Source organism: Pseudomonas sp. MWU15-20650, assembly GCF_023242475.1.
Lineage (GTDB): Bacteria > Pseudomonadota > Gammaproteobacteria > Pseudomonadales > Pseudomonadaceae > Aquipseudomonas.
In genome coordinates this window covers 1-54,228 of the sequence record NZ_JALJFG010000033.1, presented here as the reverse complement: position 1 = coordinate 54,228, position 54,228 = coordinate 1, and the positions used below count along the sequence as shown (strand labels likewise).

Sequence of the window (54,228 nt, the reverse complement as noted above, 5' to 3'; positions counted from 1 at the left end):
CCAAGCAGTCGTGGCCTACATGGCCGGCGGCCGTCAAGGTAGCAAGCAGCAAAAGACCCGTTCCGACGTACGTGGTGGCGGTAAGCGCCCTTGGCGTCAGAAAGGCACTGGCCGTGCTCGTGCCGGTACTATCCGTAGCCCAATCTGGCGTGGCGGTGGTACCACTTTCGCAGCTCGTCCACAGGATCACTCTCAGAAGCTCAACAAGAAGATGTACCGCGCAGCACTGCGCTCCATCCTTGCTGAACTCGTGCGTACTGATCGTCTGGTCGTGGTTCAGGACTTCGCTGTTGAAAGTCCAAAAACCAAAGATCTGCTGGGCAAACTGAACAACATGAGCCTGACCGATGTTTTGATCGTGTCCGAAGCTGTTGATCAGAACCTGTACCTGGCTGCTCGCAACCTGCCACACGTTGATGTACGTGACGTGCAAGGTTCCGATCCAGTTAGTCTGATCGCATACGACAAGGTGTTGATCACCGTGTCGGCCGTGAAGAAATTCGAGGAGCTGCTGGGATGAACCAGGAACGCGTATTTAAAGTTCTGCTTGGCCCGCACGTTTCCGAAAAGGCTACGGTTCTGGCTGACAAGAAAGGCCAGTTCGTTTTCAAGGTTGCAACTGACGCAACCAAGCTGGAAATCAAGAAGGCCGTCGAAAGCCTGTTCAGCGTGAAAGTAGAGCGTGTTACTACCCTGAATGTTCTGGGTAAGAGCAAGCGCACTGCTCGCGGTCTGGGCAAGCGTAATGACTGGAAGAAGGCAGTTATCTCCCTTCAGCCAGGCCAAGATCTCGATTTCAGCAGCAGTGCTGAGTAAGGAAGGGGTGCATCATGGCAATCGTTAAATGCAAACCGACTTCCCCTGGCCGCCGTTTTGTGGTCAAGGTGGTCAACCAGGAGCTGCATAAAGGCGCTCCTCACGCACCGCTGCTCGAGAAGAAATCGAAGTCTGGTGGTCGTAACAACAATGGTCGTATTACCACTCGTCACATCGGTGGTGGCCACAAGCAGCATTATCGTCTGGTCGACTTCCGTCGCAACGACAAAGATGGCATCGCTGCCACTGTCGAGCGTATCGAATACGATCCAAACCGTACTGCTCACATCGCTCTGCTGCTGTACGCAGATGGCGAGCGTCGCTACATCATCGCCCCTAAAGGCGTGAGTGCTGGTGACCAGCTGATCGCAGGTGCCCTGGCACCGATCAAGCCGGGCAACGCTCTGCAACTGCGTAACATTCCAGTTGGTAGCACCGTACACGGCATCGAATTGAAGCCAGGTAAAGGCGCGCAAATCGCTCGTTCCGCTGGTGCTTCGGCTCAGCTGATCGCTCGTGAAGGTGTCTACGTGACCCTGCGTCTGCGTTCTGGTGAGATGCGTAAAGTGCTGGCTGAATGCCGCGCGACCCTGGGTGAAGTCTCGAACTCCGAGCACAGCCTGCGTTCGCTGGGTAAAGCTGGTGCCAAACGCTGGCGTGGCGTTCGCCCAACCGTTCGTGGTGTTGCCATGAACCCGGTTGACCACCCACACGGTGGTGGTGAAGGTCGTACCTCTGGTGGTCGTCATCCGGTATCGCCATGGGGCTTCCCGACTAAGGGCGCGAAGACTCGTGGTAATAAGCGTACCGACAAAATGATCGTCCGTCGTCGCAAGTAAATAGAGGGATACGACAGTGCCACGTTCTCTGAAAAAAGGTCCTTTTATTGATCTTCACCTACTGAAGAAGATCGAAGTGGCGGCGGAAAAGAACGATCGCAAACCAGTTAAAACCTGGTCGCGTCGTTCGATGATCCTGCCACAAATGGTCGGTTTGACCATCGCAGTACACAACGGTCGTCAACACGTCCCAGTTCTCGTTAACGAAGACATGGTCGGCCACAAACTAGGCGAGTTTGCCGGTACCCGCACTTATCGTGGGCACGTGGCAGACAAGAAAGCCAAGCGTTAAGGGGTAAGGAAATGGAAGTAGCCGCTAAGTTGTCGGGCGCTCGAATCTCCGCCCAGAAAGCCCGCTTGGTCGCCGACCAGATCCGCGGGAAGAAGGTGGGCGAAGCGCTCAACCTGTTGGCTTTCAGCAGTAAGAAAGCCGCCGAGATCATGAAGAAAGTGCTGGAGTCGGCCGTAGCCAACGCCGAGCATAACGAAGGCGCAGACGTTGATGACCTGAAGGTCAGCACCGTTTTCGTCAACGAAGGGCGTTCGCTGAAGCGCATCATGCCACGTGCCAAAGGCCGTGCTGATCGCATCGTCAAGCGGTCTTGCCATATCACTGTCAAGGTTGCTGACAAGTAACGGAGTCGAAGAGATGGGTCAGAAAGTACATCCCATTGGCATTCGCCTGGGAATCGTCAAGGAGCACACCTCCGTCTGGTACGCAGACGGTCGGACTTATGCGGACTATTTGTTCGCTGATCTGAAGGTGCGTGAGTATCTCCAAGACAAACTAAAAAGCGCGTCCGTAAGCCGTATCGATATCCATCGTCCGGCCCAAACTGCACGTATCACCATCCACACCGCTCGTCCAGGTATCGTTATCGGGAAGAAAGGTGAAGATGTTGAGAAACTGCGTCAGGACCTGACCAAGCAAATGGGTGTGCCTGTGCACATCAATATCGAAGAGATCCGCAAGCCGGAACTCGACGGTATGCTGGTTGCGCAGAGCGTAGCTCAGCAGCTGGAGCGTCGCGTAATGTTCCGTCGCGCTATGAAGCGCGCTGTACAGAACGCCATGCGCATTGGTGCCAAAGGCATCAAAATCCAAGTGAGCGGTCGTCTCGGCGGTGCTGAAATCGCACGTACTGAATGGTATCGCGAAGGTCGTGTGCCACTGCACACCCTGCGTGCCGACATCGACTATGCCAACTACGAAGCTCACACCACTTACGGTGTGATCGGTGTAAAGGTTTGGATCTTCAAAGGCGAAGTAATTGGTGGTCGCCAAGAAGAACTGAAACCACAAGCACCAGCGCCTCGTAAAAAAGCTGCTAAGTAAGGGGTACGCCAAATGTTGCAACCTAAGCGTACGAAGTTCCGCAAGCAGATGACAGGCCACAACCGTGGTCTGGCTCAGCGCGGTAGCAAAGTCAGCTTCGGCGAGTTCGCGCTGAAGTCTGTAGCTCGTGGTCGTCTCACCGCTCGTCAGATCGAGTCAGCGCGTCGTGCTCTGACCCGTCACGTAAAACGTGGCGGCAAGATCTGGATCCGTGTATTCCCGGACAAGCCGATCTCCAAAAAACCTCTCGAGGTTCGGATGGGTAAAGGTAAGGGTAACGTGGAATACTGGGTAGCCCAGATTCAGCCAGGCAAAGTCCTGTATGAAATCGAGGGTGTTTCTGAAGAGCTGGCGCGTGAGGCTTTCGCCCTGGCTGCTGCAAAGCTGCCGCTCGCCACCTCCTTTGTTAAACGGACGGTGATGTGATGAAAGCGAATGAACTTCGTGAAAAATCCGCACAGCAGCTGAACGAGCAACTGCTCGGCCTGCTGCGCGACCAGTTCAATCTGCGTATGCAGAAAGCAACTGGCCAGTTGGGGCAGTCTCATCTGCTCTCGCAAGTTAAGCGTGACATCGCTCGCGTGAAGACTGTGCTCAACCAGCAGGCAGGTAAGTGATCATGGCTGAAGCCGAAAAGACTGTCCGTACGCTGACTGGCCGTGTTGTCAGCGACAAGATGGACAAAACCATCACCGTTCTGATCGAGCGTCGCGTTAAGCACCCGATCTACGGTAAATATGTTAAGCGTTCGACTAAGCTGCACGCGCACGACGAAACCAATCAGTGCCACATCGGCGACAAAGTCACTATTCGTGAAACTCGTCCGCTGGCCAAGACCAAGTCTTGGGCACTGGTTGATGTTCTCGAACGCGCTGTGGAAGTCTAAGGACTAGGGGTCGGAGAAATTATATGATTCAGACTCAATCCATGCTCGATGTGGCCGATAACAGCGGCGCTCGCCGCGTTATGTGCATCAAGGTGCTGGGTGGCTCCCATCGTCGTTACGCTGGTATCGGTGACATCATCAAGGTTACCGTGAAGGAAGCAATTCCTCGCGGTAAAGTGAAAAAAGGCCAAGTGATGACTGCTGTTGTAGTCCGCACTCGTCACGGCGTACGTCGTGCTGATGGCTCCATTATCCGCTTTGATGGCAACGCTGCTGTTCTTCTGAACAACAAGCAAGAGCCGATCGGCACCCGTATCTTTGGGCCAGTGACCCGTGAACTTCGTACTGAGAAGTTCATGAAGATCGTCTCGCTCGCCCCAGAAGTGCTGTAAGGAGATCCGACATGCAAAAGATTCGTCGTGACGACGAGATCATCGTGATCGCCGGCAAAGACAAAGGTAAGCGCGGTAAGGTGCTTAAGGTTCTCGCTAATAACCGTCTGGTTATCGGTGGTCTGAACCTGGTCAAGCGTCATACCAAGCCTAACCCGATGTCGGGCGTGCAGGGCGGTATCGTCGAGAAAGAAGCTCCGCTGGATGCTTCTAACGTCGCCATCTTCAACGGCGAAACCAACAAGGCTGACCGCGTTGGTTTCAAAGTAGAAGACGGTAAGAAAATTCGTGTCTTCAAGTCGACCCAAAAAGCGGTTGATGCTTGAACACTGCTAGGTAGATTAGACCATGGCACGACTACAAGAGATTTACCGGAAGGAAATCGCCCCTAAGCTTAAGGAAGAACTTAAGCTTGGGAACGTGATGGAAGTTCCGCGCGTTACCAAAATCACCCTGAACATGGGTCTGGGCGAAGCGATCGGCGACAAAAAAGTCATCGAGCACGCTGTTGCTGACCTGGAAAAGATCACCGGCCAGAAAGTCGTTGTGACTTACGCTCGGAAATCCATCGCTGGCTTTAAAGTCCGTGAAGGTTGGCCGATCGGCGTCAAAGTGACCCTGCGCCGTGAGCGTATGTATGAATTCCTGGATCGTCTGCTGTCGATCTCCCTGCCTCGGGTTCGCGACTTCCGCGGCCTGAATGCCAAGTCCTTCGATGGTCGTGGTAACTACAGCATGGGCGTGAAAGAGCAGATCATCTTCCCGGAAATCGACTACGACAAGATCGATGCTCTCCGCGGTCTGGACATCACCCTGACCACCACTGCCAAGAACGATGATGAAGGTCGCGCCCTGTTGCGTGCTTTCAAATTCCCGTTCCGCAACTGATTGGAGTAGGACCATGGCCAAGATGAGCATGAAAAACCGCGAGCTGAAGCGTCAGCTCACGGTTGCCAAGTACGCCAAGAAGCGTGCAGCACTGAAAGCAATCATCGTTGATCTGAACGCAAGTCCAGAAGCACGTTGGGAAGCTACAGTTGCCCTGCAGAAGCAGCCACGTGACGCAAGCGCTTCGCGCATGCGTAACCGCTGCCGCCTGACCGGTCGTCCACACGGCGTTTACCGCAAGTTCGGCCTTGGCCGTAACAAACTGCGTGAAGCGGCAATGCGTGGTGACGTACCAGGTCTGGTTAAAGCCAGCTGGTAAGTACTTTCAAAGTCCAGGCGGCTCGCATCGCAAGATACTGACCGCCGGTGACCTTGAATCTGGAACAAGCCCCTTTTGGGGCTTGTTTCATTTCCGGAGTGTGTCTAGAATACCCGGCTCGCCTGAGCCCGTGTTTTCTATGCTCGGAGATTCTCGGCGACATATGTAGCCGCAAGGCTAATTTTTTTGTATTAGGAGCGTCTAGCCCATGAGTATGCAGGACCCGTTAGCGGACATGCTAACTCGTATCCGTAATGCCCAGATGGCTGAAAAGTCCGTCGTAAGCATGCCATCTTCCAAGTTGAAGGTAGCTGTTGCCAAAGTCCTGAAAGACGAAGGCTACATTGCGGGTTATCAGATCAGCAGCGATGTAAAAGCACTGCTGTCCATCGAGCTGAAGTACTTCGAAGGCCGTTCGGTCATCGAGGAAGTGAAGCGCGTTAGCCGTCCAGGCCTGCGTCAGTACAAGTCCGCTGAAGATCTGCCGAAAGTTCGTGGCGGTCTTGGCGTGTCTATCGTCTCCACCAACAAAGGTGTGATGACGGATCGTGCTGCGCGCGCTGCCGGTGTCGGCGGCGAAGTTCTTTGCACTGTGTTCTAAGGGGGGATAAGCATGTCTCGCGTCGCTAAGAACCCCGTTAAGCTGCCAGCCGGTGTCGAAGTCAAATTCGCAGGCCAACAGCTTTCGGTGAAGGGTGCCAAGGGTACTCTTGAACTGAACATCCATTCGTCCGTTGAGATCGTTGAAGAAGCTGGTGAGCTGCGTTTCGCTGCTCGCAATGGCGATCAACAAACTCGCGCAATGGCCGGTACCACGCGTGCGTTGGTAAACAACATGGTCCAAGGCGTAAGCCAAGGCTTCGAGCGCAAGCTCCAGCTGGTCGGTGTTGGTTACAAAGCGCAAGCAAAAGGCACGGTTTTGAACCTGGCCCTTGGCTTCTCGCACCCAGTGGATTACGAACTGCCGGAAGGCATCACCGCTGAGACCCCTAGCCAGACCGATATCCTGATCAAGGGCATCGACAAGCAACTGGTAGGTCAAGTGGCTGCTGAGATCCGCGACTTCCGTCCACCAGAGCCGTACAAAGGCAAAGGTGTGCGCTACGCGGACGAAGTCGTCCGTCGTAAAGAAGCCAAGAAGAAGTAGGGCATAGCAAATGACCGACAAAAAAGTTACTCGACTGCGTCGCGCTCGCAAAGCACGCCTGAAAATGCACGAACTCGAAGTCGTGCGTCTCTGCGTGTTCCGCTCGTCGCAGCACATCTACGCCCAGGTCATCTCGGCCGACGGCAACAAAGTCCTGGCAAGCGCCTCGACTTTGGATAAAGAACTGCGTGATGGTGCCACTGGCAACATCGACGCGGCCACTAAGGTTGGCCAGCTGGTCGCTACGCGTGCTAAGGCCGCTGGCGTCTCGCAAGTGGCTTTCGACCGCTCTGGCTTCAAGTACCACGGTCGCGTGAAAGCGCTGGCTGATGCTGCTCGTGAAGCTGGGCTGGAGTTCTAAGTTATGTCAAATAACGACCAAAAGCGCGACGAAGGCTACATTGAGAAGCTGGTTCAAGTTAACCGCGTAGCCAAAACCGTTAAAGGCGGCCGTATCTTCACCTTCACCGCGTTGACCGTGGTGGGTGATGGTAAAGGCCGTGTTGGCTTCGGCCGTGGCAAGTCGCGTGAAGTGCCTGCTGCGATCCAGAAGGCAATGGAAGCTGCTCGTCGCAACATGATCCAAGTTGATCTGAACGGCACCACTCTGCAGTACGCAATGAAGTCCGCTCATGGCGCTTCGAAGGTGTACATGCAGCCTGCTTCTGAAGGTACCGGTATCATCGCTGGCGGCGCTATGCGTGCTGTTCTCGAAGTTGCTGGCGTTCAGAACGTTCTGGCCAAGTGCTACGGCTCGACTAACCCGGTAAACGTGGTTCACGCCACTTTCAAAGGTTTGAAAGCTATGCAATCTCCTGAGTCCATCGCTGCCAAGCGTGGTCTGACTGTCAAGGAGATCTTCTGATCATGGCTACCGTTAAAGTAACGCTGATCAAAAGCATGACCGGCCGCATTCCTAACCACAAACTGTGCGTTAAAGGTTTGGGTCTGCGTCGCATCGGTCACACTGTAGAAGTCCAGGATACTCCCGAGAATCGCGGGATGATCAACAAGGCTTACTACATGCTGCGTGTAGAGGGTTAATCGATGAAACTCAATGATCTGAGTCCAGCGCCGGGTTCCCGTCGCGAAAAGCATCGTCCGGGCCGTGGTATCGGTAGCGGTTTGGGTAAGACTGGTGGCCGTGGCCACAAAGGTCAAACCTCCCGCTCCGGTGGCACCATCGCTCCAGGCTTTGAAGGCGGTCAACAGCCGCTGCATCGTCGCCTGCCTAAGTTCGGTTTCGTATCCCTGAAAGCCATGGACCGCGCAGAAGTGCGTCTGTCCGAGCTGGCTAAAGTGGAAGGCGACATCGTTACTGTGCAGACCCTGAAAGATGCCAACGTGATCAACGTCAACGTACAGCGTGTGAAAATCATGCTGTCCGGTGAAGTGACTCGCGCTGTCACTATCGGCAAGGGAATCGGCGCCACCAAAGGTGCGCGTTCGGCTATCGAAGCAGCTGGCGGCAAGTTCGAGGAATAAATGGCTAAGCAAGGTGCTCTCTCAGCGCTCGGCAAAGGCGGTATGTCTGAACTTTGGGCTCGTCTGCGTTTTCTGTTCCTGGCGATTATCGTCTACCGAATAGGCGCACACATCCCGGTTCCAGGTATCAACCCGGATCGACTCGCAGATCTGTTTCGACAGAATGAGGGGACCATTCTTAGCTTGTTCAACATGTTTTCCGGCGGCGCGCTGGAGCGGATGAGCATTTTTGCATTGGGGATCATGCCGTACATCTCGGCATCGATCATCATGCAGCTGATGACCGCCGTCAGCCCGCAGCTGGAGCAGTTGAAGAAGGAAGGTGAAGCTGGCCGTCGCAAGATAAGCCAGTACACCCGCTACGGCACTGTCATCCTCGCCCTGGTTCAAGCTATCGGCATGTCCGTTGGTCTGGCAGGGCAGGGTGTTGCGTTCACTGGTGACTTTGGCTTCTATTTCGTCGCGGTATCCACTTTTGTGGCTGGTGCGATGTTCATGATGTGGCTGGGTGAGCAGATTACTGAGCGTGGTGTTGGTAACGGTATCTCGATGTTGATTTTCGCAGGTATCGTCGCCGGTCTTCCGAGAGCAATCGGGCAGTCTTTCGAGTCTGCGCGTCAGGGTGATATCAATATCTTCGCCCTGGTTGCCATCGGTTTGCTGGCAGTAGCGATTATCGGTTTTGTGGTGTTCATTGAGCGTGGCCAGCGTCGTATTGCTGTTCACTACGCCAAGCGTCAGCAGGGCCGTAAGGTTTTTGCTGCGCAGACCAGCCACTTGCCGCTGAAAGTGAATATGGCCGGTGTTATTCCGGCAATTTTCGCGAGCAGCATTTTGCTGTTTCCGGCTTCGTTGGGTACCTGGTTTGGTCAGTCTGAAAATATGGGCTGGCTGCAGGACCTCTCTCAGTCGATCGCTCCTGGTCAGCCGTTGAATATTCTGCTGTTTAGTGCAGGGATTATTTTCTTCTGCTTCTTCTATACGGCGTTGATGTTCAATCCGAAAGACGTAGCGGAAAACCTGAAGAAGTCCGGTGCCTTTATTCCGGGTATCCGTCCAGGTGAGCAGTCGGCGCGCTACATTGATGGCGTTCTGACTCGTTTGACCCTGTTCGGTGCTCTATATATGACGGCCGTGTGCTTGTTGCCCCAGTTCCTGGTGGTTGCAGCAAACGTTCCGTTCTACCTTGGCGGGACCTCGTTGCTGATCGTGGTCGTGGTTGTGATGGACTTCATGTCCCAAGTACAATCGCACCTCGTTTCGCACCAGTACGAATCCCTGATGAAGAAAGCCAACCTGAAGGGCTACGGCAGCGGCATGTTGCGCTGAGTACCCCATAAGGTTCGAGGAGTTGGTGATGAAAGTTCGTGCATCGGTGAAAAAGCTGTGCCGTAACTGCAAAATTATTCGCCGCGAAGGTGTTGTTCGAGTAATTTGCAGCGCGGAACCGCGTCACAAACAGCGCCAAGGCTGAGTGTGATCCGCTTGAAGCCCGGCAGCTAGTGCGCTGCCGGGTTGATTATTTGTTATTACAGCGATATTATCTCGCGCCCTATTTCTTGGCTTCCGGGGCGTAGGTAGCTGTCAATTGGAGTCCCACTGAATGGCCCGTATTGCAGGCGTTAACATTCCAGATAACAAGCACACTGTTATCTCGCTGACCTACATCTATGGTGTTGGTCGCACTACTGCGCAGAAAATTTGCGCAGTTGCTGGGGTAAACCCAGCCGCTAAGATCAAGGATCTGAGCGACGAGCAGATTGAATTGCTGCGTGGCGAAGTGGCGAAGTTCACCACTGAAGGTGACCTGCGTCGCGAAATCAACATGAAAATCAAGCGTTTGATGGACCTCGGTTGCTATCGCGGTCTGCGTCATCGTCGTGGTCTTCCAGTACGCGGTCAGCGTACCAAGACTAACGCGCGTACCCGTAAAGGTCCGCGTAAGCCGATCCGCAAGTAATCGCCCCAGCGAATCGACAGGAAAATTATCATGGCAAAACCTGCTGCTCGTCCTCGTAAAAAAGTTAAAAAGACAGTGGTTGATGGCATCGCCCACATCCATGCATCTTTTAACAACACCATCGTGACCATCACCGACCGTCAAGGTAACGCGCTGTCTTGGGCTACCTCTGGTGGTTCGGGTTTCCGCGGTTCCCGCAAGTCCACCCCGTTTGCTGCTCAAGTAGCTGCTGAACGTGCTGGTCAAGCTGCGCTGGAATATGGCCTGAAAAACCTCGACGTTAACGTCAAAGGTCCAGGTCCAGGTCGTGAGTCTGCTGTCCGTGCTTTGAACGGCTGTGGCTATAAGATCGCCAGCATCACCGACGTGACGCCAATCCCGCACAACGGGTGCCGTCCGCCGAAGAAGCGCCGCGTGTAATCCAGGAGATTGTAAAGAATGGCTCGTTACATTGGTCCAAAATGCAAACTCGCTCGTCGCGAAGGCACCGATCTCTTCCTGAAGAGCGGCGTGCGCGCGATCGAATCGAAGTGCAACATTGAAGCAGCACCTGGTATCCACGGCCAACGCCGCGGTCGCCAGTCCGACTACGGCACCCAACTGCGTGAAAAGCAGAAGGTCCGTCGTATCTACGGCGTTCTCGAGCGTCAGTTCAGCGGCTACTACAAAGAAGCTGCTGGCAAGAAAGGTGCAACTGGTGAAAACCTGCTGCAACTGCTCGAATGCCGTCTGGACAACGTTGTATACCGTATGGGCTTTGGTTCGACTCGCGCCGAATCCCGTCAGCTGGTATCGCACAAATCCGTCAGCGTAAACGGCCAAACCGTTAACGTACCGTCTTACCAGGTTCGTGCTGGTGACGTGGTCGCGATTCGCGAGAAAGCAAAAAACCAACTTCGCATTGTCCAAGCTCTCGATCTGTGTGCCCAACGTGGCCGCGTAGAATGGGTAGAAGTAGACACTGAGAAGAAGTCGGGCGTTTTCAAGAACGTTCCTGCTCGCAGTGATCTGTCCGCCGACATCAACGAAAGCCTGATTGTCGAGCTCTACTCCAAGTAAGGGCTAGAAAATAGGTGCATCCATGCAGATTTCGGTAAATGAGTTCCTGACACCCCGCCACATTGATGTGCAGGTTGTCAGTCCAACCCGCGCCAAGATCACTCTCGAGCCTCTCGAGCGTGGTTTTGGCCACACCCTGGGCAACGCGCTGCGCCGCATCCTGTTGTCCTCAATGCCCGGCTGTGCAGTAGTCGAGGCCGAGATTGACGGTGTGCTCCACGAGTACAGCGCCATCGAAGGTGTACAGGAAGACGTAATTGAAATCCTGTTGAACCTTAAAGGTCTGGCTATCAAGCTGCACGGCCGTGACGAAGTTACGCTGACCTTGTCGAAGAAGGGTTCGGGGGTGGTTACCGCTGCCGATATTCAGCTGGATCATGATGTCGAGATCGTTAACCCCGATCACGTAATCGCTAACCTGGCGTCTAACGGCGCCCTGAACATGAAGCTCACCGTAGCTCGTGGTCGTGGTTATGAACCGGCCGACTCGCGTCAGAGCGATGAAGACGAAAGCCGCAGCATTGGTCGCTTGCAGCTTGACTCTTCGTTCAGCCCGGTTCGCCGTATCGCATACGTGGTGGAAAACGCCCGTGTCGAGCAGCGTACTAACCTGGACAAGCTGGTTATTGATCTGGAAACCAACGGTACTCTGGATCCTGAAGAGGCTATCCGCCGCGCTGCAACCATTCTGCAACAGCAGTTGGCTGCGTTCGTCGACCTCAAAGGTGACAGCGAACCTGTGGTAATCGAGCAGGAAGACGAGATCGATCCGATCCTGCTTCGCCCGGTTGACGATCTGGAACTGACTGTACGTTCGGCTAACTGCCTTAAGGCGGAAAACATTTACTACATCGGCGACCTGATTCAGCGTACCGAAGTAGAACTGTTGAAGACTCCGAACCTGGGCAAGAAATCCTTGACTGAAATCAAGGACGTTCTGGCCTCCCGCGGTCTGTCCCTCGGCATGCGCCTCGACAACTGGCCGCCTGCAAGTCTTAAGAAGGACGACAAGGCGACTGCCTGATCGTCGTAATCACCGAACGTGAGTTTGGTAAGGAATGAACCATGCGTCATCGTAAAAGTGGTCGTCACCTGAGCCGTACCAGCTCGCACCGCAAGGCCATGTTCCAAAACATGGCGGTGTCGCTGTTCGAGCACGAGCTGATCAAAACTACACTGCCGAAAGCTAAAGAACTGCGTCGCGTTGCTGAGCCGCTGATCACTTTGGCCAAGACAGACAGCCTGGCTAACCGCCGTCTGGCTTTCGACCGTACTCGTTCGAAAGCTATCGTTGGTAAGCTCTTCAACGACCTGGGCAAGCGTTACGCTACCCGTGAGGGTGGCTACCTGCGCATCCTCAAGTGCGGTTTCCGCGCTGGCGACAACGCGCCTATGGCGTACGTCGAGTTGGTTGATCGTGCTACTGCCGGCGAAGCTGTAAGCGCCGAGTAAGACGACAGTCTGCAACGAAGAACCGGGCCTAGTGCCCGGTTTTTTGTGCGCGTTATAAAAGCGCGATACGTACAAGTCCCCCACGGAATATGCTCGGAACTATGAGGTTTGTAGGGTTTGGTAGTTATTCTCTATCGATGCCTACAATTTAATGAATTTGTAGACGTCATATTGATGATCGATACTTCATCCAAGCCGATTAGCCGGCAGTTCCAAGTCCGACCTGAGGGAAATTGAGCATGAGCCAGAATAAAATCCTTACTACCGCCAGCGGCGCGCCCGTTGCGGATAACCAGAATTCCCGTTCCGCCGGTCCGCGCGGCCCGTTGCTGCTCGACGATTTTCATCTGATCGAGAAGCTCGCTCATTTCAACCGTGAAAACATTCCTGAGCGCCGTGTACACGCTAAGGGCTCGGGCGCCTATGGCACCTTCACTGTCACCCAAGACATTACGCAGTACACCAGCGCCAAGCTGTTTGAGTCCATCGGTAAGCAAACCCCGACCTTCCTGCGGTTTTCCACTGTAGGCGGCGAGCGCGGCTCGGCTGACACTGAGCGTGACCCACGCGGCTTCGCCTTGAAGTTCTACACCGAAGAAGGCAATTGGGACATTGTGGGTAATAACACCCCTGTGTTCTTCATCCGTGACCCCCTGAAGTTCCCTGACTTTATCCATACCCAGAAACGCCTGCCGCAAAGCAACCTGAAAAGCGCGCAGATGATGTGGGACTTCTGGTCACATTCACCGGAGGCGCTGCATCAGGTCACCATCCTGTTTTCGGACCGTGGCATTCCTGACGGCTACCGTCACATGCATGGCTTCGGTAGCCACACTTATAGCTTGATCAACGCCAAGGGCGAGCGGCACTGGGTGAAGTGGCACTATAAAACCAAGCAAGGCATCAAGAACCTGGCGCCGGCCGAAGCTGCACGCCTGGCCGGTACCGACCCTGATTACGCCCAGCGCGATTTGTTTGGTGCGATCGAGCGCGGTGATTTCCCGAAATGGCGCGTCTGCATCCAGATCATGACTGAGGCCCAGGCCAACGCTCACTACGAGAACCCCTTCGATGTGACCAAGACTTGGTCGCAGAAGGAGTTCCCGTTGATCGAAGTCGGCGAGCTGGAATTGAACCGCAACCCGCAAAACTACTTCGCCGAAGTGGAGCAGGCCGCGTTCGGTCCAAGCAACATGGTCCCAGGTGTTGGCTTATCGCCAGACCGTATGCTGCAAGGTCGTGTTTTCGCTTACGCCGATGCTCACCGCTACCGTGTTGGCACCAACCACCAGCAACTGCCGGTAAATGCGCCTCGTAGCCCGGTGAATAGCTACCAGCGTGACGGTTCCATGGCTTTCGGTAGTAACGGCGGTGCGGCTCCCAACTACGAGCCAAACAGCTACGCCGATGCACCGAAGCAGGCTCCGCAGTACGCAGAGCCGGCGCTGGCCCTGAGCGGCGCTGCCGATCGGTACGATCACCGTGAAGACACGGACTACTACAGCCATGCCGGCGCGCTGTTCCGCCTCATGAGCGACGAGCAGAAAGCCCTGCTCACCAGCAACATTGCCGGTGCGATGGGCGGTGTCTCCAGCGATGTGGTTCAACGTCAGTTGCAGCACTTCTATAAGGCAGACCCCGCTTATGGAGAAGCAATCGCAAAGGCCCTGGGTGTATCGCTTAACTGACTCTAAACGATAAGCAGAACCGCCCTCATTTGGGCGGTTTTTGCGTTATTTCAGCTACTTTTCTCCGGAAATCTTCACTTTTCTGCCGTTGATCCCGTGACCTCCGAGTCATCATGGTTCAAACTACAGACTTTCAAGCAGGGAGATGTAGGGCGATGCAAGGTCACCCCGACGTAATCGATTACCTCAACACGTTGCTGACGGGCGAACTGGCAGCTCGTGACCAATATTTCATCCATTCGCGTATGTACGAAGATTGGGGCTTCACCGAGCTCTACGAACGTATCAACCATGAGATGGAAGAAGAGGCACAGCACGCTGACGCACTGATGCGCCGTATCCTGATGCTGGAAGGCACCCCGCGCATGCGTCCTGACGACCTGGATGTGGGTACCACGGTGCCTGACATGCTCGCTGCCGATCTTCGCCTCGAATACAAGGTCCGTGCCGCGCTCTGCAAAGGCATCGAGCTCTGCGAGCAGCACAACGACTATGTCACCCGTGAAATCCTCCGCGTACAGTTGAATGACACCGAAGAAGATCACACCTATTGGTTGGAAAAGCAGTTGGGCCTGATCAAATTGATCGGTCTGGAGAATTACCTGCAATCGCAGTGCTGATTCACCTACAAAAAAGCCCCTGTCACCGCAAAGTGACAGGGGCTTTTTCATGGGCCCGATAAATCAGGCTTTATCGCGCGCCAACAATGGCTTCAAGTAGTAGCCGGTGTGCGACTGTGGCATTTCGGAGACCTGCTCCGGCGTGCCCACCGCAATGATCTGGCCTCCCTTGGAGCCGCCTTCCGGCCCGAGGTCTACCAGCCAGTCGGCGGTCTTGATCACATCAAGGTTGTGCTCGATCACCACAACGGTGTTGCCGTGGTCTCGCAAGCGGTGCAGAACGTCCAGCAATTGCTGGATATCCGCAAAATGCAAGCCGGTGGTCGGCTCATCGAGGATATACAAGGTCTTGCCGGTATCACGTTTGGACAGCTCACGAGACAGCTTGACCCGTTGCGCCTCGCCCCCCGACAGCGTAGTGGCCGACTGACCCAGTTTGATGTACGACAGACCCACGTCCATCAGCGTCTGGAGCTTGCGCGCCAATGCCGGTACCGCGTCGAAGAACTCCCGGGCCTCCTCGATGGTCATTTCCAGGGTTTCGTGGATGCTCTTGCCCTTGTATTTGATCTCCAGGGTTTCGCGGTTATAGCGTTTGCTCTTGCACACATCGCACGGCACGTAGATGTCCGGCAGGAAGTGCATCTCCACCTTGATCAGGCCATCGCCCTGGCACGCCTCGCAGCGCCCGCCCTTGACGTTGAATGAGAAACGGCCAGGCCCATAGCCTCGCGAACGGGCTTCCGGGACACCCGCAAACAGCTCGCGAATCGGCGTAAACAGCCCGGTGTAGGTCGCGGGGTTGGAGCGCGGTGTTCGGCCAATCGGGCTTTGGTCGATATCGACCACTTTGTCCAGAAGCTCCAGGCCCTTGATGCTGTCATGTGCAGCCGCTTCCAGGGTGGTCGCGCCGTTCAAGGCGGTGGCACTCAAGGGGAACAGGGTGTTGTTGATCAGTGTCGACTTGCCTGAACCGGACACACCAGTCACGCAGGTCAGCAAGCCCAATGGGATTTCCAGGTCGACATTGCGCAAATTGTTGCCACGCGCGCCCTTGAGGTGCAGCGCCATCTTCTTGTTGCGTGGCGTGCGCTTGGCCGGCACTTCAATCTTCACACGGCCGGAGAGGTACTTGCCTGTCAGTGAGTCCGGGTGGGCCATTACCTCGGCAGGCGTACCTTGGGCGACGATATGGCCACCATGTACGCCGGCGCCCGGGCCGATATCGACCACGTAATCGGCCAGGCGAATTGCGTCTTCATCGTGCTCGACCACAATCACCGTATTGCCGATATCCCGCAGGTGTTTCAGCGTGCCCAGCAGGCGATCGTTATCGCGCTGATGCAAGCCAATCGATGGTTCATCAAGGATATACAGCACGCCGACCAGGCCCGCGCCAATCTGGCTGGCCAGACGAATCCGCTGGGCCTCACCGCCCGACAAGGTATCGGCGCTACGATCCAGCGACAAATAGTCCAGGCCAACGTTAACCAGGAACTGCAGGCGCTCGCGGATCTCCTTGAGGATCTTGTCGGCAATCTCCCCACGACGCCCCGTCAGCTTGAGCACACCAAAGTACTCGCAGGCATCGCCAATCGGCAGGTTGGTCACCGCCGGCAATGTTTTCTCACCGACCCATACATGGCGAGCCTCGCGACGCAGCCGCGTGCCCCGGCAGTCCGGGCAAGGTTGGGTGCTGAGGAATTTCGCCAGCTCTTCGCGCACGCTTGCCGACTCGGTCTCGCGGTAGCGGCGTTCCAGGTTCGGCACAATGCCTTCGAATGGGTGGGAGCGTTTGACGATGTCGCCACGGTCATTCAGGTATTTGAAGTCGACATTCTGCGAACCACTGCCGTGCAGGATGACTTTCTGCTGGTCAGCTGGCAATTGATTGAAGGGCACTTCCAGGCTGAATTTATAGTGGGACGCCAGCGACCCCAGCATCTGGAAGTAGTAGACGTTACGCCTGTCCCAGCCGCGTATCGCCCCCTCCGCCAACGTCAGCTCGCCATTGACCAGGCGCTTGATGTCGAAGAATTGTTTCACACCCAGGCCATCGCAGGTCGGGCACGCGCCGGCCGGGTTGTTGAAGGAAAACAGCTTGGGCTCCAGCTCGCTGATGGCATGGCCACAAATCGGGCAGGCAAAGCGTGCGGAGAAGATGATTTCTTCACCCGGCTCGTCGTCCATCGGCGCTACCAAGGCAATGCCATCGGCCAGTTTCAGTGCGGTCTCGAACGATTCCGCCAAGCGCTGTTGCAGGTCGGCACGTACCTTGAAACGGTCGACCACGACATCGATGGAATGCTTTTTCTGCTTGTCGAGCTTCGGCGCTTCATCCAGCTCATAGAGCTTGCCGTTGATGCGTGCGCGCACGAAACCTTGTGCACGCAGCTCTTCGAAGACCGAAAGATGTTCACCCTTGCGCTCGCGAATAACCGGCGCCAGCAGCATCAGCTTGGCGCCTTCCGGCTGGGCCAGCACCAGGTCGACCATCTGGCTGACAGTCTGGGCTTCCAGTGGAATGTCGTGGTCCGGGCAGCGGGGGATACCTACCCGTGCGTACAGCAGGCGCAAGTAGTCGTAGATTTCGGTGATGGTACCCACAGTGGAGCGCGGGTTATGGGAGGTTGACTTCTGCTCGATGGAAATCGCCGGCGACAAACCTTCGATGGTGTCGACGTCGGGTTTTTCCATCATCGACAGGAACTGTCGGGCATAGGCCGACAGTGACTCCACATAGCGACGCTGACCTTCGGCATACAGCGTGTCGAACGCCAGGGACGATTTGCCGGACCCGGACAAGCCGGTGATAACGATCAGTTTGTCCCGGGGCAGGGTCAGGTCGATGTTCTTCAGGTTGTGGGTTCTAGCCCCACGAATCAGGATCTTGTCCAAGATGGCCTCGCACGGCGGGCGTAAATAATGCTGGAGTATACGGCTAAAGACTGGATGAATATACACTGTCAAAAGGCTGCTTGCAGCCTTACATGAAAGCTGCGCGGCAAAGCGCCGCATATACCCTCTCAATCGATGGGACTGGTAGAATCGCCGCCGGTTCACACGAGGTTTTTCCATGCACGATCCCCACAGCGAACGCATGAGTAGCGGCGAGACCCGAGCGGCAAGCGGTCTGGCCCTGGTGTTCGCCTTCCGTATGCTTGGCATGTTTATGGTGTTGCCGGTGCTGGCGACCTATGGAATGGATCTCGCAGGAGCGACCCCCGCATTGATCGGCCTGGCCATTGGCGCCTACGGACTGACCCAGGCGATCTTCCAGATTCCGTTCGGGATCATTTCCGACCGTATTGGCCGTCGCCCGGTGATTTACCTCGGGCTGATCGTATTTGCCCTTGGCAGCGTGCTTGCGGCACAGTCCGATTCGATCTGGGGCGTGATCGCCGGGCGCGTGCTGCAGGGCGCCGGTGCGATTTCCGCCGCGGTCATGGCGTTGCTGTCTGACCTCACCCGCGAACAACACCGCACCAAGGCCATGGCCATGATCGGCATGACCATCGGTCTTTCGTTTGCCGTGGCCATGGTGGTCGGCCCTTTGCTGACGCGCGCGTTTGGCTTGCACGGCTTGTTCCTGGCCACCGGTGGCATGGCGTTGTTCGGTATCGTGATCGTGGCCTTCATGGTGCCGCGCTCTACTGGCACGCTGCAGCACCGTGAGTCCGGCGTCGCACGCAAGGCGTTATTGCCGACGCTCAAGCACCCGGATCTGCTGCGCCTGGATTTAGGTATCTTCGTGTTGCACGCGATGTTGATGTGCAGCTTCGTCGCATTGCCCCTGGCCCTGGTGCAAAAAGCCGGTCTGCCCAAGGAACAACACTGGTGGGTCTACCTGACCGCCTTGTTGATTTCGTTCTTCGCCATGATTCCGTTCATCATCTATGGCGAGAAGAAACGCAAAATGAAACGAGTTTTACTCGGCGCCGTCGCGACACTGATGCTCACTGAGCTATTCTTCTGGCAGTTCGGCGATAGCCTGCGGGCGCTGGTAATCGGCACGGTGGTGTTCTTCACCGCGTTCAACCTGCTGGAAGCTTCGCTGCCTTCGCTGATCAGTAAAGTTTCACCGGCCGGCGGCAAGGGCACGGCGATGGGGGTGTATTCCACCAGCCAGTTCCTTGGCTCCGCACTGGGCGGCATCATGGGTGGCTGGATGTTCCAGCATGGCGGTTTGTCGGTTGTGTTCCTGGGATGCGCCGGGCTGGCTGCACTTTGGCTGGTCTTTGCTGTTACCATGCGCGAACCCCCATACGTTACAAGCCTGCGCATGCCGTTGTCGCCCGAAGCCGTTCGTGAAGCTGGCCTGGTAGAGCGCCTGAAGGCCGTCGTTGGGGTAACCGATGCAGTCGTGGTTGCCGAAGAGGCAGCCATTTACATCAAATTGGACACCGAATTATTGGATCGCGCGACGCTCGAGCAACTGGTCAACCCAGTGCCGACAGCGCGCCCAGCCTAGGAGAACGTTATGGCCCGTGGGGTTAACAAAGTCATATTGGTCGGTACTTGCGGCCAGGATCCCGAGGTTCGCTACTTGCCTAACGGTAATGCCGTGACCAACCTGAGTCTGGCGACCAGCGAACAGTGGACCGACAAGCAAACCGGCCAGAAGGTCGAGAAAACCGAATGGCACCGTGTGTCGATGTTCGGCAAGGTTGCAGAGATCGCGGGTGAATACCTGCGTAAAGGTTCGCAGGTCTACATCGAAGGTAAACTGCAAACCCGCGAGTGGGAAAAAGACGGCATCAAGCGTTACACCACCGAAATCGTGGTCGACATGCAAGGCACCATGCAACTGCTGGGTGGCCGTCCACAGGGCGACCAACAGGGCCAGGGTGGCATGTCCAACTCGGCACCGCGTCCTCAGCAGTCGCGTCCGCAGCCAAGCCAGCAGCCACAGCGTGAGTCGCGTCCAGCGCCTCAGCAGGCGGCTCCTCAGCCGGCTCCGGATTTCGACAGCTTTGATGACGATATCCCGTTCTAGGTCCACGACCCAGAACGAGTAAAACCCCCGATAGCGAAAGCATCGGGGGTTTTTTATGGTCGTTGATCAGGTATCCGTCGAGGCTGCTGCTACCACCATTGCCTTGAACCGGCGCAGTACCGCGGAGTCGTCACCTGTTCGCGTCGCCAGATGCAGTGGCGCCACCAGGCTCTGGCACTCCGTCAACGCCCGATAGACGATGCCATCTCCGCGCAGGCGTTGCATCGACGCCGGCACAATAGAGACCCCCAGACCCGCTGCCACCAGGCTCAACGTCGCGGTCATGCGTGGTGCTTCCTGGACCACCTGCGGGCTGAACCCCGCTTCACGGCAAGCCACCAGGATCGCGTCATACAACCCGAGCCCCACGCGTCGTCGATAAAGCACAAAGGACTCGGTCGCCAATGCCGCCAAGGGCAGGGGAGATGCAGCATCGATCGCCAATGGATGATCGGTGGGCAACGCCAGCAGCATGGGCTCCACCAGAATGGGCTCATCCTGCAACGCCTGTGTTCCGCTGAGTGGTGAGCGGATAAACGCCGCGTCGAGTTTTTCATGCAGCAAGGCGTCCAACAGTTCGCCAGTGCCCGCTTCCTCCAGGGCCACCGAGACGCCCACGAAGGTTTCGCGGAACCGTCGCAACACGCTGGGTACGAACGGGTGCAAGGCCGCCGAACTGGTAAACCCAATGGACAGTCGGCCTCGCTCACCGCGGGCGGCCCGACGCACTATGTCTGCGACACCGTCGACACGTGCCAACACATCTCGCGCTTCCTCCAGCAACGCCAGCCCCGCAGTGGTGGGGCGTACGCCCCGTGGCAGGCGTTCCATCAACACAACGCCCAACTCGGCTTCGAGGCTTTGCAGCAGCCGAGTCAGTGGCGGCTGCTGCATACCCAGGCGTTCGGCTGCACGGGTGATATAGCCTTCCTCGGCAATGGCAACGAAGGCTCTAAGCTGGCGAAGCTCCAACATAGGGATACTTTTCAGGTATGGGAGGGCTTCAATCCTGGCATTTGTTCTCATGGCTCACAAGATTTAGGCTGTAGCCAACCGCTAAAAAGAAGGAAAGCCGCGATGACCTGGTCCGCCAAGCAGTACACGATGTTTGAACAACAGCGCACTCGCCCCGTCCGCGACCTGGTGGCGGCCATTCCCAATACCGACGTACGCACGGCTGTTGACTTGGGCTGCGGCCCCGGCAACTCCACCGAGGTGCTGGCCGAGCGCTTCGCGCAAGCACAAGTCACCGGCATGGACAGCTCCGATGACATGCTGGCCGATGCGCGCAACCGCCTGCCGGCACTGAACTTTGAACTGGCCGATATCGGTGCCTGGAACCCTGGACAAACATTCGATGTGATCCTGGCCAACGCCTCGCTGCAATGGCTACCCGACCACGCCACGCTCTACCCGCATTTGGTCAACCAGCTGGCACAGGGCGGTACGCTGGCGGTACAAACGCCGGACAACCTCGACGAACCCGCCCATCGCCTGGCTCGCGAAGTCGCGGCCGATGGTCCATGGGCCGCAAAGATCGGCGCGGTCAAACACAATGAGCGGCACACCGCGAGTTACTACTACGAACTGCTGAGCATGCATTGCAGCACCGTCGACGTGTGGCGTACCACCTATCAGCACCCGCTGACGGATCACGGGGCGGTGGTGGAGTGGTTCAAGGCTTCAGCGCTGCGGCCATTTCTTGCGCCGCTGAGCGATAGCGAAAAGGCTGCTTTCCTGCAGGCGTATCAGGCACGGATCAGCCAGGCTTATCCCGCCCTGGCCAATGGCACCGTGTTGTTGCCATTTCCGCGCCTGTTCATCATCGCCACCCGCTGAAGGCACCCACACAAGTGGCGGTCATGCCGCCGCCGCTTGAGCCTGCAAGTATTCATCCGCCGACACCACGCCCGCATACCCAAATGCCAGGGATGCCATGTAGGCCCCGTGCACCTGCGCCGCCGGAATCACCTGCCCATTGAATTCCAGGTCGCGGGTGGCGCATGCGTCATGAATCACCGTGACCTTGTAGCCCAGGTCCGCTGCCGCCCGTACCACGGCGTCAATGCACATATGGCTCATGCTGCCGACCACGACCACATCGGTAATGCTGCGTTGCTCCAGCAATGTACGCAGGTTGGTCTGGCGAAACGCATTCACGAAGTGCTTGAGGACTACTGGCTCACTGCCCTCGTTCAGCACCTTGGCATGCAACTGCGCGCCTGCGGAACCCGGTGTGAAGAATGGCGCGTTTTCGTCAGCGAACTCATGGCGCACATGAATCACCGCATCGCCCGCCTGTCGAAAAGCCTGAAGCACCTGCGCTGCCTTGTCCGCCGCGGCGTCTACGCCGTCAAGCGGCCACTTGCCTTGGGGGAAGTAGTCGTTCTGGATATCGATTAGGATGAGCGCTTGCTTGGCCATGGGGGTTGCCTCGTGATGGGTTGATGGGCTCAGTATGTTAGCTGACGGCCGGTCCGAGGATTGGCTGCACCGACAATAACCGGGGGAAAACTGACAATGGCGTTGCAACGCTCGACCGTCGAGCTGGGGGTATTGATCTACCAGGGCGCACAACTGGCAGCGGTGCACGGTTTGACTGATCTGTTCGGGGTGGCCAACCGGATCGCCGCCGAGCATGCATCCGCGCAATTGCCGCTGCTGCGGATCAGCCATTGGCAGGTGGATGCTGCTGGCACGCCGGCGCGGGTATTCGACAGCGACCCCGGCCCGGAACAACCGTTGATGGCCGTGCTGGTACCGCCGTCGATTGGTGAGTTCACGGAACAACAAGCGCCGCCTGCACTGCTGGAGTGGATTCGTCGGCAGCACGCGGCGGGTACGGTGCTCGGCGGTGTGTGTGTTGGCTCGATCATGCTGGCGCGCAGTGGGTTGCTGGACGGACGCAGCGCCACCACTCATTGGTCCTCAGCTCAATCATTCGCTGCCCGTTACCCGGCCGTGCGCCTGGAGGCGAATAAACCCATTGTCGATGACGGCGACCTGATTACCAGTGCCGGGCTGATGGCCTGGTCCGAGCTGGGGCTGCGCCTGGTCGACCGGCTGATGGGGCCGAGTATTGCCGCCGACACTGCGCGTTTCCTGGTGATTGAGCACAGCGACAGCGCCAGCCAATGTGGCAGCAACTTTGCGCCGATTCTGGGGCACGGTGACGGCTCGATTCTCAAGGTTCAGCATTGGTTGCAAGCCAATGGCGCGGTGGAGGTGTCCGTCGCCGTGATGGCACACAAGGCGGGTCTGGAAGAGCGCACATTCCTGCGGCGCTTTCGCAACGCCACAGGCTTGAAACCTACCGAGTATTGCCAGCACTTACGCGTTGGCAAGGCGCGGCAGATGCTCGAGTTTACTAACGGCACCATCGACCATATTGCCTGGACCGTGGGCTATCAGGACCCGAGTGCCTTTCGCGCCACCTTCAAGAAAATCACCGGCCTCACCCCAAGCGATTACCGTAGCCGCTTTGGTGTGTGAGCCTTATGGAACAGGGGGGCACTTTCTGGCGGGTCAGTGCCCCGCAACCGCCCGTGTTGTGCTCTCGGCATACACCGGGCCAAGGCGATCCAGGCGACCACTCCAAGCGGTCAGCGCCAGCGCCACCAACACCACCAGGCCGCCGATCCATGCCGTGTGGATCAAGCCCATGTGAGCCACGATCAAACCACCGGCCCAGGCACCACCGGCGATTCCCAGGTTGAACGCGGCAATGTTCAGCCCTGAGGCCACGTCCACCGCATTTGGCGTGTGATGTTCCGCCTGGCGCACCACATACACTTGCAGGCCGGGCACGTTGCCGAAGGCGACCGCGCCCCACACCAGCACGGTGGCCAGGGCCAGCCATGGGTTACTGGCGGTTAATGTCAGGATAAACAGCACGACGGCAAGCAAGGTGAAGATGATTTTCAACGCGCTGATCGGGCCACGCTGATCAGCCAGCTTGCCGCCCCAGATGTTCCCGGCCGCCACCGAGATGCCGTACACCAGCAACACCAGGCTTACGGTGCTGGCGCTGAAACCTGAGATGTCCTGAAGGATCGGCGCCAGAAACGTAAACGCGATAAACGAGCCGCCATAGCCGATCGCCGTCATGGCGTACACCAGCAACAGCCGAGGTTGCTTGAGCACCTGCAGTTGTTGCAGCAGCGAGGCGGGTTTGCTGTGGGCGATGGTGTTCGGTACGTAGATCAGGCTTCCGATGAACGCGATCACACCCAGGGCCGAAACGGCGAGGAAGGTTTCGCGCCAGCCGAAATGCTGGCCGATAAACGTCCCCAGCGGCACGCCCGTCACCAGTGCGACCGTCAAGCCGGTAAACATGATCGCGATCGCGCTGGCGGCTTTTTCCTTGGGCACAAGGCTGGTTGCGAGGGTCGAGCCAATCGAGAAAAACACCCCATGGGCCAAGCCGGTGACGATGCGCGCCAACACCAGGGATTCGTAACTCGGTGCCTGCCAGGCCAACAGGTTGCCAAGGGTGAACAGCACCATCAACGACAGCAGCAGGAGCTTGCGCGGCACTTTGCCGGTGAGGGCGGTCAACACGGGGGCACCGATGGCCACGCCGAGGGCGTAGAGGCTGACCAGCAGGCCGGCAGACGGCAGGTCGACGCCGAGGTCGGCACCGATGGTGGGTAACAGGCCAACGATGACGAACTCGGTCGTCCCGATGGCAAAGGCGCTGAGGGTCAGCGCCAGCAAGGCAATGGGCATGGCTGCAACTCCAGTAGGTTTCAATCAGGCGTGCAGTGTCTGGGTTTGGCTTGTGCGGAAAAAGACAGGGATCGGCATTTGATATTTGCCTGTAGAGCAAAGATGGCAAAGCAGGGGAACGATCGAGTTTCAAATCCGTCAGTTCCTTACAGACCCTGCTGAAGGAGCCCGCTGTTTTGCTGAATCTAAAAACTGCATTACTGCTCGGCATGCTGCTGCTTGGTGGCAACGGCGCACTGCAAGCTGCAACCCCCGCACCAGCGCCTTCTGCGCCGGCCAAGCCGGAGTTACTGGTAGAGGGCGGGCTGCTTGGGGCCATCAGTTCCAGTATCGATGACGTGCAGGACAAGCTCGACCTCAACCAGGGCCTTGTGGATGCCTGGCGCCTGCGCGCCGATCGCGCGGCGGATGAAGTCGGGCGCTTGGTCGACCAGACGTCCGAACGTTCGCCGTGGAGCGTGGCGGGTGATTTTCTGTTGTTGTCCGGGGTATGGGTGGGCGCCTTTGCGCTGTTGACGTTATTGGGGCGGTTGAGCGTGCAGCGCTTGAGCCGACGTTCCTTCGTAGAACGACGCGAGCGCCTGCAAGGGCTGCTCGGGTATGTATTGCCCTACACGGTCCCGGCCCTGGTCTGCCTGCCACTGACCCTTTATGTCAGTCACTTTTTAACCGCTTCGGTCGGCCGCGCGCTGGCGCTGTGTTTGGCCTACGCCACCAGCAGCGGCATCTTTTCTACGTCGATGCTGTTGTGCGTGATTGTCATGTTCAACGTCGGGCACAAGCGGCCCGCCGTACAGATCATTCGCAATTACTGCCCCAAGCCGCTGTTCTTGATCGGCTTCCTCGCCGCCCTCAGCGATGCGCTGACCAGCCCGCAAATCGTTCGCCAACTGGGCGGCAATATCACCAGCAGCATCGCGGTATTTACCGGGCTATTTGCCGCCGTGATTTTTGGCGTGCTGGTGGTTCGCCTGCGGCGTCCGGTCGCCCATCTGATCCGCAATCGGCCGTTGTCCCAGCGTCTCAAGCACCCGGCATTGCAGCAATCGCTGCGGGTGTTTTCCGGGCTCTGGTACTGGCCGATTTTGTTGATGGTGCTGGTCTCGGCGGTCAACCTGATCGGCGCCGGCGATGACAACCAAGAGGCCCTGCGCTGTGCACTGCTCACCACGCTCTTGTTGATCGGCACGGTGTTTCTCAGCACGGTGTTGCAGCATCTGTTCAAGTCGCGCAGCCAAGTGTCGATCCAGCGCAGCAGCGCCTACAAGGAGCGCTTCCTCAGCCTGCTGCATGCGTTGTTGCGCATTGTCATGGCGGTTGCCTTTATCGAAATCCTGGGGCGTATCTGGGGCGTGTCACTGTTCGAGTTTGCCCAGCGCAACTCGGTGGGGCGGGCAATCAGTGATTCCCTCAGCAGCATCGGCCTGATCCTGCTGGTGACCTGGTTGTTCTGGGTGGTGCTCGATACGGCCATCCAGGAAGCACTCAAACCACCCGCGAATAAGCGCTCCAGTCGCCAGCCCAGCACACGGGTCAAAACCATCCTGCCACTGTTGCGCAATGCGGTGAAGATCATCCTGGTGGTGATTTGTGCGATCACCACCATGGCTAATCTGGGTATCAACGTTGCGCCGCTGCTGGCGGGCGCCGGGGTCGTGGGCCTGGCCATCGGTTTCGGCTCCCAGCAATTGGTGCAGGACGTGATCACCGGCCTGTTCATCATCATCGAAGACACGCTGTCCATCGGCGACTGGGTGGTGCTCGACTCTGGCCACGCCGGCACCGTCGAGGGGCTGACCATCCGCACCCTGCGCCTGCGTGACGGCAAGGGCTTCGTGCACTCGGTACCGTTCGGGCAGATCAAGGCGGTCACCAACCAATCGCGGCAGTTCGCCTATGCGTTCTTCTCGGTGCAGTTCACCTACGACACCGACGTGGACAAGGCCGTGGAACTGATCCGCGAGGCCGGCCAGTCGATTCGCGATGACGTGTTCCTCAAGTACAACCTGCAAGGGCCGCTGGAGGTGTTTGGGGTCGACAAGATGGACCTCAACGGCGTGGTGCTCACCGCGCAGTTCCGTACGGTGTCGGGCGGCCAATATACAGTCAGTCGTGCATTTAACCAGCGCCTGAAAAAGCTTGTGGATAACTGCGATGAGGTGCACTTCGCGCAGACTTATCCACAGCAGGTGCTGTTACCTAAGCGCGTGGCGCAGGTGGACGAACCGGAGTCGGTGATGTTGACCGAACAGCCGCGCCCGCAGTGATTGAGGGCGCCTGAACTGACGCCATCGGGAGCAAGCTCCCTCCCACCTGTAGATTGGCGAACACATTCAAATGTGGGAGGGGGCTTGCCCCCGATGAGGCCCTTGAAGTCCCCCACGCTCAACGCCGGATCAACTTTTCCAGCACCGCCTGCTGATCCACCTCCAGCAACAGCTGCTGCTTGCCCGCGACCATCACGGCCGCCGGCACCCCATCGCGATACACCATTCGATTACCGCTCACCGCTGGCACCTTGGTACCCGGCAACAGCGTACCCACCAGGTTCAGCGGATCAGCCCCGCACACGGCAATCAAGCTACCGTCATGGGCGCGCCGCCGGACTTCGCGCAGCAAGGGAATCGCCTCCGGCAACGCAAACTGCTCGCCCGCCAGCCCACTGACAAATCGCCCGCCACGGATTTCCCCGCGTGCTTCCAGCCGGTGGAAGGTGCGCAACAATTCGCGCCAGCTCGGCAACCAATCCGCCTCGCGCTCCAGCAATCGCCAGAACACCACGCCATAACGGCGCAGCAGCGTCATCGCCACATGCTCCAGCGTTTCGGCGGAGTGTGGGCTGGCGGCGGTGGCTGAGCGGCGCACCAAGGCCCAGCGCCCCGCGTCATCCATGCCACCGACAAACGCGCCGCGCCCGCGCCGACTGCTGCGCGCCTGGCGCTTGCTGGCGGGCGTGGTCAGTGCACGCAGCCCGGCAAAACTGTCGGCATTCACCAAGCCGGCACCCACCAGTTCCTGCAAGGCGGTTTCCAGTTCGCTGCGCAGCAGATGGGCTTCGTGCACCAGCTCATCAAAAAACAGTGCGCCGTGTTCGCGCAGCGCCAGGTGGACCTTTTGCGCCTTGGGCGACAACGTGGTGCTGTCGGTCAGCTCCGTCAGCCCGCTCCACAGCGACACCTGGCTGCGAGGTAGCAACACCACTGGCGTACTGCGCAACGCAATGGCGCTGGCCTTGTTGCTCAGGCGTGTCCACACCAGCTTGCCGCTGCGGCAGAGTTCGTCGAGCCACGTGCTGGAGTAATCCTTGATACGCGCACTGAGCAAGTCACTGTCCCAGGCTGAGGTCGCGGCGGCATACCCTTCGAACTGGCTGACAATCTCCGGCAACACGGCACTGCCCTGGCCGCGCGTGCCCTCGGACAGGTGCTGCCAATCGAACAGAAAGCGCATGAAGTCCTGCAACCCCACGGGCTCGATTTCCCGGCGCAGGCGCTTGACCGTGTAGCGATGAATGCGCGCCAGCAAGTGGCGTTCGCACCATTGCTCCTCGGTGGCGCCGGGGCTGAAACGGCCGCGCAGCACGTAACCTTCATGTTCCAGGCGAGCCAGTGCCTGGGTGACGGCAGTGACCGGCAACGCCAAGGGCATGGCGATTTCGGTCAGTGTCAACGGGCCGAACCCACCGAGGCGTGCGCGCAGCAGCTCCACCAGTGCGTCATCGACGGTCCAAGGCTCATCGAAACCCGGGAGCAGCGGCAGGTCATTGGGATAGATCGCCTGCACACAACTCAAGCGCTCAATGGCCACCCACAGGCCGTTGCGTAGGACAAAAGCACGTCCAGTCTTGGCCAGGGCCTGCAGCCATTGGGCCCATTGCGGGGTGACTTCGCGGCTGGCGATGCACGCCAGGCTCATCAGCGCCTCATGCATTTCATCCAGGCCATTGGGCGCCGGCCAGGCTTCTTCTCGCACACTGGCGATGGCGTCGGCGTCCAGCGCACCGAGGTCGTCGGTGCTTTGCGGGTCACTCCAGCGTCGGTTGAGCACAGCCTGGGTGCGTCGCTCTTCCAGCGGTGCGTCGTCGAGAAAGGTATAGGGCCGTGCGCTGAGAATCTCTGCAGCCATGGGCGAGGGCGCGGGCAGGTCGCGGCTGATCAAGCGCACTTCGCCACGTTCCATGCGCTGCAGCAATGCCAGCCAGGCGTCGCTGTCCATGGCCTCGTGCAGGCAGTCATCGAGGGTCTGTTCTACCAGCGGGTGGTCGGGGATCTCGCGCTCGCCGGCGAGGTTTTCCAGGCAGGCGATCTGGTCGGGAAAGACCGCGGCGATCAGGTCTTCGCTTTTCATGCGCTGGATTTGCGGGGCTACCTTGCGCCCGCCGATATAGCGCGGCAAGGCCAAGGCCACGCCGGCGTTCCAGCGCCAGCGCACGCCGAACAGCGGTGCATCCAGCACGGCCTGGATCAGGATGTGTTCGGCGCTGTGGCTATTGAGGTAACGCCACACCTCATCCAGCGCGAAACTGTGGCTGGTGGACAACGACAACACGATTGCATTCTCGCTGGCCGCCGCTTGCAGCTCGAAGTTGAACGTACGGCAAAACCGCTTGCGCAGGGCCAGGCCCCAGGCACGGTTGATGCGGCTGCCAAACGGCGTGTGGATGATCAGTTGGGTGCCGCCGGACGCGTCGAAAAAACGCTCCATGATCAACGTGTCCTGGGACGGCAGCGCGCTGAGGGCCAGGCGTGCGCGGGCCAGGTACTCGAGGATCTGTTCGGCGCTGGCGCGGTTCAGGCCCAGGGTCGCGGTGAGCCAGTCGTGTGCGGGTTGCAGGTCCCCGGGCGTGGCGCTGAGCAGCGTGTCCAGTTGCCCTTGCAAACGCGCCACGGCGGCCGACAACTCCTGGCTGCGCCCTGGTGCTTCACCCAGCCAGAACGGAATGGTCGGCGACTGGCCATGGGCATCTTCGACCCGCACTTTGCCAGCTTCAACCCGCAAAATCCTGTAGGACGTATTACCGAGTTGGAAGATGTCCCCGGCGATGCTTTCCACCGCGAAGTCTTCGTTGACGCTGCCGATATTCAGGTTCTGGGGCTCCAGCAACACGCTGTAGTCGGCGTTGTCGGGGAGGGTGCCGCCGCTGGTCACGGCATAGAGCTTCGCGCCACGGCGGCCTCGTAAGGAACGAGTCAGGGCGTCGCGGTGCAGGTAGGCGCTGCGAATGCCCTGGCGGCTGTTGTAGCCCTCGGTGAGCATGCGCAACAGCGCCTGGTAGTGGCGTTCATCCAACGCGGCATAGGGCGCGGCGCGCTGGATGAGCGCCAGCAGCGCTTGCTCCGGCCATTCGCGGGCGCTGACCTCGGCGACGATCTGCTGGGCGAGCACGTCCAGTGGGGCCACCGGGATGTGCAACGTATCGAGTTCGCCACGGCGTACGCAGTCGAGCAGGGCGGCGCATTCGATCAGGTCGTCGCGGGTGGTGGCGAACAGGCGCCCCTTGGGCGTACCGCCGACCTGGTGCCCGGAGCGTCCCACTCTTTGCAGAAAACCGTTGATCGAACCGGGCGAGCCGATCTGGCACACCAGGTCGACCTCGCCGATATCAATCCCCAGTTCCAGGGAGGCCGTGGCGATCAACACTTGCAGCTCGCCGCCCTTGAGCCGTTGTTCGGCATCCAGGCGCAGTTCCTTGGCCAGGCTGCCATGGTGGGCGGCCACGGCGGTCCTGCCCAGGCGCTCGCTCAAGTGGCGGGCCAGGCGTTCGGCCAGGCGTCGGGTGTTGACGAACACCAGCGTGGTACGGTGTTCGCGAGCCAGGGTGGCGAGGCGGTCATAGACCAACTCCCACACATCGTTGGGCATCACTGCCGAGAGCGGCACTGGCGGCACTTCGATAGCCAGGTCGCGAGGGCGGGCGTGGCCAATGTCGACGATGGCGCAATCCCGGGCGGTGCCAACCAAAAAGCGTGAGACTGCTTCGATGGGTTTTTGCGTGGCCGACAGACCGATGCGCGTCAGCGGTTCGCTGCACAAGCCTTGCAGGCGCTCCAGGCTCAACGCCAAGTGGCTGCCACGCTTGCTGGCGGCGATGGCGTGGATTTCATCGACGATCACCGTGCGCGTGCTGGCGAGCATCTGCCGACCGGAGTCCGAGCCGAGCAACACGTAGAGCGATTCCGGGGTGGTCACCAGGATATGCGGCGCGCGCCTGCGCATCTGGGCGCGGTCTTTTTGCGGGGTATCGCCCGTGCGCACGGCGGTGCGGATCACCAGCGGCGGCAGGCCAAGCGCTTGCAACTGCGCGGTGATACCGGCCAGCGGGTTTTGCAGGTTGATCTGGATATCGTTGGACAGTGCCTTGAGCGGCGATACGTACACCACCAGCGTCTCGTCCGGCAGTGCGCCACCGTTGGCCAGGCCCTGGTGGACCAGGTCATCGAGCACTGCGAGAAAGGCCGTCAGTGTCTTGCCGGACCCGGTGGGCGCGGCGATGAGCGTCGAACGGCGTTGGCGGATCAACGGCCACGCCTGGGCCTGGGCGTTGGTCACCGAGGGGAACGTGCTGCGCAACCAGGCACTGACGGCAGGGTGAAAGCCGTTCAAGACGTTGTCCGTGGGTTCTAGGAGGTTCATAGCCTCTATATGCAACCGGTCCGTCGAAGTTGCAACCCCGCACTTTATAAGTGACGGTTGCGCTACAAACCCGCAAAATGCAACGATTCTGGCAACTACCTACGGCAAGGCACACACGCCTGCCGATAATAACCATCGTTCCAAACAGACCGGGCCTGCTCAATCTATGCGAATGCGCCTTATGTTACTGGGCGGCGGGAATGCCCTCGGGCAGGCGCTGATTCGCCTCGGTGCAGAGGAAGATATCGGTTTCCTCGCACCCAAACCGCCCCAAGACGGCTGGGATGCCGCGAGCCTCACCCAATTGCTCGACGACACCCGTCCCGATGCGTTGATCAACCTCGCCTACTATTTCGACTGGTTCCAGGCCGAAACCGTCAGCGAAACCCGTCTGGCTTCACAGGAGTTCGCCGTCGAACGCCTGGCCGAACTGTGTCAGCACCACAACATCACCTTGCTGCAACCGTCCAGTTACCGCGTGTTCGATGGCTCCCGCGCCACGGCCTACAGCGAAAAAGACGAGCCGGTGCCCCTGGGCCTGCGTGGCCAGGCGTTATGGCGTATCGAGCAGAGTGTGCGGGCCACCTGCCCGCAGCATGTACTGCTGCGGTTTGGCTGGCTGCTGGATGACAGCGTCGACGGCACCCTCGGGCGCTTCCTGGCCCGTGCCGAGCAACCGGATGAGTTACTGATGGCTGATGACCGTCGCGGTAACCCGACGCCGGTGGACGATGCCGCACGGGTGATCATCTCGGTGCTCAAACAGCTGGATTGCGCGGCGCCGCTGTGGGGTACTTACCACTACGCCGGTCACGAGGCGACCACGCCGTTGGCACTGGGCCAGGCGATCCTCACCGAAGCGCGCAGTTACCACGCGCTGGCTATCGAGTCACCGACCGCCCAGGCCCACGCCGCCCGGCCGGATGCAGCAGATGAGCCGCAGCACGCGGTGTTGGCCTGCAAGAAAATCCTCCACACCTTCGGCATCAAACCCAGGGCGTGGCGCGCAGGGCTGCCGGCGTTGCTGGACCGGTTCTACCGCCATAGCTGACACCCTACAAAACCAAATGTGGGAGGGGGCTTGCTCCCGATAGCAGAGTGTCAGTCAACCGATTCATTGACTGATTCACCGCAATCGGGAGCAAGCCCCCTCCCACATTCGTTATGCCGTGTTGCTTAGAACTTGTAGCCGATACCCACCATGTAAACCATCGGGTCGACGTCCACGTTGACCTTGGCGCGCGTACCTTGGCCCAGCGCGTTGTTGTCCACAGTGGCCTTGGTACTGATGTCGATGTAGCGTGCCTGGGCGTTGATCATCCACTTGTCGTTGAGCATGTAGTCGGCGCCGATCTGCGCGGCCCAGCCCCAGGAGTTCTCGGCCTTGAAGTTGCTGAAGCCGGCTTGTTGAGCGCGGCCGCCGACGTGCTCGTCGTAGATCCAGGTGTAGTTGATACCGGCGCCTACGTACGGCTGGAACGCCGACTTGCTGTCCAGCGGGTAGTACACGACGCTCAAGGTCGGCGGCAAGTGTTTCAGCGAACCCAGCTTGCCGTTGGCGGCGCCAAGGGCGGTGTTCTTGAGCTTCACATCGTGCTCGAACGGCGTGGCAGCCAGCAGTTCGATACCCCAGTGGCTGGTGAACATGTACGCGAAGTTCAAGCCCAGTTGAGTGTCGCTGCTCATGGTCGCCTTGCCGCCCAGGTTGGTGCCGGCCAATGGACCCTGGTCAACCTTCACGTGCCCACTGTCGGCCTTCGGGTTCACGGTGATTGCACCCGCGCGAACCAGAATGTCGCCTGCTTCGTGGGCATGGGCGACCGGGGCGGCGAGGGCGAGCGCGACAAGGGACGCGCCGAGCAGGGACTTGTTCATGGGAGCTCCAGAGGATGTATGAAAAGAGATACATCCAATGGTAAAGATCGTTCCGGTTGGGCTTTTGACTCAGCTCAATGAAACGCTAATAACCCGCTATTCCGGCAGTTCGTAGACGTAGATTTTCTCGGCATCCATCTGGTAGCCGGCGTCGGCCAGCTCACTCGACGATGGTTTGACCTGCAGTGAGCCTTCAATCCAGTACGGCTGATACAACTCATCGAGTTTCACGCCGACTTCGCTTTTCACGTGCACGATCTGGTTCGACGGCGGTGGCGGCACGTGGATGCATGCGCCGAAATACGGCACCAGCAGGAACTCGGTGGTACGGCCTTCTTCGCTGACTTCCAAAGGCACGATATACCCCGGTAAACGGATGTGCTGGCCGTCCAGGCTTTGCACCACCGGCGCATTGGGCAGGTCCTGCTTGGCCGCAGGCGCGGCTTCGACGGACAACGCATCGGCCATGTTCGACAGGTCGTGCAGCGGCTTCATATTGGGGAGTTCCGGCGGCGCGTCCGGTGGGATCATCTCCTGCCACGACAGATCCTTGGGCGCGTCGGATGCCCAGGCAGGCACGACCACCAGTAACAATAATGCAAGCAGGGCACGACGCATCGAAGCCTTCCTCATAAACGGATGGACAGGCCATCGGCCAAAGATTGTCGATAGGCGCGCCACGCCGGCACGCTGCCCATCAACAGTGCTGCGCCCAGGATACCGGCGAGCAAGGTCCATTCATATTCACTCGGCCATGACATTGGCAGGTCCAGGCCATAGTTGGCCTGCAGATAACCGCGTGAGGCGGCAATGCACACATACAGCAGGCCCACGCCCGCCACCACGCCGGACAATGCCAGGGCGAAGGCTTCGAAGATCAGCAGCGTCGCGATATGCCACGGGCGTGCGCCTACCGAACGCAGGATCGCCATCTCGCGGCGGCGTTCGTTGAGGCTGGTGAGGATCGCCGTGAGCATGCCGATCAAACCGGTCAACACCACGAACAGCGAGATCACGAACAAGGCTTTTTCAGCGGTGCCCATCATGCTCCACAGCTCTTGCAGTGCCACTCCGGGCAGGATCGCCAGCATTGGCTCACCGCGGAACTCGTTGATCTCCCGTTGCAGGGCAAAGGTGGAAATCTTGTTGTTCAGGCCGAGCATGAACGCGGTAATCGCTTGTGGCGTCAGGTCCATGTTGCGTGCCTGGTCGGCGCTGATACGGCCTTTGCCCTGGGCCGGCACACCGTTGTGCCAGTCGATATGGATCGCTTCCATACCGCCGAGGCTGATATGCAGCGTGCGGTCCACCGGCGTGCCGGTTCGCTTGAGGATACCGACCACGGTGAACGGTTTGTCGTCGTGCTTGACCAGGCTGACCACCGCGACGCCGTGGGCGAGTACCAGCTTGTCACCCAGCTTGTAGTGCAGCGCGTCGGCGACTTCGGCGCCGAGCACCACTTCAAAGGGATCGGTGGCGAAGGCACGGCCGCTGGCCAGTTCGAGGTTCTGCTTGCGCCCGTACTGGTAGTGCTCGAAGTAGGAGGCGTTGGTGCCCATCACCCGGTAGCCGCGATGGGAGTCGCCAAGGGAAATCGGGATCGCCCATTTCACCTGGGGGCTGGCGGCGAAGTGCTCGTAGCTGTCCCAGCGAATGTTGTTGGTGGCATTGCCGATACGAAACACCGAGTACAGCAGCAGGTTGACCGAGCCGGAACGTGCACCGACGATCAGGTCGGTGCCGCTGATGGTGCTGGCGAAACTGTTGCGCGCCTCAACGCGCACCCGTTCCACGGCCAACAACAGGCACACGGACAGGGCGATGGCGAAGGTGGTGAGGATCGCGGTAAAGCGGCGGTTAGCCAGGCTGGCCATGGCTAGACGAAACAGATACATCTCAAACCTCTGCGGGCGTGGCGGCGCGATTGAGTTCGGCCAGCGACAGGTGGCGGTCGAACAGGGGCGCCAGGCTCTGGTCATGGCTGACAAACAACAGGCTGGCGCCGGCTTCGCGGCATTCGGCGAACAACAGTCGGATGAAGGCTTCGCGGGCGTCGTAATCCAGGGCCGAGGTGGGCTCGTCGGCAATGACCAGCTCCGGCTGGCCGATCAGCGCGCGGGCAGCGGCGACCCGTTGTTGCTGGCCGATGGACAGCGAGTCGGCGCGACGCTCCAGCAAGTCCTTGTCTTTCAAACCCAGGTGCGCGAGCAAGGTCGCGGCCGCCTGGTCGACATTGCCGTGACGCTGGATCGCCCGCTGCGCGCGTAGTTTGGAAAAGTGGCAAGGCAGCTCGACGTTTTCGCGCACCGACAAAAACGGCAGCAGGTTGAATTGCTGGAAGATGTAGCCGGTGTGGTCGACGCGGAAGCGGTCACGGGCGCCGGCCGAGAGGTCGGTCAGTTCCTGGCCGAGCAGGCGGATGCTGCCGCGGCTGGGTTTCTGCACGCCACCCAACAACCCCAGCAGCGTGGTTTTGCCACTGCCGCTCGGGCCCTTGAGAAACAGGGTTTCCCCCGCTTCCAGGCGGAACGCGGGGATGTCCAGCAACGGTGGGTGACCGGGCCAGTTGAAGCCCAGGTCGGACAGTTCGATCAGTGCTTGGGTCATGTGAACTCAGAACTTCAGGGTGGCTGCGGTGGCCGTCGCTTCAACACCTTGCTGGCCGCTTGGGCCGATCAGTTGTACCTGGATTTTCTGGGTCGCGGGGAAGGTCTTGAACACTTGGGTCAGGTCCAGGTTGCTCAAGGCCGTCGGCGTGGCACAGGTGAATTGGTAGTGGGCGTGTATTTCGCTGTGGTCGTGATGATGCTCGTGGGCGGCGGCGCCTTTGCCGTCGGTGGCGTGGTCATCGTCATCATCATGATCGGCTTCCGGCTTGTCGCCGAACAGCGGGCTGTTGAGTTCCTGGGTGCTGATCACACAACCGGCGGCTTTGGGCAGGCTGAACAGGGCCAGTGGGTTTTCAAGCTGTTTGCGTGCGGCGGCGACCTTGGCTTTGTCGGCTGGAGTGCTGGCTTTATGTTCGAAGCCCACGAGGTTCATGGCTGGGCTGTCAAATTCCAACTCAAGCGCCTGGCCGTCAAGTACGGCGTTGAGGCGCCCGACACCATGTTCGTGAGCGCCGAGGCTGCCGTGTTCATGTTCATGCTCGTCAGCCGCGTGAGCAATGGCGAGTGGCAGCAGGGCAAACGGCAAAGCAAGCAGCAGACGGCGCATGAGAGGGCTCCCGAAGATGAAAGTTTTGTTATGTGATCTTATAACAATGGTGGTGAGAGTTTGACCGCCCGCTTGGCGTTGCGCAAGCCGCATGGGAGCATGCCGGTCAGAAATGTGCAGGAGTAAGGACGATGTTGCGAATTCGTGGAACCGTTGGCGATCTGCCGGTGGACTTGACCCTGGAACTGGATGACAGCGATTGGGCGCGCCTGGGCGCGCAGTTGCAGGCCACACCCACGGCCAGTGCGGCTGCCGCACCCGTGGCGCCGGCCAAACAGGATGATGATCTGTGGCACAAAGCCCAGGCGATGTTGCGCCAGGCCGGGCAACTCAGTGGCCTGGAATTACTCGATCAACTGGAAGGCTTGGCCGGCGACGCGGCAACGGGCAAGCGCCTGCTGGTGCGCCTGCGCCACAGCGCCAAGGTAAAAGTGGCCAGCGGCGGGGATACGCCGCTGTACAGCTGGATCGGCGATTAGTACAGCGCAGCGAACAACTTGCGGCGGTACACCGTGACCAGTGGGTGGTCATTGCCCAGCAGTTCGAACACCTGCAGCAAGGTCTTGTGGGGCAAGCCTTCGCTGTAGCTGCGGTTGCGGATAAACAACTTGAGCAGGCCCTCCAGCGCCGCGTCGTACTGCTGGCGCGCCAGTTGCTGGATGCTCAATTGGTAGGCGGCTTCGTCGTCTTGCGGATTTTGCGCCAGGCGGCTTTTCAGTTCGGCGGCGTCTGGCAAGTCGGCAGCCTGGCGCAGGAAGGTGATTTGCGCCTTGGCCCCGGCGAGGGCAGCCTTGTGAGCGTCGCTTTTGACGGCGTCCAGCACGGTCTGGGCTTCGCCCAATTCACCGCGTTCGGCCAGGCAGCGCGCGTACAGGATCAACGCGCCGGCGTTGGTGTTGTCCTCGCCCAGCAGCGCAACCAGCACGGCTTCGGCATCGCTGATACGGCCTTCGGCAAACAGCGCCTGGGCCTGCTCCAGTGGATCTGCCGCTGCTGGCTCAGGCATTTGCACATGAGGCTCCAGCATCGCCCGCACGGCCGACTCCGGCTGCGCCCCGGCGAATCCGTCCACCGGTTGGCCGTCCTTGAACAGCACCACCGTCGGCAGGCTGCGAATGCCAAAACGCGCGACGATATCCTGCTCGGCTTCGCAATCGACCTTGGCCAGCAGCAATTGGCCCTGATAACTCTCGGCAATCTGCGCCAGCAACGGCATCAACGCCTTGCACGGCGCGCACCACTCGGCCCAGAAATCCACGAGCACGGGTTTGTGGAACGAATTCTCGATCACCGCCTGGTCGAAGGTAGCAGTGGTGGCGTCGAAGATGTACGGCGTGGGCTCACTCATGGGGCGTCTCGAATAAAGCGGGAATGGGGCAACTATAAGGGCTGGCGCCGCGAATGGTACAGGCTCACCTTGCGAAACTCCCAAGGCTCTGCCAGGTCCGGCAGGGTCAGCGCATCGAGGATTTCCAGGCGCCGGTAATCGGGGTGTTGGAAGTCGCGCACCCGTGAGTCCGCCACCAGCGCTTCACGGCCACGGGTGAGGAAGTGGTCCAGCAGTGGCAGGTTGGCGCGGTCGTAGAGCACGTCGGCGACCAGGATCAGGTCGAAGCGGTCGGCTTCGGCAAAAAAGTCCGCTGAGTAACCCAGCTCAACACCATTGAGCTCGGCATTCGCACGGCAGGCCGCCAAGGCCAGTGGGTCCAGATCACAGGCCACCACCTCCAGGGCACCTGCTTTTACAGCGGCAATGCCTGCCACGCCGGAGCCGGCGCCGAAATCCAGCACGCGTTTGCCGGCGACCCACTCGGGGTTTGCCGCCAGGTATCGCGCCAATGCCAGGCCGCTGGCCCAGCAAAAACTCCAATAGGGCGGCTCATGCAGGATGCGCCGGGTTTCTTCCTGGCTGAAGGCGCGGTCCATGTTGTTTGCATCAAGCAGCCACAACGACAACGCGGTGCCCGGCAAGGGGCAGGGCACCAGTTGCGCATCGCCGATTAATTCGCTCAGGGCGCGTTGCAGGTCCAGCGGTGGCGTCATGGTGCCTTGATCAGTTGCAGGGGGCCGGTAGTCTGGGTGATTGCCTGGGTGATACGCACGGGGGGCAGGTGCAGGATCAATTGGCCGGACTGGCTGGCGCGCCCCCGCAACTCAACCCGCGCACCGGCCGGGAACGCTTCGGGGTTGAAGCGCAGGCGGAAGGCCAAGGGCTTGCCGTTACCAACCAATACGCTGCTGGCGAGCAACTGTTGCGGGCGGTTGCGTTCGTCGATGACCAACAACGCCAGTTCGACTTCGGCACTGGCTGGTACGTTAGTCAGGTTGCCGCTGATTTCCCGCTGATACGCAGGCAGGGGGCCGAGGTCTTCAATGCCCGGGATTTTTTTCTCTTGCGCCGGTGTCGGTTGAGGGGTGGTCGGCTTGGGGGCTTCGCTGCTGCAGGCGACCAAAAAACTGAACAGGGTAAGTAAGACAAGTGGTCGTAACTGCATGTACGGCTCCAGAAAGGGCAAAATCCGTGGCTTCAAAATAAAGAAACATATAAGCCTGCCTATATACCGTAAAGCCTATGGCTTGTCTTGCCACGGGGATGCGCTACCATGGCCCTCCCTTTTTTTGTTGCCTGCCAACCATGCACTGTCCCTTCTGCGGTGCCAACGACACCAAGGTCATCGACTCGCGTCTGGTCGCCGAGGGCGATCAAGTCCGTCGCCGGCGCGAATGCCTGGCCTGTGGTGAGCGTTTTACCACCTTCGAAACCGCCGAACTGGTGTTGCCACGTCTGATCAAGTCCGACGGCAGCCGCCAGCCTTTCGACGAAGAAAAACTGCGCGCCGGTATGCAGCGCGCCCTGGAAAAACGCCCGGTGAGTGTCGAGCGGCTGGAGGCGGCGCTGGTGCATATCAAGCACAAGCTGCGCGCGACCGGCGAGCGCGAGGTCAAGAGCCTGGTGGTGGGTGAGCTGGTGATGGGCGAGCTGCAAAAGCTCGACGAAGTCGCCTATATCCGTTTCGCCTCGGTGTATCGACGCTTCCAGGACCTCAATGAGTTCCGCGAAGAGATCGACCGCCTGGCCCGTGAGCCGGTCAAGAAATGAACCCACTGTCTGCTGAACAGGCTGTCCTCGACGCCCATTACATGGCCCGCGCCCTCGAATTGGCGCGCAAGGGCGTGTACACCACCCATCCCAACCCGCGTGTTGGCTGCGTGATTGCGCGCGATGGGCAGATCGTCGGCGAAGGCTGGCATGAGCGCACGGGCGAGCCGCATGCGGAAGTGCATGCCTTGCGGGCGGCCGGTGACAAGGCGCGCGGTGCCACGGCGTACGTAACCCTCGAGCCCTGCAGCCACTACGGCCACACTCCGCCGTGCGCCGATGCGCTGGTGAGTGCCGGGCTGGCACGGGTGGTCGCAGCGATGCAGGACCCCAACCCGGAAGTTGCCGGGCGTGGCATGCAGCGCTTGGCCCAGGCCGGGATCGAGGTGCGCAGCGGCGTGCTGGAAGGTGAAGCGCGGGCCCTGAATAAGGGCTTCCTCAAGCGTATGGAACACGGCCTGCCGTTTGTGCGGGTCAAGCTGGCGATGAGCCTGGACGGCCGCACGGCGATGGCCAGCGGCGAAAGCCAATGGATCACCGGCCCCGCTGCCCGCGCGGCGGTACAACGCCTGCGCGCCCAGGCCAGTGTGGTGCTGACGGGCGCTGACACGGTGCTGGCCGACGGCGCCCGCCTGACCGTACGTGCCGACGAACTGGGCCTGGATGAAGCCACCACCGCCCTGGCCATGTCGCGGCCACCGCTGCGCGTGCTGATCGACGGGCGCCTGCGAGTGCCGCTCAACGCGCCATTCTTCAAGGCGGGCCCCGCACTGGTCATCACCTGCGTCACCCCGGAAAACCAGTTCCCCCGTGGCCCCGAGTGCCTGGTGGTGCCGGGCGTCGAAGGCCAGGTCGACCTGCGCTCGGCGCTCGTGGCGCTGGCCGCCCGTGGTGTCAACGAAGTGTTGGTAGAAGCCGGCCCGAGCCTGGCAGGTGCATTTGCCCAGCAGGGCCTGGTGGACGAATACGTGATATTCGTCGCCGGCAAGTTCCTCGGCTCCGCCGCCCGGCCTTTGCTGGACTGGCCGCTTGAGAAACTCAGCCAGGCTCCCCAACTCAAGATCACTGAAATGCGCGCTGTAGGCGACGACTGGCGAGTCACTGCCATCCCCGTGCCAGCAGTCAGCGTATAATTTTCCGCCTGCGCTCAGCGCGGCCCCGTTTTCCAGGAGAAGGCCATGTTCACCGGCATTATCGAATCCATCGGCAGCATCCGCGCCATGACCCCAAAGGGTGGCGATGTCCGCCTGCTGGTTGAAACCGGCAAGCTCGACCTCGGCGACGTCAAGCTGGGCGACAGCATCGCGGTCAGCGGCGTGTGCCTGACCGTCATTGAGTTGCCGGGCAACGGTTTTGCCGCCGATGTCAGCCGGGAAACCCTGGACTGCACCGCGATGAACGACCTCAAGGCCGGCAGCCCGGTCAACCTGGAAAAAGCCCTGACGCCTACCACGCGCCTGGGTGGCCACCTGGTCAGCGGCCATGTCGACGGCGTCGGTGAAGTGGTGGCCCGCAGCGAAAACGCCCGCGCCGTGGAATTCCGCATCCGCGCGCCGAAAGAGCTGGCCAAGTACATCGCCCACAAAGGCTCAATCACCGTCGATGGCACCAGCCTGACCGTGAACGCCGTGAATGGCGCCGAATTTGAACTGACCATCATTCCCCACACCCTGAGCGAAACCATCATGGCGTCGTACCAGCCAGGTCGCCGGGTGAACCTGGAAGTGGACTTGCTGGCCCGTTACCTGGAGCGCCTGCTGATGGGCGATAAGGCCGCAGAGCCAACATCCGGGAACATCACCGAAAGTTTTCTGGCCGCTAACGGCTACCTGAAATCCTGACCAAGGGGGTGCCGCGTGGCGCTCAATAGCATCGAAGAACTGGTTGAAGACATCCGGCAAGGCAAGATGGTCATCCTCATGGATGACGAAGACCGTGAGAACGAAGGCGACATCATCATGGCCGCCGAGGCGTGCAAGCCTGAGCACATCAACTTCATGGCCAAGCACGCCCGTGGGCTGATCTGCATGCCCATGAGCCGCGAGCGCTGTGAATTGCTCAAGCTGCCGTTGATGGCGCCGCGCAATGGCTCGGGGTTCGGCACCAAGTTCACCGTATCGATTGAAGCCACCACTGGCGTCACCACCGGCATCTCCGCCGCTGACCGCGCCCGCACCGTGCAAGCCGCCGCCGCGAAAGACGCCAAGGCCGAAGACATCGTCAGCCCGGGCCACATCTTCCCGCTGATGGCCCAGCCGGGCGGCACCCTGGCGCGCGCCGGCCACACCGAAGCCGCCTGCGACCTGGCGCGCATGGCCGGTTTCGAGCCCAGCGGCGTGATCTGCGAAGTGATGAACGACGACGGCACCATGGCGCGTCGCACTGAACTCGAAGCGTTTGCCGCGCAACACAACCTCAAGATCGGCACCATTGCCGACCTGATTCACTACCGCATGATCCACGAACGTACCGTTCAGCGGATTGCCGAGCAGCCGCTGGACAGCGAACTGGGCCAATTCAATCTGGTGACCTACCGTGATTCAGTGGAAGGCGATGTGCACATGGCACTGACCCTGGGCACCATTTGCGCTGAAGAACCGACCTTGGTGCGGGTGCACAACATGGACCCGCTGCGCGACCTGCTGATGGTCAAGCAACCGGGCCGCTGGAGCCTGCGCGCCGCCATGGCTGCGGTCTCCGAGGCCGGCAGCGGGGTGGTACTGCTGCTCGGTCATCCGTTGGACGGCGATGTATTGCTGGCGCATATTCGCGAAACGGCCGACCACGCGCCGGTGAAAAAGCCGACCACCTACAGCATCGTCGGTGCCGGTTCGCAGATCCTGCGCGACCTCGGCGTACGCAAAATGCGCCTGATGAGCGCACCCATGAAATTTAATGCGATATCCGGTTTCGACCTGGAAGTTGTAGAATACGTGCCCTCCGAATAAAGGCCGGCGATTTTTGCCCCTTGTTCGCGGTTAAAACATCACTGAGGGACGCACTTTTCGCGTCCCGGCTCTTTAAGAGATTTGTCGAATGACCCTGAAGACCATCGAAGGTACCTTCATCGCCCCCAAAGGCCGCTATGCCCTGGTGGTTGGCCGCTTCAACAGCTTCGTGGTTGAAAGCCTGGTAAGCGGTGCCGTTGACGCCCTGGTTCGCCACGGTGTGAGCGAGAGCGACATCACTATCATCCGTGCCCCTGGCGCCTTCGAAATTCCACTGGTTGCGCAAAAAGTTGCTCAACAGGGTGAATACGCGGCAATCATCGCCCTGGGCGCAGTCATTCGTGGCGGCACTCCGCACTTCGAATACGTGGCTGGCGAATGCACCAAGGGCCTGGCCCAGGTGTCCATGGAGTTCGGCGTGCCAGTCGCTTTCGGCGTACTGACCGTAGATTCCATCGAGCAAGCCATCGAGCGTTCCGGTACCAAGGCCGGTAACAAAGGTGCTGAAGCTGCCCTGTCCGCGCTGGAAATGGTCAGCCTGCTGTCGCAGTTGGAGGCCAAGTGATTTCCGACGAGAGCGATCAGTTCAACCCTCAGGACCCGCGTCCTGCGGATGCCGGCAAGCCGTCCAAAAGCGAGAAGCGTCGTAAAGCGCGTCAACTCGCGACCCAGGCGCTGTACCAGCGTCACCTGGCGGGCGCTTCGCTGAACGAAATCGAGGCACAGTTTCGTGTCGACAACGATTTCACCTTCGCCGACCAGAGCTACTTCCACGACATCCTGCACGGTGTGCACGCTAACCTGACCGAGATCGACACAGCCCTGGCGCCTTGCCTGGACCTGACCATCGAAGAACTCGACCCGGTTGAACTGTGCGTGATGCGCCTGTCCACCTGGGAGCTGCTCAAGCGCGTTGACGTGCCGTACCGCGTGGTGATCAACGAAGGCATCGAACTGGCGAAAGTCTACGGTTCGACCGACGGTCACAAGTTCGTCAACGGCGTGCTCGACAAATTGGCCCCGCGCCTGCGTGAAGCCGAAGTAAAGGAACACAAGCGCTAACCTGCGCTTGGGTCCCGAATGGGTGAGTTCGAGCTGATCCGCAAGTTCTTCGCCGCGGCGCCCTGCGCGCAGGGCGGTGAAGGGATTGCCCTGGGAATCGGCGATGACTGCGCCTTGCTGGCGCTCCCCGCTGGGGAGCAGCTGGCAATCTCTACCGATACTTTAGTGGCCGGCGTGCACTTTGCCGACCCGTGTGACCCGTTCCTGCTGGGCCAGCGTTCGCTGGCTGTAGCGGTGAGCGACCTGGCCGCCATGGGCGCCCATCCCCTCGCGTTTACCCTTGCCCTGACCACGCCGACCGTCAATGCCGATTGGCTGCAACGCTATGCCCAAGGGTTGAACGCCATGGCGCAACGCTGCGGCGTGGGCCTGGTGGGCGGCGACACCACGCGTGGGCCGCTGAGCCTGACCCTGACGGTGTTGGGCCGCGTGCCGGCCGGGCAGGCGTTGACGCGCAGCGGTGCACGGCCGGGTGACTTGCTGTGTGTGGGTGGTGAGCTCGGCAATGCCGCCGGTGCCTTGCCGTTGGTATTGGGGCAGCGTACGGCAGACGCGGCTATCGCTGAGCCACTGCTCGCCCATTACTGGTCGCCGCAACCGCAGTTGGCGCTGGGCTTGGCGCTGCGGGGTAAAGCGACCTCGGCCATGGATATCTCCGACGGGCTATTGGCCGATTGCGGGCATATCGCCAAGGCATCGGCTGTCAGCCTGTTGATCGAGCGCCAGGCCTTGCCGTTGTCCACCGCCTTGCTCGCGTTTGTCGGCGATGACAAGGCGCGTGTGGCGGCGTTGAGCGGGGGCGACGACTATGTGTTGGCGTTTACCTTGCCGCCGGCCGCGTTGGCGCCACTGCTCGCGGGCGGCTGGCCAGTCCATGTGATCGGCCGGGTCGAGGCCGGGCAGGGCGTCACACTGCTCGATGCCAACGGACAAGACATCACCCCGGCCATTCATGGCTATCAGCATTTTCGCGGGACGCCCTGACGCGGCGTACCGAAGCCGGTTTTTGCGCGCGAGAACACGCATTGGCGTTCCGAGCTGCATAGAACCCAACCGAAGGCCAATCGAACCTATTGATCTTTATCAGCGATAATTCAGCTTAAGCGTCTGTAGGAACCTGCTGTTACAATGGCCGCCTCTGTGAAATCTGAAATCAGGAGCACACGGTGCCCGTCGTTTTCGTCGCTGCTTCCAAGCTGCCTACCCCTTTTGCCACGTTCACCATGAATGGCTTTCTCGAAGAAGCCACTGGGCGCGAGCACGTTGTGCTCAGCCTGGGCGATATCGCTGATGGCGCGCCGGTGCTGGGCCGTGTGCACTCCGAGTGCCTGACCGGCGATGCGCTGTTCAGCCAACGCTGCGACTGCGGCTCGCAACTGGAAGCAGCCATGCGTGCCATCGCCCGCGAAGGCCGTGGCGTGCTGCTGTACTTGCGTCAGGAAGGCCGTGGCATTGGCCTGCTGAACAAGATTCGCGCCTACGAGCTGCAAGATGGCGGCGCCGACACCGTGGAAGCCAACGAGCGCCTGGGTTTTGCCGCCGACCAGCGTGACTACGCCATTTGCCTGCCGATGCTGGAGCATCTGGGCGTGAAATCCTTGCGCCTGATGACCAACAACCCGCGCAAGGTCAACGCTTTGACCGAGATGGGCATCACGGTGGCTGAACGCGTACCGCTGCACACCGGGCACAACCCGCATAACAAACTCTACCTGGCCACCAAGGCCAGCAAGCTCGACCATATGATGGGTAACGAGCATCAAGGCGAGGTCGACCGCGCGTGACCCGAGGCCAGGTGAAACGGCGACTGTCCTTCAACTGGTGGCAGTACCTGGCCCTGGCGTTGCTTCCCTTGTTCGTGATCAACCTGGTGTTTGGCCAAGCCGAATCCCTGCTGCCGGTGCTGGCCATGCCGTTCTTTATTGCCGGCGTGGCCTCGATGTTTCTCAGCCTGCGTTATTTTCATGGCTATAAACACGCGCTGATCGCCACCGCCAAAGCCCTCGACACCCCCGAAGAACCGGCTGCCTGGATCACCCTCGCGGCCCGTCGGCGTACGGCCTTGCTGGTTGCCGCGCTGCCGGCCTGGATCGGCGCTTTGGCCGTGCTCGTGGGCCTGGAAGCAGTGCCGCTATGCCTGCTGGCGTTGTCAACGCTGGTGCTGTTTTACCTCTACCGCATCCCGCGTCAGCTGGGATGATGGGGCGCTGGCTGACGCTTCTGCTGTTGGCGTTCAGTGCCCAGGCGCTGGCGGTCGAACGTGTCGTCAGCCTGGCGCCGTCGCTGTCTGAAATCGTGGTTGAACTGGGCGCTGCCGACATGCTGGTGGGCATGCTCGATGGCGGCGAGCGACCCCAGGCCCTGGCGCAGGTGCCGTCGGTTGGGCATTACGGGCAGTTGGACATGGAGCGCCTGCTGAGTCTCAAGCCCGACTTGATCTTGCTATGGCCCGGCAGTGTCGGCCCGGCACAGCGTGAGCAGTTACAGCGCCTGAACATCCCGGTGTACGTCGCCGAGCCCCATAGCCTTGATCAACTGACCCGCCAAGTCCAAGCCATCGCCGAACAACTGGGGCGTGCCGAAGCGGGTCGCCAGCTCGCCGCACAGTTGCACCAGCGCCTGGCCGAGCTGCGCCAACGCTACCAGCGTGCCGAACCGTTGCGGGTGTTTTACCAAGTGTGGAACCAGCCGCTGTATACCGTGGGCGGTGGGCAGATCATCAGCGATGCGTTGAGCGTGTGTGGGGCGCGCAATGTGTTCGATGACCTCAAGCTGCCGGCGCCGCAGGTCAGCGTGGAGTCGGTGTTGCAGCGCAACCCTGAGGTGATTCTGGCCGCAGATCAGCCGCAGCTAGACGCGTGGAAGGCATGGCCCCAGGTCACCGCAGTGGCGCAGGGGCGATTGCTGTTGGTGCCGGACAAGGGCCTGGAGCGGCCCAGCGGGCAGATGCTGGAGGCTGTGGCGCGGTTGTGTGAGGTGATTGCGCGTTAGAGTTCCGGCGTCCAGGTCACCCCGAACATCCATACCCGGCCTTCTTCGCGATAATTCTGGTTGTTCTGGAAGTTCGGGTCCTGATAGCTGTACATCGCCCGGGCGTAGGTTTTGTCCAGCACGTTATCGACTTTCACCGACAGCAGCACTTCCCGGTTCAGCGCCCAACTGCTGCGCAGCCCCAGCAATCCATAACCGCCCAGGCGGTTGAGGTTGTCTTCAGCGTCGTAGCTGCTGCTGATCGCCTGCCAACTGGCTCCCACACCCAACTTGTCGAACTGTCGATCCAGGTCCAGGTTGAGTGTGCGCCGCGCGCGGCGGGCCAGGGTTCGACCCGTTTCGCGGTCACGCGGGTCGATGATCGAAACACCCAGGTTGCCTTGCCAGCCGAACAGTTCCTGCTTGAGCGCGGCTTCAAAGCCGTTGATACGCGCCGACGCCACGTTTTGCGGTTTAGCGGAGCTGTCCAGGATGATCGCGTCGCTTAAATCGGTGCGATACAGCGACGCCTCGAGGCGCGTGCTGTCACTCAGTTGGCTGCGCCATTGCAGCTCGTAGCTCTTTGATGTTTCGGGCTGCAGGTTGGGGTTGCTGTACTTCGTGTCGGGGTAATAAAGGTCGTTGAACGTTGGCGCGCGGAAACCTTCGCTGTAACTCAGCAGCACGTCATTGTCGGGGTTGATCGGCAATGTCAGGGTGCCGCTCCAGCTGTTTTGGCCACCAAACTGTTGGTTCTGGTCACGGCGCAGGCCCAGTTCGGTAGAGAACCACTCGCTGTGGAAACGGTGCTGCACAAAGGCGGCACGGTTCCAGCGGCTGTTTTCGGTAAAGGCGGTGGAACCGTGGAAACGGTCTTCATACCAGTCGCCGCCGAGGATCAGGCTGTTTTGGTCATTCAGCGTCAGGTCGTTCTGCCAATTGACCGAATCGCGATAGGTGTTGAAGACGCTGAAATCATCACTGAGCTTGTCGCGTTTGGTGTCGCGATTCTCGCTATGGCCCAGTTCCAGGCGCGACTGCCAGCGCTCATTGAGCTTGGCATCGACAAAACCGCTGGCACTGCTGACGGTGTAGTCGGTATAGGGCTTTTGCCCGACGCTTTGCCCGGTGGCGAAGTCATAGCGGCCGAAGCTGTTGTCATACTCCGACTTGCCCCGGCCATCGAGCAGGTTGAAACCCACTTCGACGTCATCACTCAGGGTGTGGCTGAGGCTCAGGCTCAGGGACTTGTTGCGATAGGCGTCATGATCGCCATCGCTGGCAAAGGACTCGTGAGTCCAGTTGATGCCCTGGGTGTCATCCAGGCTGGCGCCGAGGTTGAAACGCGTACGCTCATCGCCGCCCGACAAGCCGAGGCTGCGCTCCCAGGTCTGGTTGCTGCCAAAACCCACATGCAGGCGCGGGTGAATGCCGGACTGTGCATTGCGCCGGGTGAAAATCTGAATGACCCCGCCGATCGCATCGCTGCCGTAGATCACCGAGCGCGAGCCGCGCAGCACTTCCACCCGCTCAATCTGGTCGACACTCAAAAATTGCAGGCCGCTGTCGCCCGACGTGGCATTGGCAATGCGCTGGCCATCCACCAGCACCAGGCTTTGAGCAGCCTTGGTACCGCGGATGAAAATCCCCGGCAGGCTGCCGCGCCCACCGGTTTGCGCCACTTGCACGCCAGGCACCCGGCTGAGCAGGTCTGTGACGCTGGTGGGTTGCAAGCGGTCGATGTCATCGCGGGTGAACACGGTGTTGGCGGCGCTGCTGTCATTGCGCGCCTGGACCTGGCGGTTGGTGCTGATGACCACGTCGGGGAGTTTCAGGGCTTGGTCGCGGGTGTCGGCGAGCAGGTCCGTGGACGGTAGAAGCAGCAGTGCGAAGTACAGGCGTTTCATGGGCTGTCCATAGCGTTTTCAGGTTGGCACACATCAAATGTGGGAGGGGGCTTGCTCCCGATGGCGGCGTGCCAGTCAGCATAGTTATTGACTGAACCGTCGCTATCGGGAGCAAGCCCCCTCCCACCGTTTGATCTGGTTTCTACAGGCCGAGCAAAGTGACGCGCTCGCGCACCGAAGCCTCGATACCGGCCTCATCCAGCCCACACTCGGCCAGCATCTGCGCCGGCTTGGCGTGTTCGACATACACATCCGGCAAGCCCAGGTGCAGCACCGACTTGAGGATATTCTCCCGCGCCAGGAACTCACTGACCGCCGCGCCGGCACCGCCCATGATGGCGTTTTCTTCAACCGTCACCAGCAGTTCGTGGCTAGCGGCGATCTCGCGCACCAGGGTTTCATCCAGCGGTTTGACGAAGCGCATGTCGACCACAGTGGCGTCGAGCTTCTCGGCAACTTTCAGCGCTTCGGCCAATTGCACGCCGAACACCAGGAAGGCGGTCTTGCTGCCCTGACGGCGCACAATACCTTTACCGATTTCAATCGGTTCCAAGTCCTTCTCGATAACCGCATTCGGGCCATTGCCCCGCGGATAACGCACGGCGGCCGGGCCGTTGTACAAATGGCCGGTGCTGAGCATCTTGCGCAGCTCGTTCTCGTCGCTCGGTGTCATCACCAGCATGCCGGGGATGCAACGCAGGTATGACAAGTCGAAACTGCCGGCGTGGGTCGGGCCGTCTTCGCCCACCAGGCCCGCACGGTCGATGGCGAACAGCACGTCGAGGTTCTGCACCGCCACGTCATGCACCAGTTGGTCATAGCCGCGTTGCAGGAAGGTGGAGTAGATCGCCACCACAGGCTTGGCGCCTTCACAGGCCATGCCGGCGGCAAAGGTGACCGCATGCTGCTCGGCAATTGCTACGTCGAAGTAGCGCAGCGGGAAACGCTCGCTGAACGCCACCAGGTCGGAGCCTTCCTTCATCGCCGGGGTAATGCCCACCAGGCGTGGGTCGGCGGCGGCCATGTCGCACAGCCATTCGCCAAATACACCGGAATACTTCGGCCCGCTGGCCTTTTTCGGCGCGGCGGCGGGGGCGTCCAAGGGTTCGAGCTTGGTGATCGCGTGGTAACCAATCGGGTCGACTTCCGCGGGGGCGAAGCCTTTGCCCTTCTTGGTGACGATATGCAGGAACTGCGGGCCCTTGAGGTCACGCATGTTGCGCAGCGTGGCGATCAGGGTTGGCAGGTCATGGCCGTCGATCGGGCCGATGTAGTTCCAGCCCAGTTCTTCGAACAGGGTGCCGGGCACCAGCATGCCCTTGGCATATTCTTCGGTGCGACGGGCGATTTCCCACGCGCCAGGCAGGCGCGACAGCACTTTCTTGCTGCCTTCACGCATGCTGGCGTAGGTACGGCTGGAGAGGATTTTCGCCAGGTAGTTCGACAGGCCACCGACATTGCGCGAGATCGACATGTCGTTGTCGTTGAGGATCACCAACATGTTGGCGTCCACTTCCGGCGCATGGTTCAGCGCTTCGAAGGCCATGCCGGCGGTCAGCGCGCCATCGCCAATCACGGCAATCGCCTTGCGATCACTGTTTTGCAGGCGGGCGGCAATCGCCATGCCCAGCGCTGCACTGATAGAGGTGCTGGAGTGGCCGACGCCAAAGGTGTCGTACTCGCTCTCGGAGCGGCGCGGGAAGGCGGCCAGGCCATCCTTCTGGCGCAGGGTGCCCATGCGCTCGCGACGGCCCGTGAGGATTTTGTGTGGATACGCCTGGTGGCCCACGTCCCACACCAGCCGGTCGTCCGGGGTGTCGAACACGTAGTGCAGGGCGATAGTCAGCTCGATAACGCCCAGCCCGGCACCGAAATGCCCACCGGTCTGGCCGACCGTGTAGAGCAATTCCAGGCGCAACTCATCGGCCAGGGTTTCCAGCTCGGCTTCACCCAGTCGACGCAGGCCGTCCGGCGTGGCAGCACGGTCGAGCAGGGGCGTGGACGGGCGCTTGCGGGGAATCTCTTGAAACGTCGTGGGCATCAGGCGAATCGTTATAGGTATAGAAGAGGCGGCAGTTTACCTCAAGCGTTGCAAACTGCCCACGCGGAGCGCCGAACTTGGCTGATATGCGGCGCGAATGGCCGCCGTTATCAATGGCGCCGTTCGACGATATACCGCGCCAGGTCACGCAGCGGCTCGGCTGCCGCGTCGAAAGGTCGCAGGGCGTCCAGGGCCTGGTCACGCAGTTCCAGGGCGTACGCTTTGGCGGCGCCCAGCCCGAGCAGGGCCGGATAGGTCGGTTTGTCCCGGGCGATATCGGCGCCCTGGCGTTTGCCCAGCGTCGCCGTGTCACTTTCCACGTCGAGAATGTCGTCCTGTACCTGGAAGGCCAGGCCAATAGCCCGCGAATAGGTGTGCAGGGCGGCCAAGTGCGTCGGCTCGGCTCGGCCACTGGCCAAGGCGCCCAAGTGCACAGAGGCTTCGATCAGGGCGCCGGTCTTGTGGCGGTGCATATGTTCGAGGGCTTGCTGGTCCAGCTTGAGGCTGACCGAACCCATGTCGATGGCTTGCCCACCGACCATGCCTGCCGGGCCCGCTGCGTGGGCCAGTGCGGTCACCATACGCAGGCGGATCTCGGCGCTGACGCTGCTCAGGCGCGGGTCCAGCAACGCGCTGAACGCCAGGCTCTGCAGGCCATCACCGGCCAGGATCGCATAGGCTTCATCAAAGGCTTTGTGGGTGGTCGGCTGGCCGCGACGCAGATCGTCGTCGTCCATCGCCGGTAAATCGTCATGCACCAATGAATAGGCGTGAATCAGTTCAACCGCACAGGCGGCGCCGTTCGCTTCTGCGGGCGGCGCGCCCAGGGCTTCACAGGCCGCATACGCCAGTAATGGGCGCACACGCTTGCCGCCATTCATCACGCTGTAGCGCATGGCTTCATAGAGGCGATTCATTTCCGGGCTTGGCGCAACAAACAAGGGCTCGAGCGCCGCATTGACCCGGGCTTGGCAACTGGCCTGATACGCGTCGATCATTCCGGCTGTTCCGCATCGAAAGGTTCTTCGGCCAACTCCCCGTCACGCTCCAGCAGCACCTGGACCTTCTGCTCCGCCTGCGCCAACGCGCTCTGGCAGTCACGGGTCAGGCCGATGCCTTGCTCAAACGCCGTCAACGAGTCTTCCAGCGACAACTCGCCGTTCTCCAGACGCTCGACCAGGGTTTGCAGGTCGGCGAGGGATTGTTCGAAATCGAGTGCAACTTTTTTGCGGGCCATGGCGGCAATTCCGGTAGACGGTAAACCGGCGCGACACTAGCAGACATGGGGGATGGGGGCAAATGAGTGGGGTCGTTACTCGTGGGTAGGATTGATCTGATAACGCGTGCTGCGGCCGCCTCCGGGGAGGCGTATCAGGCAGTTTTTTTCCAGTAGGTCGGCCAGGTGGCGTGTTGCTGTCGCCTTGGACACTTTCGCCACCGCTTGGTACTGCGCGGCGCTGATGCCCTGTTCGAAGCCCCTCTCACCCCCATCGAGCAGGCGGTTGAGCACTTTGACCTGCTCGGCCGACAAAGAGACGCTACGGTGTTGTTGCCAGAACCGGCTCTTGCCCAGCACCCGGTCAATCCGCGCCATCGCCTGCTGCAGGCTACGCAGCAGGGTTTTCAGGAACCATTCCAGCCAATCGGTGATATCCAGCGCGGCCTTTTGACTGGATTCCAACGCGTTGTAGTAACCGGCGCGGTCTTCGAGGATGCTGGCCGACATGGCATAAAAGCGAATGGCTTGGTGTTCGCTCTGGGCCAGGGCCAAGTCAGTGATGGCGCGTGTCAGGCGACCATTGCCGTCATCGAAAGGATGCAAGGTAATGAACCAGAAGTGCGCGACACCCGCGCGAACCAATGGATCCAGCTCAGGTTGATCGCGGCTGGCTTCGAACCACTCAAGGAAATCATCCAGCGCCTGCTCCAGGCCGTTACGCGGTGGTGCTTCGAAATGGACGGTTGGCCGATCAAGCCTGCCCGACACCACCTGCATCGGCTCATTCCCTCTCAACATCCCGACGCTTAGCGCCCGTGCGGCAAAGCCTGCTTCCTCAGTCGGGAACAATAAATGGTGCCAATTCAATAGACGATCGAGGGTGAATGGCTGCGCGAATTTCTCGGTAGCATCCATCATCAGGTCGGCCAGGCCCTCACTGCGGCGGCTGACCTGACCGTCTTTCGTAGCCTCCAAGCCCATCCGTCGCGCCAGGGAGGACCGCACCGAGCCGACGTTCAACTGCTCACCTTCGATAGCCGAAGAGGTCAGGATATTTTGCAGCAGTGCATCCAATTCATTCTGCGCGCTGACTGCCTCGCTGACAGAACCGAGCATGCCCAGCAGCTTGCCTTGAGCCTGCCCGCACGCGCGCAGTAAGGCCGCCAGGCGCCCGGGCTGCCAGTGGAAGTGGGGCCAGTCGGTGTGTTGCCAGATCCAGTGCGGGTGATCCATGGGGGAATGCCTGGGTGCGTGAGCCGAATAGAGGGGATATTCGGCTCATTTGGTGAGCCGATTGTGTCTTCCTTTCGGCTCACCGTCCAGTAAAGCAGCTTGATATGGCGTGTTTCAGTTAAGAGCATGAACGTCTGCTTACATCTCACGGGCGCTGTAACTACCTGCGATGACTATTAGAATCACCTCCCCGCCATTAGTCGCGTGTTTCGATGGCGCGTTATTTTTTCAATGACTCGTCACATTTCTGGATGTTTTTCGCCGGGTAGAAAGCCTGTTCTGTGTCCCGGCTCATAATTTTCGGGTTTTACCTTCATGAGTAACTTCTGTTTTTCAACCTAATTTCAGCTCAAACTATTGGTCAGAAATCACGTCGGTTACTCTTGTCTTCATTTGGCTTTGGGCCTGTATTTTATAATTTTTATATGCCTAAGTTTTCAAGCAACAAGAGCTAACGGTTGGGGTGTTCTAACGTTTTGCAAAGTCAACATCGCCCTCAAATGAAATGCAAGCAATCCAGTCTAGCTGTTTTTGAAGTATGTACGTATGTTGGGGCGTTTTCGAAAAAAGCTGTAGGGAATGCATAAGGTCGCTGGTCGTAATTGAATATGCATTGTCGGTCGCATCGCCGATGAAAATTACATTCCGCTCCGTAGTGGATTTTATTATTTTTTCTAGTTTTTCTAGCGTGACGTGCGAAGAGGATGGACCGATATAAGTGTTCTCCTTAAGTAAGCTCCAAGCTATTTGGTTTCCTGAAAAAGGGATATTCTCATTTATTAACTCAACAATTAAATCGTGTTCGGCTTCTGGCGGAATGCTGAATTTGACGTTCATTTTCTTGAGGTCGTTGATTATTTCGTCGTCAAGGTAGCTCATTTCTTTGCGAACCTCTTGGTGAGCTGAAGCACAGTTTTTGACGTGCCTTCAAACGTGTAATGAGGACCGTTCTTTCTGTGGGTCCATACATTAATGTGAGCGCCATGCCTATCGTCGTATTCAATACGATAACCAGTCCTCGCGTCAGCTGTTTGCATTCCGATGGGTTGACCTTTACGTTCACCGAATTTTCCTAGTTTTGGTTTTTCCGCCCGAAAGTCGTTTTCCAGTAACCATTCCAGGGCTTTGTTCAACGCTTGCTCATAGGTTGCGGAATGAGTTGAACTTCCTACCTTTGGCGTTTCTTCTTCATGTTTATGAGAAGTTTGGCCTTTTTGTCCTGGGCAATTGCCACGAGTGCACGCTAATCCTACCGGGTCTACCCAACCGGTGGGGTTGGGCACGTACTGGTACCCATTGATCCCACCCGCCAACTTCACCGGATCAGGCGTCAAATAGCGACCAATATCCGGATGGTAGTAGCGATGCCGGTTGTAGTGCAGCCCGCTTTCCTGATCGAAATACTGACCCTGG

General features: G+C 59.7%; 65 protein-coding genes (1 of these 65 only partly in view). 45 read left to right on the top strand and 20 right to left on the bottom strand.

Translation table 11 applies throughout. The annotated features are described in order from the left end of the window. From rplD to bfr, 28 genes are all read left to right on the top strand, one after another. Positions 1-520, top strand: the 3' portion of a protein-coding gene (rplD, locus tag M5B43_RS21475; protein WP_003176424.1) for a 50S ribosomal protein L4. The gene continues 83 nt to the left of window position 1, outside the view; 520 of the gene's 603 nt are visible here — the last part of the coding sequence; the start codon falls outside the window, past its left edge; it ends in the stop codon at positions 518-520. Next, positions 517-816: a 50S ribosomal protein L23 gene (gene rplW, locus M5B43_RS21470; protein ID WP_002555488.1), complete on the top strand. Its 300-nt coding sequence runs from the start codon at positions 517-519 to the stop codon at positions 814-816. Before rplD ends, rplW begins: the two co-directional genes overlap by 4 nt. Before the next feature lie 14 nt (positions 817-830). Next, positions 831-1,655, top strand: coding sequence for a 50S ribosomal protein L2 (rplB, locus tag M5B43_RS21465; protein WP_003186055.1), 825 nt, complete (start codon positions 831-833; stop codon positions 1,653-1,655). A 16-nt stretch (positions 1,656-1,671) separates the two neighbouring features. Beyond that, positions 1,672-1,947, top strand: coding sequence for a 30S ribosomal protein S19 (gene rpsS, locus M5B43_RS21460; protein ID WP_002555486.1), 276 nt, complete (start codon positions 1,672-1,674; stop codon positions 1,945-1,947). An 11-nt stretch (positions 1,948-1,958) separates the two neighbouring features. Beyond that, a complete protein-coding gene (gene rplV, locus M5B43_RS21455) occupies positions 1,959-2,291 on the top strand; it encodes a 50S ribosomal protein L22 (RefSeq protein ID WP_003103908.1) in 333 nt (110 codons plus the stop codon). Positions 2,292-2,304: 13 nt separating this feature from the next. Further along, on the top strand, positions 2,305-2,991 hold the full coding sequence (gene rpsC, locus M5B43_RS21450) for a 30S ribosomal protein S3 (protein ID WP_003176422.1): 687 nt from the start codon (positions 2,305-2,307) through the stop codon (positions 2,989-2,991). A 12-nt stretch (positions 2,992-3,003) separates the two neighbouring features. Next, entirely contained in the window at positions 3,004-3,417 is a 414-nt protein-coding gene (rplP, locus tag M5B43_RS21445) for a 50S ribosomal protein L16 (protein ID WP_003176421.1), read from the top strand. Further along, on the top strand, positions 3,417-3,608 hold the full coding sequence (gene rpmC / locus M5B43_RS21440) for a 50S ribosomal protein L29 (RefSeq protein WP_002555481.1): 192 nt from the start codon (positions 3,417-3,419) through the stop codon (positions 3,606-3,608). Before rplP ends, rpmC begins: the two co-directional genes overlap by 1 nt. 2 nt (positions 3,609-3,610) lie before the next feature. After that, complete coding sequence (rpsQ, locus tag M5B43_RS21435; RefSeq protein ID WP_003176419.1) at positions 3,611-3,877, top strand: 30S ribosomal protein S17; 267 nt, start codon at positions 3,611-3,613, stop codon at positions 3,875-3,877. 23 nt (positions 3,878-3,900) lie between these two features. Then, a complete protein-coding gene (rplN, locus tag M5B43_RS21430; protein ID WP_002555479.1) occupies positions 3,901-4,269 on the top strand; it encodes a 50S ribosomal protein L14 in 369 nt (122 codons plus the stop codon). Positions 4,270-4,280: 11 nt separating this feature from the next. After that, a complete protein-coding gene (gene rplX / locus M5B43_RS21425) occupies positions 4,281-4,595 on the top strand; it encodes a 50S ribosomal protein L24 (RefSeq protein WP_003176416.1) in 315 nt (104 codons plus the stop codon). 22 nt (positions 4,596-4,617) lie between these two features. Further along, positions 4,618-5,157: a 50S ribosomal protein L5 gene (gene rplE, locus M5B43_RS21420; protein ID WP_003194642.1), complete on the top strand. Its 540-nt coding sequence runs from the start codon at positions 4,618-4,620 to the stop codon at positions 5,155-5,157. A 13-nt stretch (positions 5,158-5,170) separates the two neighbouring features. Next, positions 5,171-5,476 carry a 30S ribosomal protein S14 gene (gene rpsN, locus M5B43_RS21415; protein WP_003176414.1) on the top strand — a complete coding sequence of 102 codons (306 nt, stop codon included), beginning with the start codon at positions 5,171-5,173 and terminating at the stop codon, positions 5,474-5,476. A 208-nt stretch (positions 5,477-5,684) separates the two neighbouring features. Continuing rightward, complete coding sequence (gene rpsH, locus M5B43_RS21410; RefSeq protein WP_010206883.1) at positions 5,685-6,077, top strand: 30S ribosomal protein S8; 393 nt, start codon at positions 5,685-5,687, stop codon at positions 6,075-6,077. Between the two features lie 12 nt (positions 6,078-6,089). Further along, positions 6,090-6,623, top strand: a complete 534-nt coding sequence (gene rplF / locus M5B43_RS21405) for a 50S ribosomal protein L6 (RefSeq protein ID WP_003176412.1) — start codon at positions 6,090-6,092, stop codon at positions 6,621-6,623. 10 nt (positions 6,624-6,633) lie between these two features. Continuing rightward, positions 6,634-6,984 (top strand): 50S ribosomal protein L18, encoded by a 351-nt coding sequence (gene rplR, locus M5B43_RS21400; protein ID WP_003186037.1) that lies wholly within the window; start codon positions 6,634-6,636, stop codon positions 6,982-6,984. 3 nt (positions 6,985-6,987) lie between these two features. After that, positions 6,988-7,488: a 30S ribosomal protein S5 gene (gene rpsE / locus M5B43_RS21395; protein ID WP_003176409.1), complete on the top strand. Its 501-nt coding sequence runs from the start codon at positions 6,988-6,990 to the stop codon at positions 7,486-7,488. Between the two features lie 2 nt (positions 7,489-7,490). Continuing rightward, positions 7,491-7,667: a 50S ribosomal protein L30 gene (gene rpmD, locus M5B43_RS21390; protein ID WP_003176408.1), complete on the top strand. Its 177-nt coding sequence runs from the start codon at positions 7,491-7,493 to the stop codon at positions 7,665-7,667. Between the two features lie 3 nt (positions 7,668-7,670). Continuing rightward, positions 7,671-8,108 (top strand): 50S ribosomal protein L15, encoded by a 438-nt coding sequence (gene rplO, locus M5B43_RS21385; RefSeq protein WP_003176407.1) that lies wholly within the window; start codon positions 7,671-7,673, stop codon positions 8,106-8,108. Next, positions 8,109-9,437 carry a preprotein translocase subunit SecY gene (gene secY, locus M5B43_RS21380; RefSeq protein WP_071485371.1) on the top strand — a complete coding sequence of 443 codons (1,329 nt, stop codon included), beginning with the start codon at positions 8,109-8,111 and terminating at the stop codon, positions 9,435-9,437. A 28-nt stretch (positions 9,438-9,465) separates the two neighbouring features. After that, the gene (gene rpmJ, locus M5B43_RS21375; RefSeq protein ID WP_002555468.1) at positions 9,466-9,582 is read left to right on the top strand and encodes a 50S ribosomal protein L36; all 117 of its coding nucleotides are present in this window, start codon (positions 9,466-9,468) and stop codon (positions 9,580-9,582) included. A gap of 129 nt (positions 9,583-9,711) precedes the next feature. Further along, positions 9,712-10,068 (top strand): 30S ribosomal protein S13, encoded by a 357-nt coding sequence (gene rpsM, locus M5B43_RS21370; RefSeq protein ID WP_024077676.1) that lies wholly within the window; start codon positions 9,712-9,714, stop codon positions 10,066-10,068. Positions 10,069-10,098: 30 nt separating this feature from the next. After that, positions 10,099-10,488 carry a 30S ribosomal protein S11 gene (gene rpsK / locus M5B43_RS21365; protein ID WP_002555466.1) on the top strand — a complete coding sequence of 130 codons (390 nt, stop codon included), beginning with the start codon at positions 10,099-10,101 and terminating at the stop codon, positions 10,486-10,488. A gap of 18 nt (positions 10,489-10,506) precedes the next feature. Further along, positions 10,507-11,127 (top strand): 30S ribosomal protein S4, encoded by a 621-nt coding sequence (gene rpsD, locus M5B43_RS21360; RefSeq protein ID WP_003210056.1) that lies wholly within the window; start codon positions 10,507-10,509, stop codon positions 11,125-11,127. Between the two features lie 22 nt (positions 11,128-11,149). Then, positions 11,150-12,151, top strand: coding sequence for a DNA-directed RNA polymerase subunit alpha (gene rpoA, locus M5B43_RS21355; protein WP_003176403.1), 1,002 nt, complete (start codon positions 11,150-11,152; stop codon positions 12,149-12,151). Positions 12,152-12,192: 41 nt separating this feature from the next. Further along, a complete protein-coding gene (gene rplQ, locus M5B43_RS21350; RefSeq protein ID WP_003176402.1) occupies positions 12,193-12,579 on the top strand; it encodes a 50S ribosomal protein L17 in 387 nt (128 codons plus the stop codon). A gap of 239 nt (positions 12,580-12,818) precedes the next feature. Then, positions 12,819-14,267, top strand: a complete 1,449-nt coding sequence (locus M5B43_RS21345) for a catalase (protein WP_248751969.1) — start codon at positions 12,819-12,821, stop codon at positions 14,265-14,267. A gap of 155 nt (positions 14,268-14,422) precedes the next feature. Continuing rightward, on the top strand, positions 14,423-14,887 hold the full coding sequence (bfr, locus tag M5B43_RS21340; RefSeq protein WP_248751968.1) for a bacterioferritin: 465 nt from the start codon (positions 14,423-14,425) through the stop codon (positions 14,885-14,887). A 63-nt stretch (positions 14,888-14,950) separates the two neighbouring features. On the opposite strand, the gene uvrA is transcribed toward bfr, so the two are convergent. Beyond that, complete coding sequence (gene uvrA / locus M5B43_RS21335) at positions 14,951-17,785, bottom strand: excinuclease ABC subunit UvrA (protein ID WP_248751967.1); 2,835 nt, start codon at positions 17,783-17,785, stop codon at positions 14,951-14,953. 178 nt (positions 17,786-17,963) lie between these two features. On the opposite strand from uvrA, the gene M5B43_RS21330 reads away from it, so the two are divergent. Together M5B43_RS21330 and M5B43_RS21325 are read left to right on the top strand one after the other, a co-directional pair. Next, on the top strand, positions 17,964-19,358 hold the full coding sequence (locus M5B43_RS21330) for an MFS transporter (protein ID WP_248751966.1): 1,395 nt from the start codon (positions 17,964-17,966) through the stop codon (positions 19,356-19,358). A 9-nt stretch (positions 19,359-19,367) separates the two neighbouring features. Beyond that, entirely contained in the window at positions 19,368-19,883 is a 516-nt protein-coding gene (locus tag M5B43_RS21325) for a single-stranded DNA-binding protein (protein WP_003232445.1), read from the top strand. Between the two features lie 66 nt (positions 19,884-19,949). Here the strand turns inward: M5B43_RS21325 and M5B43_RS21320 are convergent, their stop codons facing one another. Beyond that, the gene (locus tag M5B43_RS21320; protein ID WP_248751965.1) at positions 19,950-20,858 is read right to left on the bottom strand and encodes a LysR family transcriptional regulator; all 909 of its coding nucleotides are present in this window, start codon (positions 20,856-20,858) and stop codon (positions 19,950-19,952) included. A 102-nt stretch (positions 20,859-20,960) separates the two neighbouring features. Between M5B43_RS21320 and tam the strand changes: the two genes are divergently transcribed. Continuing rightward, a complete protein-coding gene (tam, locus tag M5B43_RS21315; protein WP_248751964.1) occupies positions 20,961-21,722 on the top strand; it encodes a trans-aconitate 2-methyltransferase in 762 nt (253 codons plus the stop codon). Positions 21,723-21,743: 21 nt separating this feature from the next. Here tam and M5B43_RS21310 read toward each other — a convergent pair whose 3' ends face one another. After that, the gene (locus tag M5B43_RS21310) at positions 21,744-22,307 is read right to left on the bottom strand and encodes a cysteine hydrolase family protein (protein WP_248751963.1); all 564 of its coding nucleotides are present in this window, start codon (positions 22,305-22,307) and stop codon (positions 21,744-21,746) included. A gap of 96 nt (positions 22,308-22,403) precedes the next feature. Here M5B43_RS21310 and M5B43_RS21305 point away from each other — a divergent pair, with 96 nt between their 5' ends. Next, a complete protein-coding gene (locus tag M5B43_RS21305; protein ID WP_248751962.1) occupies positions 22,404-23,375 on the top strand; it encodes a GlxA family transcriptional regulator in 972 nt (323 codons plus the stop codon). Between the two features lie 33 nt (positions 23,376-23,408). Here M5B43_RS21305 and M5B43_RS21300 read toward each other — a convergent pair whose 3' ends face one another. After that, complete coding sequence (locus M5B43_RS21300; protein ID WP_248751961.1) at positions 23,409-24,611, bottom strand: MFS transporter; 1,203 nt, start codon at positions 24,609-24,611, stop codon at positions 23,409-23,411. 176 nt (positions 24,612-24,787) lie between these two features. Between M5B43_RS21300 and M5B43_RS21295 the strand changes: the two genes are divergently transcribed. Next, the gene (locus tag M5B43_RS21295) at positions 24,788-26,878 is read left to right on the top strand and encodes a mechanosensitive ion channel domain-containing protein (RefSeq protein ID WP_248751960.1); all 2,091 of its coding nucleotides are present in this window, start codon (positions 24,788-24,790) and stop codon (positions 26,876-26,878) included. Positions 26,879-26,996: 118 nt separating this feature from the next. Here the strand turns inward: M5B43_RS21295 and M5B43_RS21290 are convergent, their stop codons facing one another. Beyond that, positions 26,997-31,244 carry a DEAD/DEAH box helicase gene (locus M5B43_RS21290; protein WP_248751959.1) on the bottom strand — a complete coding sequence of 1,416 codons (4,248 nt, stop codon included), beginning with the start codon at positions 31,242-31,244 and terminating at the stop codon, positions 26,997-26,999. 166 nt (positions 31,245-31,410) lie between these two features. Between M5B43_RS21290 and M5B43_RS21285 the strand changes: the two genes are divergently transcribed. Continuing rightward, the gene (locus M5B43_RS21285; RefSeq protein WP_248751958.1) at positions 31,411-32,295 is read left to right on the top strand and encodes a sugar nucleotide-binding protein; all 885 of its coding nucleotides are present in this window, start codon (positions 31,411-31,413) and stop codon (positions 32,293-32,295) included. 125 nt (positions 32,296-32,420) lie between these two features. On the opposite strand, the gene M5B43_RS21280 is transcribed toward M5B43_RS21285, so the two are convergent. From M5B43_RS21280 to M5B43_RS21260, 5 genes are all read right to left on the bottom strand, one after another. Continuing rightward, positions 32,421-33,119, bottom strand: a complete 699-nt coding sequence (locus M5B43_RS21280; protein WP_248751957.1) for an OmpW family outer membrane protein — start codon at positions 33,117-33,119, stop codon at positions 32,421-32,423. A 96-nt stretch (positions 33,120-33,215) separates the two neighbouring features. Further along, positions 33,216-33,737, bottom strand: coding sequence for a DUF3299 domain-containing protein (locus M5B43_RS21275; protein ID WP_248751956.1), 522 nt, complete (start codon positions 33,735-33,737; stop codon positions 33,216-33,218). Between the two features lie 11 nt (positions 33,738-33,748). After that, a complete protein-coding gene (locus tag M5B43_RS21270; RefSeq protein WP_248751955.1) occupies positions 33,749-35,014 on the bottom strand; it encodes an ABC transporter permease in 1,266 nt (421 codons plus the stop codon). A gap of 1 nt (position 35,015) precedes the next feature. Continuing rightward, positions 35,016-35,726: an ABC transporter ATP-binding protein gene (locus tag M5B43_RS21265; protein WP_248751954.1), complete on the bottom strand. Its 711-nt coding sequence runs from the start codon at positions 35,724-35,726 to the stop codon at positions 35,016-35,018. Between the two features lie 6 nt (positions 35,727-35,732). Next, a complete protein-coding gene (locus M5B43_RS21260; protein ID WP_248751953.1) occupies positions 35,733-36,335 on the bottom strand; it encodes a DUF2796 domain-containing protein in 603 nt (200 codons plus the stop codon). A 131-nt stretch (positions 36,336-36,466) separates the two neighbouring features. Between M5B43_RS21260 and M5B43_RS21255 the strand changes: the two genes are divergently transcribed. Continuing rightward, positions 36,467-36,814, top strand: coding sequence for a hypothetical protein (locus tag M5B43_RS21255; protein ID WP_248751952.1), 348 nt, complete (start codon positions 36,467-36,469; stop codon positions 36,812-36,814). On the opposite strand, the gene trxA is transcribed toward M5B43_RS21255, so the two are convergent. The 3 genes from trxA to M5B43_RS21240 are packed head-to-tail and all read right to left on the bottom strand — an operon-like array spanning position 36,811 to position 38,830. Continuing rightward, positions 36,811-37,683 (bottom strand): thioredoxin, encoded by an 873-nt coding sequence (gene trxA / locus M5B43_RS21250; RefSeq protein ID WP_248751951.1) that lies wholly within the window; start codon positions 37,681-37,683, stop codon positions 36,811-36,813. The genes M5B43_RS21255 and trxA overlap by 4 nt on opposite strands. Positions 37,684-37,715: 32 nt before the next feature. Then, positions 37,716-38,378, bottom strand: coding sequence for a 50S ribosomal protein L11 methyltransferase (locus tag M5B43_RS21245; RefSeq protein ID WP_248751950.1), 663 nt, complete (start codon positions 38,376-38,378; stop codon positions 37,716-37,718). Next, positions 38,375-38,830, bottom strand: a complete 456-nt coding sequence (locus M5B43_RS21240) for a YbaY family lipoprotein (protein ID WP_248751949.1) — start codon at positions 38,828-38,830, stop codon at positions 38,375-38,377. Before M5B43_RS21240 ends, M5B43_RS21245 begins: the two co-directional genes overlap by 4 nt. Positions 38,831-38,970: 140 nt before the next feature. Between M5B43_RS21240 and nrdR the strand changes: the two genes are divergently transcribed. From nrdR to M5B43_RS21190, 10 genes are all read left to right on the top strand, one after another. Beyond that, a complete protein-coding gene (nrdR, locus tag M5B43_RS21235; protein ID WP_026082968.1) occupies positions 38,971-39,435 on the top strand; it encodes a transcriptional regulator NrdR in 465 nt (154 codons plus the stop codon). Continuing rightward, positions 39,432-40,568 carry a bifunctional diaminohydroxyphosphoribosylaminopyrimidine deaminase/5-amino-6-(5-phosphoribosylamino)uracil reductase RibD gene (gene ribD / locus M5B43_RS21230; RefSeq protein ID WP_248751948.1) on the top strand — a complete coding sequence of 379 codons (1,137 nt, stop codon included), beginning with the start codon at positions 39,432-39,434 and terminating at the stop codon, positions 40,566-40,568. The genes nrdR and ribD overlap by 4 nt, the downstream gene beginning before the upstream one ends. Before the next feature lie 45 nt (positions 40,569-40,613). Then, positions 40,614-41,276, top strand: a complete 663-nt coding sequence (locus tag M5B43_RS21225; protein WP_015886106.1) for a riboflavin synthase — start codon at positions 40,614-40,616, stop codon at positions 41,274-41,276. A 15-nt stretch (positions 41,277-41,291) separates the two neighbouring features. Next, positions 41,292-42,383 carry a bifunctional 3,4-dihydroxy-2-butanone-4-phosphate synthase/GTP cyclohydrolase II gene (gene ribBA / locus M5B43_RS21220; protein WP_248751947.1) on the top strand — a complete coding sequence of 364 codons (1,092 nt, stop codon included), beginning with the start codon at positions 41,292-41,294 and terminating at the stop codon, positions 42,381-42,383. 88 nt (positions 42,384-42,471) lie between these two features. Continuing rightward, positions 42,472-42,948, top strand: coding sequence for a 6,7-dimethyl-8-ribityllumazine synthase (gene ribE, locus M5B43_RS21215; RefSeq protein ID WP_003176356.1), 477 nt, complete (start codon positions 42,472-42,474; stop codon positions 42,946-42,948). Continuing rightward, positions 42,945-43,445: a transcription antitermination factor NusB gene (gene nusB / locus M5B43_RS21210; RefSeq protein ID WP_014720126.1), complete on the top strand. Its 501-nt coding sequence runs from the start codon at positions 42,945-42,947 to the stop codon at positions 43,443-43,445. Before ribE ends, nusB begins: the two co-directional genes overlap by 4 nt. An 18-nt stretch (positions 43,446-43,463) precedes the next feature. Beyond that, on the top strand, positions 43,464-44,429 hold the full coding sequence (thiL, locus tag M5B43_RS21205) for a thiamine-phosphate kinase (RefSeq protein WP_248751946.1): 966 nt from the start codon (positions 43,464-43,466) through the stop codon (positions 44,427-44,429). Positions 44,430-44,611: 182 nt separating this feature from the next. Next, the gene (gene ribA / locus M5B43_RS21200) at positions 44,612-45,229 is read left to right on the top strand and encodes a GTP cyclohydrolase II (RefSeq protein ID WP_248751945.1); all 618 of its coding nucleotides are present in this window, start codon (positions 44,612-44,614) and stop codon (positions 45,227-45,229) included. Further along, on the top strand, positions 45,226-45,645 hold the full coding sequence (locus tag M5B43_RS21195; protein WP_248751944.1) for a nuclear FMR1 interacting 1 family protein: 420 nt from the start codon (positions 45,226-45,228) through the stop codon (positions 45,643-45,645). The genes ribA and M5B43_RS21195 overlap by 4 nt, the downstream gene beginning before the upstream one ends. Further along, entirely contained in the window at positions 45,642-46,436 is a 795-nt protein-coding gene (locus M5B43_RS21190) for a cobalamin-binding protein (protein ID WP_248751943.1), read from the top strand. Before M5B43_RS21195 ends, M5B43_RS21190 begins: the two co-directional genes overlap by 4 nt. Here M5B43_RS21190 and M5B43_RS21185 read toward each other — a convergent pair. The 7 genes from M5B43_RS21185 to M5B43_RS21155 form a co-directional block, all read right to left on the bottom strand. Next, on the bottom strand, positions 46,433-48,322 hold the full coding sequence (locus M5B43_RS21185) for a TonB-dependent receptor (protein ID WP_248751942.1): 1,890 nt from the start codon (positions 48,320-48,322) through the stop codon (positions 46,433-46,435). The genes M5B43_RS21190 and M5B43_RS21185 overlap by 4 nt on opposite strands. Positions 48,323-48,464: 142 nt before the next feature. Continuing rightward, a complete protein-coding gene (gene dxs / locus M5B43_RS21180) occupies positions 48,465-50,363 on the bottom strand; it encodes a 1-deoxy-D-xylulose-5-phosphate synthase (RefSeq protein ID WP_248751941.1) in 1,899 nt (632 codons plus the stop codon). A 110-nt stretch (positions 50,364-50,473) separates the two neighbouring features. Continuing rightward, positions 50,474-51,361, bottom strand: coding sequence for a (2E,6E)-farnesyl diphosphate synthase (gene ispA / locus M5B43_RS21175; RefSeq protein WP_248751940.1), 888 nt, complete (start codon positions 51,359-51,361; stop codon positions 50,474-50,476). Next, entirely contained in the window at positions 51,358-51,600 is a 243-nt protein-coding gene (locus M5B43_RS21170; RefSeq protein ID WP_003176346.1) for an exodeoxyribonuclease VII small subunit, read from the bottom strand. Before M5B43_RS21170 ends, ispA begins: the two co-directional genes overlap by 4 nt. 75 nt (positions 51,601-51,675) lie before the next feature. Further along, entirely contained in the window at positions 51,676-52,815 is a 1,140-nt protein-coding gene (locus M5B43_RS21165) for a Fic family protein (RefSeq protein ID WP_248751939.1), read from the bottom strand. A gap of 468 nt (positions 52,816-53,283) precedes the next feature. Next, positions 53,284-53,694: a hypothetical protein gene (locus M5B43_RS21160; protein ID WP_248751938.1), complete on the bottom strand. Its 411-nt coding sequence runs from the start codon at positions 53,692-53,694 to the stop codon at positions 53,284-53,286. Continuing rightward, a partial coding sequence (locus tag M5B43_RS21155; RefSeq protein ID WP_283099568.1) for an RHS repeat-associated core domain-containing protein occupies positions 53,691-54,228 on the bottom strand: 538 nt, incomplete at its 5' end. The genes M5B43_RS21160 and M5B43_RS21155, both read right to left, overlap by 4 nt.

Coding starts and splice junctions, on each gene's coding strand:
- rplW (WP_002555488.1), top strand. CDS start 517: ATGAACCAGGAACGCGTATTTAAAGTTCTGCTTGGCCCGCACGTTTCC.
- rplB (WP_003186055.1), top strand. CDS start 831: ATGGCAATCGTTAAATGCAAACCGACTTCCCCTGGCCGCCGTTTTGTG.
- rplV (WP_003103908.1), top strand. CDS start 1,959: ATGGAAGTAGCCGCTAAGTTGTCGGGCGCTCGAATCTCCGCCCAGAAA.
- rpsC (WP_003176422.1), top strand. CDS start 2,305: ATGGGTCAGAAAGTACATCCCATTGGCATTCGCCTGGGAATCGTCAAG.
- rplP (WP_003176421.1), top strand. CDS start 3,004: ATGTTGCAACCTAAGCGTACGAAGTTCCGCAAGCAGATGACAGGCCAC.
- rpmC (WP_002555481.1), top strand. CDS start 3,417: ATGAAAGCGAATGAACTTCGTGAAAAATCCGCACAGCAGCTGAACGAG.
- rpsQ (WP_003176419.1), top strand. CDS start 3,611: ATGGCTGAAGCCGAAAAGACTGTCCGTACGCTGACTGGCCGTGTTGTC.
- rplN (WP_002555479.1), top strand. CDS start 3,901: ATGATTCAGACTCAATCCATGCTCGATGTGGCCGATAACAGCGGCGCT.
- rplX (WP_003176416.1), top strand. CDS start 4,281: ATGCAAAAGATTCGTCGTGACGACGAGATCATCGTGATCGCCGGCAAA.
- rplE (WP_003194642.1), top strand. CDS start 4,618: ATGGCACGACTACAAGAGATTTACCGGAAGGAAATCGCCCCTAAGCTT.
- rpsN (WP_003176414.1), top strand. CDS start 5,171: ATGGCCAAGATGAGCATGAAAAACCGCGAGCTGAAGCGTCAGCTCACG.
- rpsH (WP_010206883.1), top strand. CDS start 5,685: ATGAGTATGCAGGACCCGTTAGCGGACATGCTAACTCGTATCCGTAAT.
- rplF (WP_003176412.1), top strand. CDS start 6,090: ATGTCTCGCGTCGCTAAGAACCCCGTTAAGCTGCCAGCCGGTGTCGAA.
- rplR (WP_003186037.1), top strand. CDS start 6,634: ATGACCGACAAAAAAGTTACTCGACTGCGTCGCGCTCGCAAAGCACGC.
- rpsE (WP_003176409.1), top strand. CDS start 6,988: ATGTCAAATAACGACCAAAAGCGCGACGAAGGCTACATTGAGAAGCTG.
- rpmD (WP_003176408.1), top strand. CDS start 7,491: ATGGCTACCGTTAAAGTAACGCTGATCAAAAGCATGACCGGCCGCATT.
- rplO (WP_003176407.1), top strand. CDS start 7,671: ATGAAACTCAATGATCTGAGTCCAGCGCCGGGTTCCCGTCGCGAAAAG.
- secY (WP_071485371.1), top strand. CDS start 8,109: ATGGCTAAGCAAGGTGCTCTCTCAGCGCTCGGCAAAGGCGGTATGTCT.
- rpmJ (WP_002555468.1), top strand. CDS start 9,466: ATGAAAGTTCGTGCATCGGTGAAAAAGCTGTGCCGTAACTGCAAAATT.
- rpsM (WP_024077676.1), top strand. CDS start 9,712: ATGGCCCGTATTGCAGGCGTTAACATTCCAGATAACAAGCACACTGTT.
- rpsK (WP_002555466.1), top strand. CDS start 10,099: ATGGCAAAACCTGCTGCTCGTCCTCGTAAAAAAGTTAAAAAGACAGTG.
- rpsD (WP_003210056.1), top strand. CDS start 10,507: ATGGCTCGTTACATTGGTCCAAAATGCAAACTCGCTCGTCGCGAAGGC.
- rpoA (WP_003176403.1), top strand. CDS start 11,150: ATGCAGATTTCGGTAAATGAGTTCCTGACACCCCGCCACATTGATGTG.
- rplQ (WP_003176402.1), top strand. CDS start 12,193: ATGCGTCATCGTAAAAGTGGTCGTCACCTGAGCCGTACCAGCTCGCAC.
- M5B43_RS21345 (WP_248751969.1), top strand. CDS start 12,819: ATGAGCCAGAATAAAATCCTTACTACCGCCAGCGGCGCGCCCGTTGCG.
- bfr (WP_248751968.1), top strand. CDS start 14,423: ATGCAAGGTCACCCCGACGTAATCGATTACCTCAACACGTTGCTGACG.
- M5B43_RS21330 (WP_248751966.1), top strand. CDS start 17,964: ATGCACGATCCCCACAGCGAACGCATGAGTAGCGGCGAGACCCGAGCG.
- M5B43_RS21325 (WP_003232445.1), top strand. CDS start 19,368: ATGGCCCGTGGGGTTAACAAAGTCATATTGGTCGGTACTTGCGGCCAG.
- M5B43_RS21320 (WP_248751965.1), bottom strand. CDS start 20,858: ATGTTGGAGCTTCGCCAGCTTAGAGCCTTCGTTGCCATTGCCGAGGAA.
- tam (WP_248751964.1), top strand. CDS start 20,961: ATGACCTGGTCCGCCAAGCAGTACACGATGTTTGAACAACAGCGCACT.
- M5B43_RS21310 (WP_248751963.1), bottom strand. CDS start 22,307: ATGGCCAAGCAAGCGCTCATCCTAATCGATATCCAGAACGACTACTTC.
- M5B43_RS21305 (WP_248751962.1), top strand. CDS start 22,404: ATGGCGTTGCAACGCTCGACCGTCGAGCTGGGGGTATTGATCTACCAG.
- M5B43_RS21300 (WP_248751961.1), bottom strand. CDS start 24,611: ATGCCCATTGCCTTGCTGGCGCTGACCCTCAGCGCCTTTGCCATCGGG.
- M5B43_RS21290 (WP_248751959.1), bottom strand. CDS start 31,244: ATGAACCTCCTAGAACCCACGGACAACGTCTTGAACGGCTTTCACCCT.
- M5B43_RS21285 (WP_248751958.1), top strand. CDS start 31,411: ATGCGAATGCGCCTTATGTTACTGGGCGGCGGGAATGCCCTCGGGCAG.
- M5B43_RS21280 (WP_248751957.1), bottom strand. CDS start 33,119: ATGAACAAGTCCCTGCTCGGCGCGTCCCTTGTCGCGCTCGCCCTCGCC.
- M5B43_RS21275 (WP_248751956.1), bottom strand. CDS start 33,737: ATGCGTCGTGCCCTGCTTGCATTATTGTTACTGGTGGTCGTGCCTGCC.
- M5B43_RS21270 (WP_248751955.1), bottom strand. CDS start 35,014: ATGTATCTGTTTCGTCTAGCCATGGCCAGCCTGGCTAACCGCCGCTTT.
- M5B43_RS21265 (WP_248751954.1), bottom strand. CDS start 35,726: ATGACCCAAGCACTGATCGAACTGTCCGACCTGGGCTTCAACTGGCCC.
- M5B43_RS21260 (WP_248751953.1), bottom strand. CDS start 36,335: ATGCGCCGTCTGCTGCTTGCTTTGCCGTTTGCCCTGCTGCCACTCGCC.
- M5B43_RS21255 (WP_248751952.1), top strand. CDS start 36,467: ATGTTGCGAATTCGTGGAACCGTTGGCGATCTGCCGGTGGACTTGACC.
- trxA (WP_248751951.1), bottom strand. CDS start 37,683: ATGAGTGAGCCCACGCCGTACATCTTCGACGCCACCACTGCTACCTTC.
- M5B43_RS21245 (WP_248751950.1), bottom strand. CDS start 38,378: ATGACGCCACCGCTGGACCTGCAACGCGCCCTGAGCGAATTAATCGGC.
- M5B43_RS21240 (WP_248751949.1), bottom strand. CDS start 38,830: ATGCAGTTACGACCACTTGTCTTACTTACCCTGTTCAGTTTTTTGGTC.
- nrdR (WP_026082968.1), top strand. CDS start 38,971: ATGCACTGTCCCTTCTGCGGTGCCAACGACACCAAGGTCATCGACTCG.
- ribD (WP_248751948.1), top strand. CDS start 39,432: ATGAACCCACTGTCTGCTGAACAGGCTGTCCTCGACGCCCATTACATG.
- M5B43_RS21225 (WP_015886106.1), top strand. CDS start 40,614: ATGTTCACCGGCATTATCGAATCCATCGGCAGCATCCGCGCCATGACC.
- ribE (WP_003176356.1), top strand. CDS start 42,472: ATGACCCTGAAGACCATCGAAGGTACCTTCATCGCCCCCAAAGGCCGC.
- thiL (WP_248751946.1), top strand. CDS start 43,464: ATGGGTGAGTTCGAGCTGATCCGCAAGTTCTTCGCCGCGGCGCCCTGC.
- M5B43_RS21190 (WP_248751943.1), top strand. CDS start 45,642: ATGATGGGGCGCTGGCTGACGCTTCTGCTGTTGGCGTTCAGTGCCCAG.
- M5B43_RS21185 (WP_248751942.1), bottom strand. CDS start 48,322: ATGAAACGCCTGTACTTCGCACTGCTGCTTCTACCGTCCACGGACCTG.
- dxs (WP_248751941.1), bottom strand. CDS start 50,363: ATGCCCACGACGTTTCAAGAGATTCCCCGCAAGCGCCCGTCCACGCCC.
- ispA (WP_248751940.1), bottom strand. CDS start 51,361: ATGATCGACGCGTATCAGGCCAGTTGCCAAGCCCGGGTCAATGCGGCG.
- M5B43_RS21170 (WP_003176346.1), bottom strand. CDS start 51,600: ATGGCCCGCAAAAAAGTTGCACTCGATTTCGAACAATCCCTCGCCGAC.
- M5B43_RS21165 (WP_248751939.1), bottom strand. CDS start 52,815: ATGGATCACCCGCACTGGATCTGGCAACACACCGACTGGCCCCACTTC.
- M5B43_RS21160 (WP_248751938.1), bottom strand. CDS start 53,694: ATGAGCTACCTTGACGACGAAATAATCAACGACCTCAAGAAAATGAAC.